Origin of the sequence: Marinilabilia salmonicolor (genome assembly GCF_003003035.1) — a bacterium.
In the GTDB taxonomy this organism is placed as follows: domain Bacteria; phylum Bacteroidota; class Bacteroidia; order Bacteroidales; family Marinilabiliaceae; genus Marinilabilia; species Marinilabilia salmonicolor_A.
The window spans coordinates 1-57671 of sequence record NZ_PVTS01000006.1; the positions used below are offsets into that span (position 1 = coordinate 1).

The following is a 57671-nucleotide window of genomic DNA, read 5'->3' on the forward strand; positions in this document are numbered from 1 at the left end:
ATCCTTCCCCACCACTTCAATATCGGTGATGATGCCACGAAAATCGTTGGTTTCGCCACTTTGGCGATGTTTCATCCTGATGCCAAGGTTTTTTCCAAGCTGATCGTATATTGTTTCGGGTGTCTCAGTCCACACCGTAGGTTTACCGGGACGGTAGTTTACCTCCACCTGAAAAGTATGGTGTCCGCTCATCGTCTGATGGAGTTGCATTTCGGTGTAGTCACATTTTTGACCGTCCACGATAACATCCACCTGGACATTGTTAAGTTCTGATGAATTCATTGAAGTAAAAATTATTTTTTAAGGTTTAGGAATCACATATATCTATAAATATCAAATTCTTCTACTGCACAAAAACCCTGTAATTAAAGTCATCGGGAGAGAAACGTCTCAAATCGGCATGTAATTCTTCTGAAAAATATCCCTTTTCATTATGTGCAAGTTTCTTAGATGCAGAAACATACACATCAATTGTTCGAATGACTCCTTCCCCGGGAATTGTACTTGCGACATATCCACGTTTCACCTCAACTTTCCCTGCAAAATTTCCATAGCGACTGTTACAAAAGTTGATGATATCTTCTTTAGAGTAAACTGAGCCATGCGATGTCAGGGAATATTTATACATAGCTGTTTGCTGAGTGTTATCAGGAGCCATCTGCCCCCCCCTGGTAGTTGAAAGTAACTGGGCCGATCCTCTTTCAATGTCGGAATCCGAAGTATAAAACAACACTTCTGATGCATTAATATCGTTGGCTACAGGTCCGTTGGAAAGCCAATATTCCGGGAATAACATCCGTGAATCCTCAACTTCCTGCTCAAGAATCAGATAGGAGACCACTTCCTGGCTATTATTCTTCACATCTACCTTGTGTTCCAAATGATTTATTTGTTCTAATAAATCAACAGCACTTTCGGCCAGTGTATCTTTTTCAGAACTTGAAAAAGCCACGCTTTCATCATGTAATAAATCGATAAGTCTGACCAGATATTCCCGGGCATCAGCAGAACTGAAGCGTTCGCATCCTCCTCTACGCAAAGAGTAAGTAAAATTGCTTTTGTCCTTTTCATTGTCACGAAGGTTCTCATAGTAATGATTTCCGAAAGAATCGGCAACTGAGTTTACCGCAATAAAAAATTCATTCTCTCCCATCATCAGCGGCACAACTGTTGACATCTCATTTATTGAATACTCTATCCGTTCCCTATACTTATTAGCAATAGGAAAAGCATTGATATTTACCGTCATCTCGTCCATAATATGCTCTTCAAAAAACGGGGGGAACTCAACTTTAAGCCACAATAATGGTTTAGAAGATTGTTGAACTACATCATCGGGAAATAATTCAACAATTTCTCCTGGAAATAATTCGGTGGTATCCTCCCAATGAAGGATTCGTGAATTAATGGTAACAAACCGGTGATAATACTTATTCAAAATATCATCATCAATCATGTTGCACATCTCATATTTATGGGCAAATTGCCCTTTCCGGTCACTTCCCTCATCGGTAAATGAGTACACACCGGTTTTAACATCTAAGGCATTTTTGCCCTGATGCCATTTACAATAGGACAAAAGGCGAAAATATTCTTCTTTTTGTTCGATATATGGAAAATCAAAATAAAAAGAAAGATTTTCAAGCACTCGTATCTCTTTTCCCAGGTCAAGACCAATCCACATTTTCCGTGACAATAAGTGCGATGGTTGCTCAGGCCATGCCACCACATCCCTGGTCATAACATTATCAACGTGGTAATAGCCTTTCTCATTTACAATTGCGGCGACCTTGCCGTTAATTATTTGCGGTGTACAAACAGGTGTAAACCCAAGACGTTTTAGATTTGCTTTCTTTAAGAAGCCGGCATTCTTATAAAAGAACTCAGTTGTTTTATCAATCTGCGATATTCCACTAACTGATCTGACCCGCATAATGGCATGTGCCGGTCGTACAGAAACCATATTAGCCGGAGTCAAAGCACGTGCTACTTTTTCAAGTATCCGGGTTTCTATGTTTTTCATTTCCCCGGAGAGTTTAAAGATCTCACCTGCAAGACCCTCGATCATCAGTTTAACAACGGGATCCAGATTATCGATGTTTTTTATTTCCCAAAGCGCTGCAACACGCTTAAACATCCTGTTCTTAATACTTTCTTTCGAAAAATTTATATCCTGCATGTTTTTCTTTCCTTACTCGTTTGATAATGGCCCCAAATAAAGGGTATAACTAAAACCACATTTCTCTCCTGTTGCCAACAACCTTCCCAACACGTAAATATCCACCCGCTGTCGCACGGCAACGGATTTGCTGAGTCCTTCTTCACGAACCACTTCCCGTAATTTTATAGAAACATCCACATCAACAACCCTCTTTTCATTTTCGACAATAGCTCTGTAAATGAAGTTAGTAAAAGACTCCTCCCATTGGCTACGCGATGCAACACGTTCAAAATCCAGTTCCCAGATCATGGTACCATATGCTTTGTTAAAATAATGCTCACCGGGACAGGTGGTCAGGAGCAACTCCAGATGGTGATCAATGGATTCAAGTAAAGCACATGTAGATAACCGCCCCCCCTCTTCGGTAAAAAAATTACCAAAATGTAAGGGTAAACTGTAATTTTTTGATGCCATAAATAATTATCAAGATTAAATTTTAGATTTCTCAGATTCACGAAACACTCCACACCAGTTCTTCATCTTTATCCAGATTTACTTCAAGTGTATCTCCTTTTTTTAAGCTGCCGCTGATGAGCTTGCGAGACACCGGCCGTCGAATGAAATTTCTGATTACCCCGTTTACCTGACGGGCCCCATACTTTGGTGTAAATCCTTTGTGCGCCAACATTTCCCTGGCCTCATCGCTAAGGACAATACCAATTCCTTTATCTTCGAGGGTGTCGGTAATGGATTTAAAATGAATATCAAATATTTTGAGTAGTATATCGTCTGTAATGGGCGAAAAAGGAAGAATTTCGGACAACCTACCGAGAAACTCGGGTCGGAAATATTGACCCATTACTTCCATCAGTTGAGTTGTAGTGGGATGGTGCCCGGCATCTTTTTGCTCCATAAGCCACTGACTGCCCACATTGGAAGTAAACAAAACAATGGCATTAGAAAAGTCCCCTTCTTTACCCAAACGGTCGTGCAGCTTTCCTTCATCCATTATCTGAAGAAAAATATCGTACACCGAAGCATGAGCTTTCTCTATCTCATCGAACAAAACCACTGAATAGGGTTGCTGACGAATTTTGTTGACCAGCATACCACCTTCTTCGTATCCTACATACCCGGGAGGCGCTCCGTACAGAAGTGCGGCAGAATGTTCTTCTTTAAATTCCGACATATCGAAGCGAATCATCGCTTTCTCGTCGTTAAAAAGTGCTTCAGCCAGAGCTTTTGCCAACTCTGTTTTACCGGTTCCTGTGGGTCCCAGCAAAAAGAAAGAGCCAATGGGCTGACCTGCCCTGTTCATGCCGCTTCGTGACTCCAGAATGGCATCCACAAGTGATTTCAGTGCACTGTCTTGCCCAACAACTCTGCGACGTAGAATATCTTCCATATTCAAAAGACGTTCTTTCTCGCCTGCCTGAATTTTCCCGATAGGAATACCCGTTTTACTGGAAATAACCGCGGCAATTTCATGAACGGTAATCTCTTCCACCCCGTTTCCTGCATAATTTTGAAGTTTTGTAAGCGATTGTTTCAAATAATCAAGCCACTCCACATAAGAATCAAGATCATTGCTATCCTGATTTCCGGTAAGCTCTCCCATCAAAACCGGGCCCAGCAAATTCTGCATGGAAGCGTTTATTAGCCTTAGTTCAGAGAGTTTCTGTGCAGGTTGCTTTTTCTTATTATTCTCAACAAATTCTATTTGCTCCAACAAGTTTTTGATGTTACCCTCAGCCGTTTCATTAATCATTTTCACAGCCGACATGGTGCGGTCTAACAAATCAATGGCAGCATCAGGCAATTTTCTGTCTTTGACGTACCGCTGTGCGAGCCTGACACACTCCGAAATACTGTCTCCGGCCACTTTTATTTTATGAAATTCCTCATATCTTCTCAAAACTGCATCAACCATCCGTGAAGCAGTATCCAAATCAGGTTCGTCGAGTTCAAGAACTTCAAAGCGCCGACTAAAAGCCTGATCCGGTTCCACTATTTTTCGATATTCATCCACAGATGTTGTTCCAATAATTGTCAGGTCGCCTCTGGACAATTCAGGTTTGAGAATACCGGCAGCACCGCTGTTGCCCTGCTTCGGATCGAGCAATACATGAATATCGTCAATAAATAAAATAGCTTTATCCAGTTGTCGGATATCTTTAATAATTCCTTTCAGGCGATCTTCAATCTCCCCCTTGTAGGTAGCTCCGGCCACAAGCGCTCCGGTATCAAGCTCATAAACGGTAGCTCCCAAAAGAAACGAAGGCGCTTTCTCCTCCACAATACCGGAAATCAATCCTTCCACAAGAGCTGTTTTTCCAACCCCCGAATCACCTGTTATCAAAACATTGGGGCGACTGTGACGTCCAAGTATTTCCATCATCATCCGTATCTCACTGTCGCGTTCCACCACAGGAGCCACTCCCCTTTTCTGAATATCGGCATTCCTGTCGATACAATATTTTAAGAGTGATGTCATGGTGCTACCACCAAAACATCCTTCATCCTTATCATTCGTTGAAAAAGAAACATTCACATCCTTATCAGCAATCACCGAATCGTGTATTTCCTGTTCACGCAGAGGGAAACTTTTCAGCTCATCAATGGTGAATCCGATGCCGGGTCTTGCCAGTGCAGTAAGAACACAAACCGGGTTGATTTCCAGAAGTCCCCATTTGAGCCGCACATTGTCTGCTTCTTCAAAAACAGCAGCAATTGATTCGTGAGCATCCACTTCACCATCGGCTTTTCCTTTAGGTAAATCGTCGATTCTTACTTCTGCCCATTCCTCCAGGTAACCGATATCTTTACCCAGGCTGGTAATAAAACCTTTCAGGCCAATGTCTTTATGCAGCAAAGCCTTGAGCAAATGTGCAGGATAATATACTCCATTGCCGTATTCACGGGCAAAGCCTTTGGCTATCTGCACACACGATTTTACCGATTCGTTTAAATTTAAAAAATCCATTTTATCTGATTTTAGGGTTTATCTTAATCCTGCTTTAACATATTATGTACGATTCCAGCCAATCGGTTAAAACCATTTCTCATATTAAAAGGGTTACAGCATAAATAGTACTGCAAGTTTGCACTTGATCCAATATTGGTCGAGTAAATTTTCACGCACATATCGTTTGGAAAAGTAAGGGTCATTTGTGGCAATCACTGATCCGATTTGGATGGAACTGCGTTTGTTTTCAGCTGTTCTGTCGAAGTGCTAACGTCCACAGGTTGATCCGAAATACATGAGCATTCATAACAAAATATTTAAGGGATGAACAATGGCCTGTCAATTCCCAAATTATCAGGCTCATGATAATACGGTTTCCCCAAATCGTCAGGATTAAAGGAGCGCGACGGAAGCTGAAGTGGACGAAACATTTCTTTTAAAATTGTCTTTGGCCCCCAAAATAAACCTTAAACATCAATAGATCTGGTAATAAAGCCATGGTAAGCCTGCCAGTAACATCAATGAAATGAATGCATATAAAGCGACATAAAGTCTCAATAACCTTAATTCCTTTTTAGGTACATCCTTAAATTCATATAAAATTTCTTCACGACGTCCCCTATGCGCTAACAAAAAGAAGTTTATTAAATAAAAAAAAATCATCAGAGGAACTACCCCTATTAATAATTCTAACTTCGATGTTTTTTCCTCCGGCATAGCTGTTCCAAACCAAAGTGCAGAATTAAACACTACACCGGCCACTGTCATTCCCAAGTAAATAGACAACTCCAATAAGGCTGAAAATGTTGCCAGAGAAGTATCTCTATCTTTTCTGAACCACCTTGAATAAACAATAAAAAATAAATATCTATATATTCGCATTCTGAATCTATTTTAGAAGAAATGGTAATTCTACTTTAAGATTATCCGGTTCACAATAATAAGGTCGGTGTAACTCATTAGGATTAAACGGTCGGGATATTATCTGTGGCGGACTAAAAATACTTTTATACAGCATATAAATCGGAATTCCCACAATCCCAACACCGCTCAAAAACAGCGTTGTCGTCACTACTATGTCCAGAAAAGCAAATGTAGCTCTACTATTATCACCATAATAAAGCCCCATACCTAAATCAACACCACTTAAAAAAATGCCTGTACCAAAGAAAAACCTTCCACCATATTTCGAAACATTCTTAACCTTCCTCATATAACCAGCAGATTCTCTCAGCACATCATACTTGCCGGCAAGTCCTCCATTAGCTAACCGGTTATTTACCAAAGCCTCTGAAGTATGTAGCCTTTCAAGGTTCATTCGCACCTTCGTGCCCATATCGAATACTTCGCCGGAAATCATATTAACCTGGTTGGCAGTCTTTAACCACTGACCATCGTTTTCTTTTTCTGGCAAAATACCAGAAGACCCTCTATTGTCGCTATTACACATCTTGAAATCATCAAACAACAATTCACTATTGCCGAAAACATCGTCAAACTCAGCCAATTTCCCCCTAATGATTTCTTCTTTCCCGTTAACATGGTCTCGATATCCAAATCTAAAGCGTTTTCCATCTTCAACCTGGGCTACAATCTCGCAATTATCGGAAAGTTTGAGATACTTTCCATGTCCCATATTGATGGTAGGTTCTCCACCGACATTAATTTTAACCAGTTTATCCATCAAGTCATCACCATCTATCCTGAGGCTTTTAATCTTTTCTTCTAGTGATGCATCCATTACCGGCTGAAAATGCGGAATACAATAATTACTATTCTGAAAATAGCAACTGCCCAATGCAAAAGCATGTAGGGATTGGTACCCGACTCCTGCTACATAGCCTTCGTAGGGAATCCCCATAGCATCAAATACTTCTGCTTTTTCGCGCGAAATTACATAATTGTTCTTTGGCATAATGCTAATACTTTACTCAACGGTTATCGAAACTTATCCCGTTAATTAATATTTCCTCAGCAGAAATAGTCAATGCTGTTGATACACCACCGCCCATTGAGTTGATATGATCATTATATAAATTCAGCGAAAAAAATATAATAGCGAAAAACAAATCATTAACACCTAAAAAATATTTTAAAAATAGCACTTCACCAAACCATACAATACAGCAGAAACAAAAGCTCCAATTACTATTGACAATGAATAAATCATCGCATAATTATATTTAAAATCCTTATGACGTTCAACAATTTTTTCATATCTGTTTTTATAAAAAATAAAGAAGTAATTAACTAAGATAAAGGGAGGTGAAAATGTTACCGCAAATGATAAAAAAGCATCAATCAGATTTCCAGGAAATAATTCAATCTCTAAAATAGGAATTACCAAAATATCGAAATATTTCAACCACAAAGCCACAATAAAAGCATTTAATGTATGCATCCAAGTCATCATCAGGAAAACATTTAGCTTCCATGGTTGCTTCGGGTGATGTTTCCAATATCTTTGTATGGCATCTGCCCAAATTTTATAATAGAGTCTACTCATAAATATCTTCTTTTTTCAGGTAGATTTATAGAATAGATTTTCTAGGTCTTAAATGTTTATTCCTATCCCAATAATAACCATTAATCAATCCATATTTTGGAGCCAAAGATGCACCTATATCCCAACCTAATCTAGCAGAACCATAGATTGCGACAAAAAATCCTATGACAGGAATTTGTGTACCACTATAATAACTTGCTAAGCTAGAAGAAAGTCCAATAGAACCTATAGCTGCATCAGCATAAGTTGTAGCGTGAGAATTTCCACTTAGTATTTCATTATACGCCATACCAGTTGATAATATACTGGCTCCTGTAGATACACGGGCACCAGCTTTTGACACACTATAGGTAGCTTTAACATATTGGTTGCCTTTCCATCCAGAAGCATAATAACCAGGACTAAACTTTCCGCTTTTTGCTAATCGAAATGTTCCATCAATATTACTCGCTACAGCACCTCCCAACCCAACACCACTAACAACATTTCCAAAACCTCCTCTTTGCGATTGGGCATTATCCCCACTATACAATTCAGCACTCAAGCGCTGTTCAAAATTAGCCCTGGCAACAGTAGGCCCAAGAAAAGGATTCCCAGAAACAAAACCCTCACTTTTAGAGTTCTCTGAATGGTTTTCTTTTGCCTCATTCGGCAACTCCAACTCCTCCCCGGCAAAAATCCGGTCACCGCGTCTCTCCCCCTCCCAATCAATCCCAGAATTTGCATCCATAATAGACTGAATTGAGACACCATACTTAGCAGAAATCGAAGTAAGTGTGTCCCCCGTTTTTACTTTATGTTGATATTTTAAACTCATTAAACGCATCTCCGGCGATGTATCAAGATACTGAATAAATCCGTTTTGAAAAAAGCTTTCGTCATCGTGAACTCTTCCAGGGGGATTGTATTTCTGAAAGTGTACCGGGGGTATGGTGAAATTACTTGAATATGCGTACCCTACTCCCTCTACAAATCCATCGTAGCGCATTCCATGGTGCATACATATTTCAAAGTCTTGTTGACTTATATAAACATCGTTGTAATGTGGCATAGTATTAAAAGTTTACCCAATGATTATCAAAACTTCTTCCGTTAATGATTACCTCCTCAGGGGATATGGTAAGTGATGTTGAAACACCACCGCCTATTGAGTTGATTGAACGATTAAAATTTAGACAATAAGCGTTGGAGAAACTGACCATTACACCTTTGATTGAACAAATAAATAATTAAATCATCCCTTTTGGAACATTTTTTTTAATTCAACAACCTCTTCCGGATCTTTTTCAAAAAATTGAACTGAAACCTTATTGGTTCTATATCTTAGATATATTTTTTTTCCAAAAGGATATTTTTCATTAAAAGAAATCGTATAACATATACTCATTTTCCCACTAAAATTAATACCTCCAATCCCCCTTTGAATTGCAATGATACTATTTACAGGAATTACTTCATCTTTTCCTTTTTTTTGGTACTTTACTAAGATAAATCCATTCTCTACTATTACCTTTCTTAGGTTCTGAGATTTAATAGTATTTAATAAAAAAAGGTAACCACAATAAAAACACAACAAAAAAGGAAGTGATAAATAAAGAATAAAAAGTGACTAAAAAGAGGACAAAACAGAGCACGAAGAACAAACCAATGATAACACATATTCGCATGTAAGCTTCCTCTCTATTTGAAACCGGGAGTGTGTTCATTTTTACATATATGCTTTATATGGTTCCCTCAGAAAAGTTCATATTTCACCGATCGTTTTTGACCTTAAAAATCTCCGGCCCAAATAAACATGCATATAATATCAATCACATCAAATATTAGTGATTCTTCCTTCTACATATATAATGCAGTTATTATTTAAAAAAATCGTCAATTATATCATTTTCAGAATTCTCTATGGACAAATGTGCTTCTTTATAAGTTATCCCTCGCGCAGAATATGGGAACGCCCTTTCTTCATGTCTATTTGTCACATAGGTGAAAACAACTTCTGCCACTTCAGCTTCGTCAGATGGAACAGGGTCAACAACTAATTTTACAACTTCAAATTCTTTACGATAGAAATAGTAATTTATATAAATAAGTGAATTATCATAAAACATTACCAAATAATCTTCTTTATCAATAACATCAATCGAAATCTTTTCCAAACTATCTTTTAATGACTGGAGCTTCTTCCTTTCAAATGTTTTATCATGAGTTACTTTTCTTTCGCCTTTCTCATCAAAATACTTCCCATTGGCAAATGCCTTATCATTTGTAAGCAGTACAAAAAGTAATGCAAATACGCTTAAAAGGCAAAGTTTTATATTATTCCAATTAATGACCTATTTTATACTTTCTCAAAATATCATCTATGTTAGCATCGCTCAATGATACTTCCTTAAGAATTTCAACTAATTTCATTTTATCTTTTTTTCTCACTGCTTTGTCAAATTCTTTGAAAAGTCCACTTACGGCTAATCGTTCATTTACTGTCATTCCTGAATAATCCATAATTAAAATATTTTAGAATCCCCAATAGCTACTATAATTTCCTGGTCTGCTCATATATTTCCACATATTCACGTTATTCGGATTTATTATTAATTCTGGAAATCCACCTGGATTTCCATCTAACGGCAATGCTTTTCTAAATAGGGTCATGTCTTTTATTTTTGCACTTCCTTTAATATATCCAGTTCCCCAATTCACATCTGGTAATCCTGCCCATTTTCGATACATACTTTTAGGCAAGAGCTTAGTATTAATTGGTGACCATGACCATCCATTTATTTTGGATGCTCCTCCATAAACTCTATATGCAGGGATATGTATATTTTCAACTGTTGACTTAGCAACTCTCGTAGTAACTTTCGTTCCCGCACCCGCCGTTGAAGCATACCCAAATGTAAAAACTTCAGCAGCACACGTTAAAAATTGTATTCCGGCTTCAAGATAATTTCCATCATACAACGCATCCATCGTACGTGCACTTGATCCTAAGGCTGGCCAATTGTAGATGCTATACCATGGGGTAGCCTCTTCATTTGTGCCAGCCCCATCACAAGGGCAATCAAACAACAACTCACTTTCACCAAAAACATCTTCAAACTCCGCTAACTTCCCACTGATGATTTCTTCTTTCCCGGTAGTATAGTCTCGATATCCAAACCTAAAGCGTTCTCCATCGTCAACTTTGACTACAATCTCGCAATTATCGGAAAGTTTGAGATACTTTCCATGTCCCATATTGATGGTAGGTTCTCCACCGGTATTAATTTTTACCAGTTTATCCATCAAGTCATCACCATCTATCCTGAGACTTTTTATCTTTTCTTCAGGGGATGCATTTATTACCGGCTGAAAATGCGGAATACAATAATTACTATTCTGAAAATAGCAACTGCCCAATGCAAAAGCATGTAGGGACTGGTACCCGACTCCATCTACATAGCCTTCGTAGGGAATCCCCATAGCATCAAATACTTCTGCTTTTTCGCGCGAAATCACATAATTGTTCTTTGGCATAATGCTAATACTTTACCCAACGGTTATCGAAACTTATCCCGTTAATTCGCAGCTCTTCCGGAGAGACAGTCAGAGCAGTTGCTAATCCACCGCCTTCGGTATTTATTACTCGCTGAAACCCTACACAAAAGGCATTAGTAAACTCAATCTTCATAGGTGCGCTGCCGCTTTCTATCCGGAAACCAACGACACCGTTTTTGCTGGTTGTTTTCATTGCCCAGGCATAAATGCTTTCTGGAACAGTCTGAGAGAGGGTAACCTGCATTAGTCCGCCTCGGACTTCATTTTGTGGTTCCCCTTTGTGATCACTCGACTGAGCAAAACCTATATTGAATTGGGAGAGTTCGTACTCTTCGCCATCAATGGTTAACCAAACACTAACTTTGCTATCATTTTGTGGTAAATTAAACATGGCTTTCTAATTTAAATTAACCCATTTTTTCTCCAATGAGACACTTCCAACAGATAATTTTCTTACTTGAAGTTGAACTTTTGTAGTAATGTACCCATTACCCTTTTGTGTATAAGCAACCTCCATTTCAGTACATGCTGCTCCTTCAAAGTATACTTTTTCCAATGGGGTATCATTGGCATCGCAAATTACGATAGCACCATTTTCAAGTTTACCGGATTTAAGCATCCAGCTAATAATTTCATTGGAAGGAATGTTGGGATAAACCAAGTGGATTGTTCCACCCAAAACCTCCGATTGTGGTTTCCCATTTCGATCCATGCCCTGTGCAAACCCATACTCGCACGAGAGCAGTTCGTAGCTGTCGCGATAGAGGCCGTTGATGCTACTGTCTTCGAGCGGCCCTATGCGTAAAAAACATTTGTGTCCAAACATATCTTTAAGTATTAGTATTCTTAAGATTTTTAGATATAAGTATATTAGTCAGTAGTTTGTAGTCAGTAGCCAGTAGTGATTGCTTTTAACTACGACATACCTAAAGGTCTAACAAAATCATATAAATAGAACAATTTAAGACGTTTATGATTTGAGTTAGATAAAAGTAAATTAGTCAGTAGTTTGTAGTCAGTAGTTTGTAGTCAGCAGGCAGTAGTGGGAATCTCTCACACTGACATTCCAAAGATCGAACGAAATCGAATAGACAACACACTTACAAAGGCTTACGATTTGAATTGAATAAAAATACAGACAGAAGGGAATCAGGCAGAAGGCAGAAGAAAACAACCATAGCCCAAAATTCCGGACAATTGAAAAGTCCTGGCAGCCTGATAAGCAAAAATCCAACCCTTCTATTATTCAACCATGAATGAGTCTTTTGTTACTTAAACAACATAAGACAATTAATACAGCTCTGATATTATGTGGTTTAACAAACAGTACCCTTTAAAATAAATGCTTGATTTCAAACAAGCTGAAAAAGCACAACGGGGAGCCATTATCATCAATAAAAACTAAAATTCAACGCCTTAAACCATTCCTAAACAGCCAAAACATCATTCAAAAAAAGACAAGTCTTCGACACGGACAGTCCCAAAGTATTTCTTTGTTGACGTCACAATTGCTTCTCCAAAAAATTTAGATGATAAAACTTTGCACTTAATCTTATTCACATGCAAAGTTCTGTAAAGGACTCCGGCCCGGGATGTTTACACTCAGAACAGCCAGAGACTTTTACAAAACGGCCCTTGATAATCAATAAGTTCACGTAACAAGCAAAATACAAGGTATCAGGCCTGCTCATAATCCGAGTTCCACTCTGCACCATCATCTCCTTTAATCCCATCGAGTTTAATCACAAAACTCTTGGCCGGGAAATAAGGAGTCAGATGAATATCCAGGAAAATACGGTCTTTCTGGTTTGGATCCTGTTCAAAGCGTTTAATTTTAAACTTTTCAATCAATCGGTCAGGCCCCTGTACACTGTCCAGAAACTTAACAATCTGTCCACGCAGGTCACGCTCCGTTTTGGAGCTCCAGTTTTCAAAAGAGCGACGATTTAAGAAATCAAACAATACTTTTGTAATGTAATCGAACACCCGAACCACAGAATAAGTCTGGAGGCCAAGGTTATCGCCGTTAAATAAAGTCTTTGCAGAAAAGGCCATCACTTTTCCATATTCATTTACCATGGGAATAAGCCCCATTTTTTCGAGTTGGGATATTTCACTCTTTTTCAAGGGAAATACCACACCATCAACTTCGTTGATGCTACCGAATTTCTTACCGGCAGTAACCTGCGACATTAATGTCTGATAAACCTTCCCGGCCAATGCGGCAGAAGGTGAAACATGCAGATCGTCCTCTTCACCCAGTTCCTGGTATTTTGATCGTCCTACCAGCCAGTTGCAGGACATGGTGGTGTTACATTTAAAGGTATCACCTCCGGCCAGATTGGAGGCAAAAAACATCTCAACAACATCATCCGGCTTATCCAGATCGGCAAAATCGGTAAACAACATAGCCTTATTGTCATGTGCAATTTTCGACCATTTCTCAACCACTTTATTGGACCCAAAATACCCTGGAACCGCCAGAATAGAGTAGCTCATTCTCAGATCAAGTTTATCAAAGTTTTGCTTCAACTCATTGGCCACAAAATCGATAAACCGGGTATTGTCAAGATCAGTAATCTGCTCTTCCGATGCATTCACAATGGTCAGGTTGGGCACCTTATCGACCTCTGTATTTCTATAAAAAAGCATTACCCCACGATAAGCCTTTTCCAGATCACGCACAGCATTTACAGCGGTAAGCTGCGATTGGGCAAGTTTTTGAGTAACAACCTCAGATTTCTCCTGGCAAGCTTCAATCATGTCGTTGATACTCTCAGAGTCCTTCAACATTTCAATCCAGAGCCCAATCTTACTATTAAGACTGTCTCTCTCAACTTTTTTCTGACTATCTGTTAAAAATATACGTTTCCGGGCCTTTCTTTCAGGATTCAGGTTTTGAATACCATCAACAGAAGATTCCAAAAAATTAAAACCTCCATATTTGGCCAGATTATTTATAGATTCCTCAAATCGTGATTGCTTACCATTTCCCTGGACTTTACCGACGGCAGCTTCAGCGGTTTGAGCAGCTTTTGCAGTTGTTTCAGCCATTGTACTGTGATTTAAAACATTAATAATTTCAAGATTTCAATGAATCGTTGGAAAGCCTCTATTTCTCTGCATCCAGTTCTTTTTTCAACTCTTCAAGGGCAGCAATTAAAGCCTGTCTCGATTCTTCATTTTGGAGGGCTCTTTGCAAAACTTTATTGGTGCGAAGTTGCTTCATAAAGCTTGCATAGAAGTTCTTCTTTTCGTTCAGATCATTCAGAAATTTACTCTGAACAGTCAGGTTCTTCAGGTTAAAGTCTCCAACATTTGAAAACTTAAAATTTTCCTTCACGGGTTGTCCTGTTTCATCCTGAAACTCAACATCCACATTGGGCTTAAAATGATCAAAGACATCCTCCACGGAAGTAAGGCCTTCAGCTTTTTCAGGATTTACTGGGTCATCCGAAGTAAGCTTCTCAACAAGAAGCGTTCTGTTTTGTGGAATATCCGCAATACCTTCCCCTCCTTCAATCTTCACTTCATTTCCACCTATTTCATAATCAAGAATTGCCATCTCAATTTTTTTTATAAGATTTGTAACACATTAAATTAAAACGAGGGAGGTGCCGGAAGCTAAATCAGTTTCAGCGCGCAAGCTTTATTCTGAAAAAGTTTCCGGCTGCCTTCCTCTTCACAGTACTATCTTTACTGAGGCCAGTTCTGCTCAAATTCAGCACCACCAATTTTCAACACCTGCGCAGAGACTTCAAATGTCGTTGACATAGGAGAAGTTCCACTAATGTCGATACCTTCTTCGAAAGAAGTGATGTAACCATTTTCCCACATCAATTCTTTCATTTTGGATTCTTCATCGCCTTTTTTGAAGATAACGCTGCCAGAAACCGGCTTGAACTGGTTTACCATTTGTTCAAGAATAGAGGTGTCATCAGTAGATTCAACACGAACGCGAACTTTTCCACCATAGATGTTAGACGCGGGACGTCCTTTAACATCAACATCTCTTTCCAGTTTGTAGTTACAGTCCAGGACATCAAACTCTTTGCCTCCCAGACTTAAAGTTGCTCTAAAAGCCATAAGTAAAAATTTAAATAATTAAACAATAAAAAAACATCTCTGCGCAGAGATAAAAAGTAAACTTCAAAGTATTTCAAATAACATACATAATATTGGTATTCAACTCAATACAGATCAAGCCATTCACTTCCAAAGCTATGCCGCAAATGATTTCGGAAAACAGTATGTATTTTGCAAAAGCACTGGCCCTTTGAAAAGCCAGCAAGCCTCATTAATATCACAACATACTCTCCTCCGTGACCCAGTAATAATTTTGCCCAAGAGAACCAAAGCGTTCAAAATCGGAAGATTCATATAAATCTTTTTGGTCCTCAAAATAGCTGATCATCTCATCCAGTTTTTTATCAGAAAGCACATTCTTATCCATTAAATCACGTATCCTGACCTGATATAAAAATTCCCACTGTACAGGCATGCCGGTACTCATCTCTACCGCATACCCGATACTGAGATTCTGAACATTCGGTGCCAGTGAAGATTTAACTTTTCCATGCAACAATCTTCGTGTAAGCAGTTCTTTCAGATAGACCCGAACCTTTACGTTGGAATGATAAACAGGAAGAGAATTGGATTCATTTGCAGATTCCTGATCATTCACAGGCAGTGAAAACATTTCCGCTCCGGATTCAAGACGTGCGGGTGATTGAGAGGTCACTCGGAAGCGCGTCAGGTCATCATAAAAGCCCTGTAAATCGTCATATTCCTGCTGATTCAGTAAAAGAACAAAACCAAGATCTTCTTTAGAAACTTTTATTTCCTGAGGTTTAATCCAAATGGGATTAACTGCCTTAAAGTTTTGTGCCAATTCTTCTTTAAACAAGTCAGGTGACGTCAAATCAAAACGTTTGAGAAAATCTGGATCACACCGGTTCTTGCTATTTCCCAAATCCCGGAAAGCATCCTTATAGCTATCGATTAGAGTCTGATTATCAAACTTAACTTCAGAAATAAAAGAGTCCAATGAAGCAGCAAACATATCCAGCGACAACATTTTTTCTTTTTCAGGAAAGACAATGGCTCCCTGAGTCATACTCTGCTCGGGGTAATCGAGCCGGAAATAGTTTTTCTGACTTTCGGTAAAAAGATTTTCAGGACAAAATTGACTGGCATCCACAATAAGCTCTTTCTTATTGTCAGAGACCTGATCGGCATACTTCTCAATAATTTCAGTAAGTTGCAGGGAAAAATTGTTATACCTGTTTGCTCCACCACTATAAATTTGGTTACAAAACAATCGGCAATTATTATCCCCCAGTTGTTTTATCAATGAAGCATAAGACTGATTGTAATATTGCCCGTTTTCTCCTATAAGAACAATGATATTGGTAGCCTCCGGATCCTGACCTGCCATTTTTACCGCTTCTCTCAAACCGCTCCATGCATTACTACTGGTAATAGGAGAATAATCATTCAATAGCAATAATCTGTCAGAGGCAAAATTGAATATCCCTGTGTAATCATCCAGCAGACCATAGCTATCAACCTTTAAATCATCTCCCTTTATCATTGCCATAACCGCTCCAAACCGGTATTTAAAGTCGGTCGTATCGTTCGCAAAAAGCATCTGCAGATTTTGGACAGTATTTACCAGGGAAGGAAACTGTTGCATTGTGTTATGTGCGACTTCGAAAACAAAAATCACATTGATATCGTGCAGTTTCCGCTCAATCTCTTTATATTCAGGATAATAAACAGGATTACCATTAACATTTAAAATAAAATTATCTGATCGGTCGATTACCGGACAAGGATATCCGGTTTTAATCACGAAATAGTCTCCTAACTTTGATTTCTCATAAACCGGTTGATAGGTCGAGACTCCGGGACGATTCCCGAAAAGCTCTTTTTGAGCACTTGGGCTATCCAGGATGCAAAAGAGTCGCTCCCCCACATTTTGAATGAGGGAAACGCTTGTCCACCCGGCGGTAATCTCCTCAATTTCATCAGCCGATATCTCCGGCTTATTGGTAACAAATACTTTCTTTTGATCCACAGACTTTTGCATCACATAAACAACCTCATGAAATCCGATGGCTCCCACAGATTTCTTAAGATTTTGATTTGCAAATAAAAGCACGGAATCATTCCGAATCAGTTTAGAAGCATTGGTAAGAGAAAAAGTATCAGTAATGGCAGTAATCGTCTTGTTTTTAAAACCAGAATAAGAATTCGTAAAGGAAGATGAAGAGAGAATCATTTTGGATTGGTGAATCCATCCCATAAACTCCGCTTTTTTTCGATCCGGTTTTCGACCCCTGACAATCTCGGGATTGTATTTGATCAGCTTGAGAAACTCACCTCTTTGACCGATAACATAGAAAGGTTCCAGCAAAGAAATATCTTCCTTTTTCTCCAACTTTTGTGGCCGGGTCACGGTATGATTAGACAAATTTGCTGAATAGACAACCCAGGGATCATTACTCTTACCACTCTGGGGCTCCACCTGATGTCTTCCGTAAAAATTGTGCGAATATTGCCGGGGATAAGACTTTATCCATGTTAATCTGTTCACCGGAGCACAAGATCCCATAGCAAGCAGAAGAAACAATAATGAAATTCCGGGACGAATTGTTCCTTGTCCTGAAAAAGGACAATTTCTCCGGAGAATCTTTAAAAGTGCAATTCCTTTATGATAATGATTTTGTTTGGGTTGGGTCATAATTTATTGATTAAACCGAAATTAAATGCTAACTATCCAGTTGAAAAACAAAAATTTTACTGATTTTCTTCTCTTCTTTATCTGATAACTCCACAGAAACTTTTTCAATAATAGTATTGTTGTTTCGTCCAACAATCCGCAATCCCTGGCAATAGGAATAAAAATCGTTGTAACGCTCATTATTAACAATAACTATCTTATCCGGATTATTGTCCAGATATTCATGAAGAATATAATTGTAGTTAATGTTAAAGGACTTACCATCTACAATATTTTGAAGTTTCTCTTTGATTTCTCTACAAATTCCGGCCAATACATCGTTGGTGTCGTCTTCATGATATTTGGGCAGAATTTCTATCTGATGCCTGACAGGATATTTAGTTTTCTCAGTGTTAATCATCACCTCATAAACACCCGGTTCGGAATAGGAATAAACAGCACTTTTGGAGCGGGCATCAACTATTCCGGTTTTTCCAAATTCCCATCTCCATTGTTCTGCATCTCCAATCCCTTCAAACAAAATCAATTCACCTTCAAAGGCAACATGAGGTGCATGAATGGAAACCATTTGATTTTCCTTCTCCTGAAATCCGGGTTTTACCGTGATAAAAAAATAATTTTCCATCTTTTTGTTAACAGTCAGCCTAACTTTATATCTACCGGGATCCTGAAACATATATCTCACTTGTTGCTTCGAAGAAGAATTCCCATCTCCGAATTCCCACAACCATTCCTGAGCATTATAGGTACTATCGGAAAATATAATGACTTCCCCCTGATCCACCATCGTCTTTGATGCATCAGCTTCTATAATATTCTGGGGCGCAAACACCCGAAGAATAAAGATAAACAGCACCACCGTGGCTATTACACCGGACACAATCCAAAACACGAATGTATTGTGCGTATTTTTCATTCGTTTAAAATTTTGTAATTATCTGATATAAAACTAATTAAAAATTTGAGAACGAATGTAACCGCTTCGCTCTCGCATAATATTTTTTAAACATGTTCTCTTGTGATTTATATTTAAAAAATATCATGCTCTTTTCATCCGTATAAAATTTATTAATTAAGGTCGGATGGAACTCATCCTGATAAATCGGGACTCATTACATCCTTTCCATTTATTGGTACTTCGATTAAGAAACTGTTTTAAGTTTTATCCTTTAAGATGTTTTCGAGTATTGAACTCTCATCCTTCAAAAACATCTGCCAAAAACAAAATTTAAACAGTATCTGACTAATTTTTCTTGTGTTTCTGCAGTCCCATTTCACAATCCTGAAGATTGATGGTAAAATCTCTTAAGTTTTCTTTTTGACACCAAAGTTCTTTCCTGTCCGTCAACCACATATCGTACAAAGTGGAAATCTGTTCAAACATTTTATATCTTCTGTCCCAACTGTTCTTTAAGTAGATTCCCTTCAGATCGTTTAACTCATACCTTATGTCGTTCTCCTCATAACTGGCATAAACATTCGGTTTGAACTTTTTTATACCGTTGTATAAGGTATCACATTGAAGGGCTGCCATCGTTTGCAGTTCTCGAAAGCTTTCAATTCTTTCCATTCTGGTAACCAGTTTTTCCTTTCTTCCGAATACTCTCGAACTGCTATTGTTCTTGAGAAAGAAAAAACAGGTAATACTAAAAAGCGCAATAAAACAAACTGAAACATAAACCAATGCAATGCGCTTCTCTCTTTGATTAACATAATTTCCTGACACTTTTCTTTTATTTTCATCCATGGCGTTCAGCTGTTTTTAACTATTGGTTTTCAGTATCGTACAAGCTTGCATTCTTGTTTGACTCAATACATCTGATTAAATCCTCTTTAACCATTCTTAGTTGTGTTGAAACACTCCTAACCGAGTCCTTCACTCTTAAAAAATCGGAAAGCTGGGAAACCATCATCAAATGCAATCTGACATTTTCATCATCAGTGTTTTCCAAAAACCTTTGAAGCGTTAATTTTTTTCGGCTCACCACATCCAGTAACAGACCCTCATTAAGATTTTTATTTCTGCCCATTAAAGAGAGCTGATCAATCAATGAATCAACTTTTGTAACAGCCTCCAACTGAACCGATCGGATGGCATCATACTCTCTTGTTTTCAAGGCAATATTTTTATACTCTGCATCTGCAGTTCTGAAAAAGAAGAACATTGACAAAACAGAGATAAATACAGTCACGACCAGAAAAACGGCAAACTTCAGGTAGGAAGCGACGATCTCCTTGTGATTTTGTGCTCTCATCAATTTTATATTTTCGAATTAGTTTCTGTCCATAAAGTACCACTTTTGTCCCCGAAGGATCGGGCCAGGCTGTTACGCTTGCCCCAAAATTCTCATTTATGATTAGTAAACTCCATTTTTGGCGGCTTCACAAACCTAGCAATTGGCCCCTTCTAACTAGTAACATGACTAAAAACAAATTTTGCTCAGTTTATAGACAGACTAATTAGTGTCTGCAAGAAAACCCCTGGTTTTGGTTGTGCTTAATAAGAAAGCGTCAATTGCAAGGCGGGCGATGACTTAAAACAGAAGTTTACTTTTCGTAAATGACTGTTTTGAAAGCAATCCCAACGCAGCAATTGGGGTTTTCTTACATGCACTAATTAACCATAACAGTGTTGATACCTAAGAAATTATTATTAACCCTTCTTTCATTCCGCCCCAAAATAAATCTGTTGGATTCAGGACTCATTCTATATTTCAAATCAATATGCTTATTGGCCGAAAACAGGTTGTCTGATAAACAGTTGATAATCTTTAAATCAACACCTCCAGGCAAGAAATTTTGCATACTGTCAGCATCAACTGGTCCAATCAAAACTTCAATGTCCTGTAACCCCTCTTCACAATATCCTTTCAATACAAAGTTTTGTCCCAAATGCACCTTCCCTAGACCCCCGGTATTTATCGCAATCTGTGGTTTTTTCCGATTCCGGGCAATGCCTATCTCAATATCCACACCGGTAATAAGAGAGATTACATCAGCGATTTTCAGAAAGCTGTTACGAATCGATGAAAAGAACGGAACCATTTTTAGGAATAATACAGCTTTGTGCAGGGGAATCTCACTCAAAACCGGCCAATATTCGGAAAATACTTCAACAAAATTCCGTCGATGACTTTTCTTATCATAATACAATTCCAGTCGATGCGTCAATACAGATGTGCGATCACATTCAACCTCAAAGAGGCAAAAAAACCTCCTGGCAAAAAATTCCTCTTCACGGTGCTTGTTAAACTCCTGCAAGACCTGCTGTTTTGACTTACCAGGATTGTGTTGAGCGTTTTTATGGAAAATTCCTTCAGGCAACCCGTCATAAATTCCACGTCTGTTAACACCTATTTCAACATACTTTTCGTTAAATCCACCCCCCAGCTGCTTCAGATTAACCTCACTAATATCTTTTGAGAAGCCTCGTTTAGCACCCCCTTTGCGCAGGAAAATAAACTGGTCGAAACGAAATCCCTGGTCAATTAGTAATGCAGCAATCACTTCCGGTTTAAAATCAGCTCCGGACTTGTTAATATTCTGCAATAACTTTATTTTTTTCAGGTTAGGTGTCATCACAATATTTAATCAAGAAAAGTATAACCGGTTTTAGACTCTTTTCCAGTCATTTGTATTCTTTCCGAAACAACAATATTCTCTTTATGCTTGCCAATAAATTCCAATTGACTGAGTTTACCCCACAATTCGCTAAGTACTCTTAAGAAAACTTCGACCTGCAACATTACGGTTCTAAGATTTTCAGGATCATAATCAAGATCAACCATATCTGTAAGGATCTCCTCAAAAGACCCGGGAGTAACATCACTCCACTCATAGAAATATTTAAGTAACTCCTCTTTGTCAGATTCTTTAAAGAAGCTTAGAGAGACATAAAGTGTATGTGCCAGGGATGAAAAGTAATTTACAGTTTTAAGAGGGGCCTCTTTGAGCCCGTTATTCTTAAAATCGAAATAAATACCTGAACTAAAACGCAATACTTCCTTACAAACAAGACCAATATTATAAGCTAAAACCTGCTCTCTGCCGGAATTGTAAATCTTTGACAGAATTGTTTTAGAGTTTCGAATGAGACTATGCAATAAATCACTAAACTGATGGTAATAACTTTTCAGTGCTTCATTTACTCCCATTGTAATGCAAGCAGGAATGTAATTATGATCTATTTCATAATGTTGAGAACTCTTCCGGATCCGTCCGATAATTAGCGAATGACCTTTAATCTTCATTTCAGAACCAAAGGAAGGAGCAATGGCAAGAGAATACGAAAAATCAACATCAGGCTGACGAGGCGGAGTCTCCATCGGGTCAAGTTCTCCTGCTGGGGAACGCTTAAACGGCTCGGCAGTCAGAATGATATTCCAGAACTGTATTTTAGAGGGATATTTATTCTCTTCCTTGCCACCTTTAAAACCAGCATTCAATTTGTATCCGTCTGCTTCTGAATTATATTTCAACAAAATACCGGATGGAGTAATCGCATTACAGAATAAGACTTCAATATTTATACTATCATCAGCCTTGCCAGAAATCCTGATCATTTGCTCCAAATCGAAACCGGAAGACGGTATGAAACCATATACACCAGGCAACAAACTAAGCTTAAAAGCATTGCTTATATAATTCAGGAAGAAATCTTCTGTCTGTCGAAAATGCAGTGCAGACACATTCATGCAATCCTGCCAGTTTACCAGTTTATTATTAGGGGTATTTTCCATAAGTTATTGCTGATCAATTTTAAACAATTCAACCCTCTTGGCCACGATTTTATACTTTTCTCCTATCTTATTGTCTTTGAAAGTCTTCTCATAATCGATGTAATTCCTTGATTTAAAGAATGATTCCTTGACATAAAATATCCATCCCTCATCACTGTTCCCAGTCTGATAAACAATTGGTTCAGTGGGAGATTTCAAATTATAATCCATCAAAACCTGCTTGAACCACATTCCAAAAGGAATATCTTCAGGAGCTTTTGCATTAATCGTTATTGGGCCTGAATCACTCTGTTTTTTAAAAAGTTCCAATTGAATGACCTGCAGCTTATTATAATCGATGTAATCATGTCCCTCAAACTTTTCACTTTTGGTGTAATCCCAAACCTTATGAATCTCTGCAGGAATGCCGAGAAATGACAAAAATGTTTTCTTAAACAATGATGGCAGAACAAATAATATTAAGGAAGTAGAAGCCCAAAAGCCGTAGTCCAATTCATTAAAAATGTTGAACATGAAGCCATAGGCAATCATTCCAACGAACAAAAGAAGACTCAGAAGTATGATCTCAAACAAAAATCCCGGTTCGGATTTCTTCACCCATTTAACCACAGGTAGAGCAATCAAACCAAAAATAAAATAGATTAAGGCTGATGAAATATACCCAAAAGGCATAAAATCATAATCCAGCAGCCCTAACAATGAGGGAACACAGAGCAATATCAAACAAAGAAGAAAGAATAAGATTAACCTCTTGTTTTTTAAAAGATTATTCTTTTTGGCTACTATGACACCAACAAAAATCAAAAGAATTCCTATTAATGGATATAAGATATATTTTATTAACATAGTATTTTACAAATTTCTTTCTGAGAGTTGATTTGATGACAACAAAAACATTGGAACATCCTCTCTTAATGACGTCTAATACTTACTTAAAACACGGCCTGTATTCCTCCTGATTTTAAAAGAATAAAGAGTAGATGCGGAAGAAAATCAACCCCATACCCTCCATACAAACTCCCAACAACTTAAATATTTTTATGCTAAACCTCTTTCATGAAAACCTGCCAGGCCCTAAAAACAGATTAAAAGAGTTTTGTCTAAGTAAACTTAGTTCTTTCCTGAAAATCAATAAATGAATCCGGATTCCGACACTTCTTTATTCAAAATTCAAGAAGGATCAATTCTCCCCCAAAAAAGAGCGCATACCTCCTTCCCGGAATCAAACGAAAAGAATAAACAGTTCTGAATTCAGTGATATCGGTGATTCTTGAACACAGAAATACTCATTCCATTCAATTGATTATGAAGGAGTGAATTGTTTGGAACAATTTAAATAATGAAAAAATGACTGGATAGAATCTGAGAAAAGCAGATGCTTGAATTGTGTCCTTTGCATTTGGGTTAGTTTTATTTGGGATTAGTAATTAAAATCTTGAGCAAAAATATTGCGGACTATTTTAAATGTCAAGTGGAATTATTAAAAAAACCAGAATTATTTCTCTTTGCACCACCTTGAAAGGTACCTTATTAACCTCGAAATCAACAAACTGAATTTACCCTGCATCTCAGACTTTTGAGCAAAAAAAGGGATTACTCCCAAACTGGAATAATCCCTTTCTAAAAAAAATAGTGAAATTCTACTCTTCAAACCCCAGTTTCTCCAACAGCGGCTCGATAGAAGGCTCCTGTCCACGGAACTTTTTATACTGAACCATGCCTTCGCCCTCTCCCACTTCCTGCAGACAGTGTTTGCGGAATTTGGCTGCCAGCTCTTTGTTAAACAAATCACCGGATTCTTTAAAGGCATTAAATGCATCAGAATCCAACACTTCGGCCCATTTATAGACGTAGTAACCGGCAGAGTAACCGCCACTGAAAATGTGAGAAAAGTAAGTGGATCGATAACGAGGCAGTATTTCAGGAATCAGCCCTATTTCGTTCATGGAAGCCTCTTCAAAAGCATTGACATCATCCACTTGATCTTCAGTGGTAAGCGTATGCCAGTCCATATCGAGCAACGAAGCAGCCAGGTACTCCACATTGGCAAAACCCTGATTAAACAGGCTGCTGTTCTGCAATTTTTCAATCAATTCATCAGGCAATACCTCACCTGTTTCATAATGCTTAGCGTAATGGCGAAGCACCTCAGGCTCTCCACACCAGTTTTCCATAATCTGGGAGGGTAACTCAACAAAGTCGCGGGGTACATTACCGGCAGTACGGCTATATTTTCCTTCAGTAAAAAGACCATGCAAGCCATGTCCAAATTCATGAAAAAGGGTGTTTACCTCGTCCCAGGTAAGCAATGAAGGGGTATCACCGGTAGGTTTGGTAAAGTTGCAAACAATCGAAACCAAAGGATCTACCACTTCACCCGCTTTATGATCGTAACCGGCATCCCGAAATCCTGTACACCAGGCTCCTACCCGCTTACTTTTGCGTGGGAAGTAATCAAGATAAAGCAAACCAATATGCGAACCATCACTCTCTTTCACCTCAAAAACTTCTACATCTTCGTGGTAAACAGGAATATCTGAACGCTTCTCGAAAGTAATGTCGTACAACTGATTGGCCACCCAAAACATGCCATCTCTTACATTCTCCAATTTGAAGTAAGGCTGCATCTGCGATTCATCCAGGTCATATTTTTGCTTTCTGAGTTTTTCGGCATAATACCACCAATCCCAGGGAGCAATATCAAAGTTCCCGCCTTCTGCATCAACGATGGCTTGCATCTGAGCCAGTTCCTCTTTAGATTTTTCCAATGCCGGATTCCAGAGTTTATGAAGGAAATCATAAACCGCATCCGGTTCTTTGGCCATATTTACGTCGATCACATAATCGGCATGATTATCAAAGCCTAGCAACTCAGCTTTTTCAGCACGCAATGCAACAATTTGCTTAATGATCTCCTTATTGTCATACTCATCGTTGCGATCGCCACGCATAAAATAGCCACGGTACAACTCTTCGCGTAATTCACGGTTTTCGCCATAAGTCAGAAATGGAATCCAACTTGGTTTCTGAGCATTAAACAGCCATTTTCCTTCGTATCCGGCAGCATTGGCTGCATCAGCAGCAGCACTTTTTACGCCATCAGGCAATCCTGCCAGTTTGGATTCATCTTCAATTACCAATTCAAAGTTTTCATTGGTCTCAGCAAGCAAATGCTCTCCAAACTTCAAGGTAAGCGAAGAAAGCTCAGTATTAATCGCCTTCAGCCGCTCTTGTTCTTCAGGATTCAGGTTGGCACCACTGCGTACAAAATCCTGATAATACTTGGTGACAACACGTTTTTGAGAGTCATCTAATCCTGCCGTATCCATATTTTCATAGACCTCTTTTACCCGGGCAAAAAGATCCATATTCATCATTACTGCATCGCGGTGCTGACTCATTAATGGAGAGATTTCGCGTGCAATAGATTGTATACTGTCGTTACTCACGGCAGAACGTAAGGGATAAAACACGCTACTTACTTTGGTCAGCAACTCACCTGATTGGTCGAGTGCCAGGATTGTATTCTCAAAAGTTGGTGCCTCAGGATTAACAGCAATGGTTTCCACCTCTTCCTGTGCCTGTTTGATACCTTCCTTAAAGGCCGGCAAATAATGTGATTCCTCAATTTCATCGAAAGGAGGTGCCTCAAAAGGCGTCTCATACTCTGCAAAAAAAGGATTCACACTCTCTTCAGAGTCCTTGCTCTGGCAGGAAGCTAAAACACCTACTGCCAAAGGGATTAAAAATAGTCTCTTCATAGTCATATTTTTTGTATAATCTCAAAAATAAAAAATATGAGAAATATCAACAATGACATTGTGCAGGTAGGGGAAGAAAAAAAGGTTGCCAGCAAACCGGCAACCTTTTCTATTCTGGTGTCATGATTATATTAAATCAAATCGATGCTTCTTTTCACGAAACGGTTCAATGCTTCACCTTTCAGCATGTTATTGGACAACAACGCCAGGTCAATAAGTTGTGAAACCAGCTTATTTTTGGAAGCAAAGCTTTTGAGCGACTCATCTTTCTTACCGCGGAGTTCCGTAATTTTCTTCTCCACATCTTCCAGCTCTTCTTTCTCAGCCTGGGGGATTTCCTCCTCTTTCTTGTCAGCTTTTGCTTTCTCCAATTCGGCTTTACGTGATTCCAGACTATCCATTTTCTTACGGACTGAACCAACACTTTCACCAACTTCCTCTTCACAATCCTTCACAATACGCTGAACCAAAGAATGGTTGCCATTGACCACAAGATTATAGCTATCCGGCATTTCGCCATAGAAGGCCATTGGACCGCCACCATTCTGACTCATTTCTTTCATACGGCGCATAAACTCCTGCTGAGTAATCATCACCGGCTTGTCATCGGCCGACAACGCCTCGAATGAAACCACAAAATTGGCTTTGTCCATATTGGGAATCTGAGAACTGAAAATGGTTGTCAGGTTGTCTTTCTCGGCGTCAGACAATTTAAGTTCGGTGGCTTCTTCCTGAGGAATCAGTTTTTCAGGCACATCACTGTCCACTCTCACAAAACGAGCCCCTTCAAACTTCTGCTCCAGATGATTGATAAAATGCGTATCCAGCTGACCATCCATCAGCAACACATCATATCCTTTGTTTTTGGCAGCTTCGATGAAAGAATACTGTCCTTCGGCATCGGTGGCATAAAGATAAACCAGTTGCTTATCTTTGTCGGTCTGACTGTCTTTGATAATGTTCTTGTATTCATCGAAAGTAAAGAACTTACCATCTGTATTTTTCAACAAAGTAAATTTCTGAGCCCGATCGTAAAATTTCTCATCGGTCAGCATTCCGTACTCAATGAACACTTTCAGGTCGTCCCACTTAGCTTCGAAAGAGGCACGGTCAGTTTTAAAAATCTCATCCAGTCTGTCCGCAACTTTTTTGGTGATGTGACTGGAAATTTTCTTGACATTGGAATCACTCTGCAGGTAGGACCGCGATACATTCAATGGAATATCCGGAGAATCAATTACCCCGTGCAACAAAGTGAGAAATTCAGGGACAATACCTTCAACAGAATCCGTTACATACACCTGATTGCAATAAAGCTGAATCTTATTTCGCTGAATCTCTATATTGTTTTTAATCTTGGGAAAATAGAGAATTCCGGTCAGATTAAAAGGATAATCCACATTCAGATGGATATTGAACAACGGATCCTCGGCCATCGGGTAGAGTTTCCGGTAAAATTCTTTGTAATCCTCATCCTTCAAATTTGAAGGCGATTGTGTCCACAGTGGATTGGTATCGTTGATGACGTTCTCCTCATCCTTCTCTACTTCTTTTCCGTCTTTCCACTCGGTTTGCTTACCAAAAGCGACAGGAACAGGCAGGAACCCACAATACTTCTTCAGCAAACGATTGATCTCATCCTTGCTGACAAAATGTTGATTCTCATCGTCAATAAAGAGCACAATATCGGTACCCCGCTCCTTTTTGTCGATCTCTTCGAGGGTATATTCAGGACTTCCGTCACATTCCCATTTCACTGCCTTGGCATCGTCTTTATAGGAAAGGGTGTGAATTTCCACTTTCTTGGACACCATGAATGAAGAATAGAATCCCATACCGAAGTGCCCGATAATGGCATTGGCATCATTTTTATATTTTTCCAGAAACTCGTTGGCTCCCGAAAACGCTACCTGATTGATGTACTTCTCAATCTCATCGGCAGTCATACCAATGCCACGGTCAGAAATAGTAATGGTTTTCTTTTTTTCGTCGATGGAAACCCGAATGGTCGTATCACCAACTTCCCCTTTGTAGTCGCCAATACGGGCCAGGGTATTTAATTTCTGCGTGGCATCCACAGCATTGGAAATCAACTCACGCAAAAAGATCTCATGATCAGAATAGAGATATTTTTTAATAATCGGAAAGATGTTCTCGGTACTAATACCAATTTTTCCCTTTTGCATAGCTATTTTGTTTAATTTGATTAGACGAAATTTTCGTCGTCAAAAAAGCAAAGCGTATGCCAAAGGGGGCGGACTGACAGATAGGCAGAATGCAGGTCTATTCTGTCAGCAACGTAGCTTCCTCATATTCCAGTTGTGTCAGCAAATCTTCAATGGTACGGAGTTTTTGAATTTTGCCGTCGGGACAGGTCAACAGGTACTCGCGTTTTCCGTCGGATTTTACCTCCACCTGAAATCCGCTAAACGGCTCATCAGAAGCAGCAAAGCCACGGCGGGCAAGCGCCCGGCTTACCCATTTGTATTCTATCCCCTTACCGACAATCCGAATGGTTTTAACTTTTTGTTTCTCCACAGTAAACTGACCTGTATCGTTATCGAAAAGAATGCCCTCCCTTTCAAAAAATCGGCGGAACTCGTTGGTCAGCACCAGATCTTCAGGAGTTCCGGTTTCCATTTTTCGACCTTCAGCCAGTAACCATACCTTATCCGCCATTTGGAGAGCCAGATCCAGATCGTGGGTAGATAAAAGAATGGCTTTATTATGCTGATGTGCCAGTTTGCGCAACAGATGCATGATTTCAATGCGACTGGGCAGATCCAGAAAAGCAGTGGGTTCATCCAAAACAATCAGCGGTGTTTCCTGCACCAGTGCTTTCGCAATCATCGCCTTTTGACGCTCCCCGTCACTCATATTGGTAATGAGTCGTTCTTCAAAACCTTCCAACCCGACGGATCGGATCGCTTCGCTTACCAATTCCTGATCCCTGCTTTTCAGACGACCAAAAAAACCTGTATAAGGTGTCCGTCCCAAAGAAACCAGGTCGGAAACCGTCATATTGGAAACAGTAACCCGCTCTGTCAGTACCACACTCGCCAGCAATGACATTTGCCGATTGGAAACCTTGTCGATCTGATTTCCGGCGATACAAACCTCACCGGACAAACGGGGTAAAAATCCACAAAGTGTTTGCAATAAAGTGGATTTACCCGAACCATTTGGTCCAAGCACACAAGCAAACTCACCAGCCTCAAGCTTCACACAGATATTAGAATGCAGCACTTTCTGCCCATGTCTTGGATGATGGTATCCAATCGAAAGGTCTCTGGTCTCAATTAATGATTTCTTTTCCTCCTGCATAATGACTCCTTTGCTTAAACCCCAGGGGTTCTTAAGTTCTTACCTTTTAATATTACCCAAATTACAACCGGAGCACCAATCATACTGGTTACTGCATTGATGGGCAACGCCCCGTCAAATCCAGGCAAGCGTGCAATCAGATTTGAGAAGAGTGCAACGGCAATTCCGGCAAGGATTACCGCAGGGATCAATACTTTATGATCAGATGTGCGAAACAATCCCTTGGTCAGATGTGGTACCGCCAGCCCCAAAAAAGCAATCGGCCCGCAAAAAGCGGTTATGGTTGCAGTCAGCAAACCTGTACACAGAATAATCAATAGCCGGGAAAGGGAAATATTAATCCCAAGATTACCGGCATATTGTTCTCCCAGCAACATCACGTTCAGCGGCTTAACAAGGAAAAAGGAACCAAGCAGACCCAAGGTAACCACCGGAAACAAAACACCCATTTGTGACCAGGAAACCGTGGAAAAGCTTCCCAAACCCCAAATTACATAAGCATGCACATCCTCTTTCATACTGTAAAACTTGAGGATTCCCACAAGTGCTGAGGCCGCATATCCCACCATAATACCCACAATCAACAACATGGCATTATCTTTCAGATGTCTGGACAAAAACAACACCATGGTCAGCACCAATGAAGCACCAGCAAAGGCAGCCAAAGCCACGGACAAATGACCGGTAAACCCAAGGTGACTAAGGGCCACCCCGCCTATTTTTCCGGCTACCAGTAAAACCAGTGCAACACCCAGGCCGGCTCCCGAACTAATTCCTAATATAGACGGGCCTGCAAGTGGATTGCGAAACAATGTTTGCATCTGAAGACCTCCAACGGCAAGCCCTGCTCCTGCCAATATCGCAGTTATCGCCTGTGGAAGGCGACTTTTCAGAACAATCAGGCGCCAGCTGTAATCCATCTGCGTGTCTCCTGCCAGGGCCTGAATAACTGACCAAAACGGAATATTTACAGACCCCAGAATCAGGTTAAGTACAAAGAGTGTTAGTGACAAAACAGCCAAACCACTCAACCAAAATACAGTCAACTGTCTGCCGGATAAATATTTCTCAAGAAACTGTTGCATCCGGCTACTCGTTCAAAAATTCAAAATAAACAAGCTCGTAATCAGGATATATTTCCGGATGAAAACAAGCCACCAAATCTTTTAATACAACATCAGGCTCTACAATTCCACGTTCAAAAAACATTGAATAAGCAGTATTGGAAAATACCACCTGATTACCCTGAAAAGCCTCAAAATCGCCATACCGGTCATCCATTTGCAGAAAGTCTTCTTTGGTAAAACGGCCATCATGATTAACTGTAATCAACCAGTAATCGCTTTTCCTGAAATCATTAAATACGGTTTCAAAGTCAAGCGCCAAAGAACCTGTTCCCGATTTGTCACCATAAGCATATTTTGTGCCTGCATCTTTAAAGTAGGCAGCCATATAACTGTCTCCTGCAGGAATATACCAGACATCATTGAAAAGGGTTCCGGTTAAGACAGAGGGTGTGGATGTCGAGTTTTCCACCTCTTTTCTGATGGAATTATAGCTTGAAGCAATCTCGGAAAAGAGTCCGGCAGCCTTTTCTTCCTGATCAAAAAAAGCACCGAAAAAGACCATCCATTCTGCTCTTCCCAGCGGGGTGGTTTCCAGATAACCACAATCATTAATCAACAACAGTCCTGCCTCTTTGAGTGTTCCATACCGGTTATCCTTAAAAGGAGAAACAAAAACAAACTGAGGCGCAGAAGCCAACAACACTTCCACATCAGCAGCACTGGCAAGTCCCACATCCCGGATATGGCCTTTCTGAAGTTGCTGCTGAACAAAGGTATTGGAGATATAATGCGGCTCTGCAACACACTTCAGGGATTCTAATTCACCGATCTTCTCCGCAAAAACCACCTGGGTAGAAGAAAAAGCACCCCAGCTCTTTACGGGATATTCGACAAACGGTATTTCTGAATTTTTGTATCGATCAGCAGTCTGCTCATCACCTACCAGCACATAATCCCCAACAGCAGTGCTGTCCCAGGGGTCGGCAACATGTACCAGTTTCAGATCATCAAAATAAGCAATTGAAAAACCTTTTGCATACGAAGGGGTGTAAACCGAATCGGGCTGCTGCGAACCAAATAATTCTTCCACAGGATTTTTTTCTGTGCCCGACTGACATCCGGCAAAAAACAAAGAAAGCGCCAATGCGCCCAGGAAAGATCTTAATACCATCACTTTTTCTCCCGAAAGCTTTTCTTGGTTAAAAATAAAATGCACAGGCAGGTCTTCTGGCTTGCTCAGGATTGAATAGCCTTCCCGGAAAAAAATGATCAATGATCAGTTATCAATTGATTATTGGTAATTGATAATTGGTAATTACTTCCAGTGGCATCAGTTTATTCAATCTCAAAAAAAGAGCTTACAGCTGCGGGTACAGCTCCGGACTTTAACCGGATTCCCTGTTAGGCACATAAAGCACCTGTTACATCAGTTGCAAAATTACATTAATTTGAGAGATTTACAAGCTAACCAGAGTCTGTCCATAAACTAAGCAAAATTTGTTTCTGGTCATGTGTTTTTCAGGAAAGTGCCAGATATAAGGCTTGCGACCGCGTGTCCCCTAAAGCTTTTGCGGTGGCGCAAGCCAGAAAATACGTAGTTTACTTAAGTAAATGAGGAATTTTCGGGCAAGCGTAACGCAGTAAATGGTACTTTATGGACAAACACTACCTAACGGTTTCGAAGTTCCACATTTTTCTCCAGCACCCATTTCCCTTTTTCCCAATTCAGCACATCGTAGGAAAAATCGGGGCCATAATAGCTATAATCGCCTTCATACATAGGCTCCATCGGAGCGAGATGATCCATCACAATGCGCTCTGATCTGTCATCAAATCGCAACATCATATTAGCTTTATTGCTGTATTCATAAATAAGACGCCTTTTTGTCCTGCCATGATCATCAAATATTAACGCTCCAAAACGAGGACGTCCGCTACTGCCCAAAGTGATAACATCAACCACACGAAGCCTCGAAAAAGCATCATTTCCGTTATATCCCAACAAAGTATAAAAAGTATCTCCTCGGTATTTCTCCGTAATTACCTTATAATAGACTGCACCAAACCATTTCTCAGGGCTGAGTCCCGCATATTCCGGTGAAGCTATTTCATCACTTTTATCCTGAAGATTGAAAACACGTATCCTGTCTTCAACCCGCACTGCCACAAGTCCATAAAGGTGATGATCCCCGTTCAGTTCCTCAACATTCCAGGTAACAAGTTTAAGCTGTTCATCAGACGAAATCAATGTCGATACCCCCTGTAAATCTAAAAAATCATGATTGAAAAGCTCTGGGTTCTTCATCAATAGATCCATTCTTATCCTCAGAGAGTCTGCCTGATTAAAAACCGTGTTTACCCCTCTGCTTTCACGGATTCTCTTCAAAATGAATACAGATTTCAAGTCAGGTATATCCAGAAGTTTTCTTTTATCATCAAAAATCTTTACGGAATTCAGATCACCAAAACTTTCCGATTCAATGATCAGATCAATCTCTTCTGTTTCCGATTCAACCTCCTTATAGTTTACAACGGCCACTTTCTTTTCATTATCCACAAAACAGTAGATCAGTCTGTCGGGACGCATTTCAAAGTCCACAAGCGCCGCGCAGGCCGACAAACTACCTGACAATAAATCAACCACCGCCCAATCCTCAGGGAAATTGCCTTCACCGAAAGTATTATCCTCCTGAAGGAGACCCTGTTCCAGAAAATTCAGAAATGAGCCAAACCGGTAATCTTTTTCATTATCATCAGCCTTTATCAAAGCCTCCCAGTTGTCATCCAGAGCGTGGTTGGTCTGACCAAAACCAAAAGAGGAAAACAATAAAAATAGCAAAACAGAAATTCCGAAAAACAGCCTCCACTTCATCAGGAATACTTTTAATTATCTATATTTTTAAATACATCTTATTTTAATTACTTTTGTGATAGCAAATAATATGCAAAACAAAAAGAAATGGAGAACAAAGAAACAAAAAAAATACCGCGACTCTTGAAAATAAGTCTCGGATTAGTTGTGGGAGCTGCGTTGGGATATGGATATTATTATTTTATCGGATGCAACGGAGGTACTTGCCCCATTACAAGTAATCCGTGGAATAGCACCATTGCCGGCATGGTACTGGGAGCTATCTGGACCATCAAATAATCTTTACAGATACAAAACAAAAAAGACGCATACTTGTGCGTCTTTTTTGTTTGATGCTATATTCTTAGTCCCAATTCAGGATCACTTTTCCGCAGTTACCGGCCTCCATAATATCAAACCCTTTTTGGTAGTCATCAACAGAAAACCGGTGCGTAATCATAGGAGATAAATCCAGTCCGGACATCAGCATCTGTTCCATGTGATACCATGTTTCAAACATCTCGCGCCCGTAAATACCTTTCAGCATGAGTCCTTTAAATATAATGGTATTCCAATCCACCACAGTTGAAGGAGGTAAAATACCAAGTAAGGAAATCTTTCCGGAATTATACATATGGGCAAGCATCTGATTAAATGCAGCTTCCGATCCTGAGCACTCCAAGCCTATATCAAAACCAATCATTCCCAAATCGCTAATCACGTCCGAAAGATTTTCCTCTTTGGGGTTGACTACTTTTGTTGCACCCATCTTTCGGGCAAGATCCGCTCTGAACTCATTCATTTCAGTGGCAACCACATAACGTGCACCGGCAAATTTTGCAATAGCCACACACATACTTCCGATAAGTCCGGCTCCTGTAACCAGGACATCCTCCCCAATCAATGGGAACGACAGCGCGGTATGGGTAGCATTCCCGAAAGGATCCATTATGGCAACAATTTCGTCAGGGATTTGCGGATTAATCTTCATCACATTGTTGGAAGGAACTTTAACATATTCGGCAAATGCTCCGTCTATGTTAACCCCAATGCCAACAGTCCTTTCACAAATATGCTGACGGCCGCGGCGACAGTTTCGACAATGTCCGCAGGCAATATGTCCTTCACCGGTAACCCGGTCACCCTCTTTAACATTGGTCACTTCCGATCCTACGGCAGCAACATAACCAACATATTCATGACCAATGATCATCGGAGTTTTTATCGTTTTCTGAGCCCATTCATCCCACTTATAAATGTGCAGATCGGTTCCACAGATAGCAGTTTTGGTTACATTGATAATCACATCGTTATGACCGGGCACCGGCACCGGAACCTCTTTCATCCAGATACCTTTTTCAGGCTTGGCTTTTACAAGTGCACGCATAGTCTTCATTCCCATGAAATTGAATTTAAAAAAATGAAAAACATCAATTAATGTTTGTAAGAAAACCCATGAGTATTCTCACTTAAATTAAACAGATGATAAAGCAGAGATTGCTCTAATCAGAACTGCAACCTTAATGAATACAAATTTAAACAACGAAGCAGCATCAAAAAACCACAAATATCAGCTTTCCGGGACTTTTTATTAATTTGTTCCGGCTTCATCTCCCACCTCCTGGTTGATACGATTCAGATAATTGTAAAACTCAATCTGTGAACGGAAGGGTTTTTCTCCATCAGCAGGTTTGTTTAATCTGTTGGACAAGTCATTATCAAGAATACGGGCAGCACTGGTATCTTTCCACTGAACGAGAAACATATTTAATAATTCATTTTTAAGGTTTTCATCATAAACGGGGCATGCAACTTCAACCCGTCGATCCAGGTTGCGTGACATCAAATCAGCAGAAGCGATATAAATACGTTGACGCTCCCCCGTTCCGAAAATATAAAAACGACTATGCTCAAGAAGCCTGTCTATCAAGCCAATACAAGGTATCGGAGTTCCATTATTGTCATAATCTGGAATCAGGGAAAACATTCCCCGCACATTCAAACGAACATCAACTCCTGCCCTATGGGCCTCATACAATTTTTTGATGATTTTGTAATCCGCAAGATTATTCATCTTTAACCAAATCCGTCCCTCTCCGCCCTGCTTGACAACTTTTATCTCTTTATTAATTAATTCATTGATTCTTTTCCTCAGGTAAAAAGGGGAAACCCACAAATGACTGTAACGCGCTATTCGGTAGTTCTTATCAAAAAATTCAAAAACTGATCCAACCTCCCTGGCAATGCCTTCGTGGGCTGTCATCAGCAAATGGTCACTAAAGACCCGGGCGGAATCCTCATTAAAATTGCCGGTTCCAACACAAGCATAACGCTTCAATTTCCCTTTTTCCTTTCGGGTAAGATAACAAAGCTTTGAATGCACCTTAAGTCCTTTGACTCCGTATATGACCTTAATACCGGCATCGGCCAGTTTATTGGCCCATTTAATGTTGTGTGCCTCATCAAAGCGAGCCTGCAACTCCATTACCACAGTAACTCTTTTACCATTATGAGCGGCATTAATCAGCGCATCCATCACATTAGAATGCTTTGCCACCCGATAAATGGTAATTTTCATATCCTGAACCAGTGGATCAATACTTGCTTCCCGAAGAAAATCAATAAAGTGCAGAAATGAATGGTACGGAAAATGCAACAGAATATCACGTTGGTGCAATACAGGAAATACCGATTGACCGTTGGGATAATATTCATGCCTGATAGGTGGAAGTGGCTCATAAACCATATCGGCACCTCCAATTTTAGGGAAGTCCATAAAATCTTTAAAATTATGGTAACGTCCACCCTGAATGATGGTATCATCCTTGGAGAAATGTAACTTTCGGAGCAGTATCTCAAGTAAATCTTCCGGCATTTCCCGATCATAAACAAAACGAACCGGGGGAGCATCCTTCCTGCGTTCCAGACTTTGAGCAATAGCACTCACATAACTTTCGGAAATGTCATCATCGATATCCAATTCCGCATCGCGAGTCAACTTAAATGTATAAGCACCGATTTCATCAAAATCAAACATATAAAAGATATCCTTCAGCTCAAACCGAATAACATCATCAAGCAAAAGCATGCTGGTGGTTCTCTCATTAGAGGGTACAATAAAAAAGCGCCCCAATGCATCCACAGGAAGTTCAAGCAAAGCATAGATTGATTTTCCTGTCTTATGTTTACGAAGAATCACACCAAGATATATGGCATCATCCTCCAGATCAGGCAAAGGTCTGCGTTTTGAAATAATTATCGGCATCAGTTTAGGCCTGACTTTATGTTCAAAGACCCGGCGTACATATTCACCCTGCTTTTGATTCAGGGATTTCTCATCGAGCATATAAACGTTGTGGTCCTCCAGTTCATGGATAATCTGCTCGTAAATTTTCCCAAATTCAAGCCCCTGCTGACGAACAACCCGGTTAACCTCCCTCAGTGTCTCCAAAGGGGAAGTGCCATCTATTTCGGAATCTTTCCGCAGCTGGACAAGTCTTTTTAACAGTGCCACGCGAACCCTGAAATATTCATCCAGATTATTGGAGTAAATACCCAGAAATTTAATACGCTCAATAAGAGGAACTTCCTTCTTAGAAGCTTCCTGAAGCACCCTGCCGTTGAAAAAGAGCCAGCTCAACTCTTTGGACCTGTATTTGGAATATATCATGGATTCTACATTTAGCAGACAATAAGAAAAACTAAAATATAGATATTTTGTTGAAGTGTTCCAAGAAAATAATACCGAATATTGTTTCTATTTCGGATTTCGGATTTTTTCCTCCTTATATATTAAACCTTTTAATGGTTCTATGGTTTCTATCACGGAGCAGCTTTATCAGATCTGTTTTACCTATCACCTGACCAAACACAAAAAGCAGAAAAACCCCATATTAAGGGAGATCTGATGATTATTAACCGAAAAATATTTAAATATATTCAGCATCATGAATGAAGTATCTGAAGCAAACAAAATTTCCACCAAATTGCATGAAATCCTGGAAATGCGTCATCTGAACGATTCCACATTTGTAGTAAAACTTGAGAAAAACAATTTGAAATTTAAAGCCGGACAACACATAAATGTAGGACCGGCCAACAGTATTCACACCAGGGAATATTCCATTTACAGCGGTGAAAATGATGATTTTCTGGAAATCCTGGTAAAAGAGGTAACCGATGGCTTCATCTCTCCGGTATTAAAGAAGCAGCAACCGGGCAATATGTTGGTTGTTGAGGAGCCTGTCGGATATTTTTCACTACCCGTGAAAAAAGTTCCCGGTGAAAAATTGCTCTTCATTGCCAGTGGAACGGGAATCTCGCCATTCCACAGCTTTATAAAATCCCATCCTGACTTAAATTATACCCTGTTACATGGCATTAGGGATAATTCAGAAAAATACGAAGCTGATTTTTATGAACCATCCCGGTATATTTCCTGCACATCAAGACAAAAAAGTGACAACTCCTATTTTGGCCGGGTTACCACCTGGCTGGAGGAACACCCTGTTGATGCCGAAACCCGTTGCTATTTATGCGGAAACAGCAGTATGATTCATGATGTATATGATATTCTGGAGGCCCAGGGAGTTTCCTCCGAAAAAATTCATGCAGAAGTTTACTTTTAACCTGAATGATTTATTAGACACGTAAGTCATAAACAAGCTGAATGCCTGATTGCAGCTTGCCACGGCAATACCTTAAAGGTTTGAGCCATCTCTCACGCCATCTCTCATTATTAGTCGCGATGCGACTAATAATGAGAGAACGGAGAGTTGTTAGAAGCTTTCCGGGGCGTTGCCCAAGGCTATCACTCTCAATCCATTAACCTATTGAAAAGAAACTTCTGAGTAAAAGCCCACGTTAATTTACAGGATATAGAAGTAGCTCCCTTGCCTCTTTTCAAAACTATTTCTTCCCTTCAATCCATTTCCGTGCATTCACAAAGGCCTCCATCCACGGAGTTACTTCGTCGCCGGCACGATCTTCAGGATAATATCCCCATTGCCAGGGAAAGACAGCTCTTTCCAGGTGCGGCATCATCGCCAGATGACGTCCATCAGCTGAACAAATAGCAGCAGCATTGTAATCACTTCCATTGGGATTGGCCGGATAAGCTTCATAAGCATACTTTCCGGGGATATGGTAAGCACTTTCCTCCAACGGCAGATCAAATTTTCCTTCTCCATGAGCGACCCACACCCCAATCCGTGATCCGGCAAGAGATTTAAGCATTACAGAATTATTTTCCTGTATGTTCATATTCAGGAAAATGGATTCAAACTTATGTGAATCGTTGTGAAGCATTTTGGCTTTCCGGTCATGCTCAGGATTTACCAGATCAAGATTAACCATTAGCTGACAACCATTGCATATCCCAAGACTCAATGTATCTGGTCTTGCATAGAAATTATCCAGTGCTTTTTTGGCCTTTTCATTATATAGGAATGCACCGGCCCATCCTTTGGCCGAACCAAGAACATCGGAGTTGGAGAATCCACCAACGAAAACGATATAATCAATATCTTCCAGTGTCTCACGGCCACTGATTAAGTCAGTCATATGAACATCCTTTACAGCAAAACCTGCTTTGTAAAGTGAATATGCCATTTCCCGATCACCGTTAACTCCCTTCTCCCGGATGATGGCAGCTTTAGCCTTTCTTTCAAGATTCTCCAGGTCAAGAGAAGACTCCGTTCCTTTGAAATGCGTAGGAAACTGGTAGGAAAGCGATTGATTCTTATAGTTCTCAAACCGCTCTTTCGCCTTTTGATCTCCACTTTGGTCTCTGTCCAGTAAATAAGAGGTTCTGAACCAGACATCCCGTAATTCATCAATATCAAAATCGAAAACCTTATCGGCCGTGGCTACTTTCAGACGACGCTCCTGTATGGGATTTCCGATAACACTAAACTGAACTCCTGCCTTTTCCAGAATAGAGGAAACTTTCTCCAATTCAGCAACCTGAATAACGACTGCGGGGTTCTCACTAAACATCAACTTCACAGGATCCTTCTCTTCCATTTCGGACAAATCGGCACTTATTCCAAAGTCTTTATTGGCAAAACACATTTCAAGGAGTGTAGTTACCAATCCCCCGGCAGAAACATCATGTCCGGCAACCACAAAGCCTTCCCGAATTAATTTCTGAATCGTTTCAAATCCATTTTTAAAATAGGTTGCATCGGTAACTGTGGGAGCTTCATTACCCAGCTTGTTAATAATCTGGGCAAAGCTGCTTCCGCCAAGTTTTAACGCATCAAACGAAAGATCGATGTGCAACAAATGCGTATCAACATCTTTCTTCAACAAGGGAGTAACAATCCTGCGGACATCCTCCACTTCAGCTGCAGCACTTATAATTACTGTACCGGGCGACATTACAGCATCGCCGTCTGGATACTTCTGGGTCATGGAGAGGGAGTCCTTACCTGTGGGAATGTTGATGCCCAGATCACAAACAAAATCGCTTACTGCTTCGGCAGCATCATAAAGTCTGGCATCTTCTCCTTTATTCCTGCATGGCCACATCCAGTTAGCACTCAGGCTGATTCCTTCAATACCATGAGTAAGAGGTGCCCACACAATATTGGTTAAAGATTCGGCTACAGAAACAACAGAACCTGCGGCAGCATCAATGAGTCCGATTCCCGGAGCATGCCCCACAGAGGTTGCCATCCCTTTAGTACCAGAATAATCGATGGCGGTAGCTCCCAAATCACTCAATGGCAATTGAATTTCTCCAATGGTTTGCTGACGGGCCACTTTTCCTGTCACAGAGCGGTCAACCTTATTGGTTAACCAATCCTTACAAGCAACCGACTCCAGTTGAAGTACAGATTCAAGATAAGAATCAATCTCATCGGCAGAATAATGCAATTCTTGGTATTTGCGATCCACACTGACGTCATTCATAACCGTTTTGGGAGGATTCCCAAACATATCGGCAAGCTGAAGATCAATGGGAGCATTGCCTTTATTATCTTCGAACTTAAACTGCATATCTCCGGTGGTTTCTCCGACTACATAAAACGGAGAACGTTCACGCTCGGCCACCCTCTTCAATATCTCCACATGGTTCTCATGAAGTACCAGTCCCATTCTCTCCTGAGATTCATTCCCCACTATTTCACGCGCCGAGAGCGTTGGGTCACCTACAGGCAGTTTATCCAGATGAATGGTACCACCTGTTTCCTCTACCAGCTCTGACAAACAATTCAGGTGACCACCCGCTCCATGATCATGAATCGAGATAATAGGATTTTCATCTCCCTCTACCATAGCACGGATAGCATTCATGGTCCGTTTCTGCATCTCCGGATTAGAGCGTTGCACCGCATTTAATTCAATGGCATTGGCAAATTCACCGGTAGCAACCGAGGAAACTGCTCCCCCACCCATACCAATCCGGTAATTATCTCCACCCAAAACAACCACACGATCTCCTTTAGCGGGTGTATTCTTCAGACTGTCGGACTTTTTGGCAAAACCAATTCCGCCCGCCAGCATTATCACTTTATCAAAAGCAAATTTCTGCTGATTTTCGAAGTGCTCAAACGTGAGAACAGATCCGCAAATCAGGGGTTGACCAAATTTATTACCAAAATCACTGGCACCGTTGGAAGCTTTAATCAGTATCTGTTCAGGTGTTTGGTACAACCAGGGACGGGCCTTAAAATTCTCTTCCCACTTACGCCCCTTCTCCAATCTGGAATAGCTGGTCATATAAACCGCCGTTCCGGCAAGAGGCAAACTTCCTTTACCTCCCCCCAGGCGGTCACGAATCTCACCTCCGGAGCCGGTAGCAGCACCATTGAATGGCTCCACTGTTGTAGGGAAGTTATGTGTTTCCGCCTTCAATGAGAGAACCGATTCGATCTCTTTCTCCACAAAATAGTCTGCGGTATCCTGGCGACCGGGAGCAAACTGCTTCATAACAGGCCCCTGAATAAAAGCCACATTGTCTTTATAGGCAGAAACCAGGTAATTTGGATTTTCTTTTGATGTGCGTTTTATCAACTGAAAAAGAGAACTCTCTTTCTCCTCTCCATCAATAACAAAAGTGCCGTTAAAAATTTTATGACGACAATGCTCTGAATTCACCTGCGAAAACCCAAAAACCTCACTATCGGTAAGCTTTCTCCCCAATCTCTCACTCAAACCATTCAGATATCCGATTTCTTCCTCATTTAAGGCCAAACCCTCTTTTAGATTATAAGCTTCGATATCGTCGATAAAAACAATCGGTTCAGGCTCTTTATTAATGTGAAAAATCTCCTGATTCAGACCTTTGTAACGAACCTGAAGCATTGGATCGAATTCGGCCTGCTCGTTGTCCGTTTCAAAGAACTCCTCAATACGCTCAATCCCTTCAATTCCCATATTCTGGGTAATTTCCACCGCATTGGTACTCCAGGGAGTAATCATTTCCCGTCTGGGGCCGATAAAAAAGCCATCCAGGTTATTGTCAGATATCAGACGCGCTCCGTCAAAAAGCCATGTAAGTTTTTCCAAATCGGCTTGAGAAAGGGTTTTATTACAACCTACTGCCAATACCAGTCGATTGTCCCCCTGAAAGAAAAGGATCATGAGATTTTCAGTTTTATGCAGTTTTTACTTTGAAGCTGCAAAATTAACACATTTAAGGGAATTATTATATGAAATTGTTCTCAACCTGTATTAATAATAAAATAAACACGTATTAAAAAGCTAACTTCTTTTGCATCATCAAAATTGCAAAATTTGTTTACTTTTGTTTTTACAGATGTTAGTCATTTCTTAAACATTGCCATCCGGTAAACTTATTTTCCGGAGGAAAACTTCTTCCCGTTGTCGCCTATTTTCTGAACTAAAAGGAATAATCCTATGTGGAAGAGATTGATTTATTGACATAAAAGCTGGTGTGCATTTTTTTGTTTCATCCGTATAAAATTAATTTTTCAAGGTCGGATGGAACTCGCATGCAAGGAATTTATACATTGTCTTTTGTGACATCCCTTGCCATGCTCGTTTCATCAGATAAAAAATACTGTTTTCATATTAGGCTTAAACAATTGTTTAAAGAAAATTAAAAGAGTCAACATGAATATTAAAGAACTTAATGTATCCGAAAATGCCCGGAAACACGATGTTAAATTGTTTGAGATTACAAACGATGAGGGCACAACCATTCACGTCACCAATGCAGGGGCGGCCATTACCCGAATAGAGACAAAAGATAAAAACGGTCAACTCGCCAACATTGTACTTGGTTTTGATGACCCAATGCAATACATTGACGAAGACTATCTCGACAATTGTGTATTTCTGGGCGCCACCATCGGTCGGTTTGCCAACAGAATCGCCAGAGGGCATTTTGAACTTAACGGAAAAAAGTATAAACTTCGTATCAACAACGGCAACCATCATCTTCACGGAGGACCTACAGGATTCCATTCAAAAGTATGGAGCACGGAGATCGAAGAGACAGATGCTGGTCAGGTATTGGTTATGCGCCTGAAAAGTCCGGATAATGATGAAGGATACCCCGGAAATCTTGATGTGGAAGTCAGGTTTTATTTAAGTAATGAAAATGAACTCATCATCGATTATGATGCATCAACAGATGCTGCAACTCCCGTAAATCTGACCAATCACAGCTATTTTAATTTATCAGGAACAGACAACAATATTCTGGATCATGAAGTGATGATTTTTTCGGATGATTACACCCCGAGAAAAGACGATGTTCCCATAGGAGATATTATATCCACCAAGGGGACTCCCTTTGATTTCAAGGAATTCCACAAAGTAGGAGAACGGCTGGAACATCTGCCAAAAGATGCTTACGATCACAACCTGGTAATCAATGGTAATGAAGGAGATTTAAGACGAGCAGCAATAGCCAAAGATAGCATTTCAGGCAGGCTGATGGAGGTATATACTACCATGCCCGGAATGCAGTTTTATTCCGGTTACCATTTGGATGGAAGCTATGAAAACAAAGAAAAAAAATTCGATCGTTTTTCGGCCATGTGCTTCGAAACACAGTATTTTCCGGACTCACCCAACCATCCATCTTTCCCATCCTGCATAGTGACCCCCGAAAAACCTTATAGTCACACCACCGTTTTTAAGTTTGGTGTCGAATAAAAAAATGACCGGTTTGTTTTTAACATTCCGGTCTTTTTTTTCATAACAATCAGCTCTCCGTGATGGTCATATTCCTGCAATGAGGAGTTTGAAGCTATCCTTTAATCAGGTTTGAACAATTTTTTTATTTTTGTACATTAACAAAGTTTAAGACCATGGTTAGTATCATCGACTATTTTGAAGAAAGAGTAAATAAATTTGGGGACAATCCGCTGCTTTGGGAAAAGAGCGAAGGACGTTTTCAACCCACCACCTATAAAGAAACAAGAAGTCAGGTCATGGATCTGGCAGCAGGATTAATTGACCTGGGCATAAAAAAAGGAGATCGACTGGCATTGCTATCCGAAGGTCGGAATAAATGGCTTATTTCCGAACTCGCCATTTTATATTGCGGAGCCATCAATGTCCCGTTAAGTGCAAAACTGGAAGCTGATCAGGATTTGATATTCAGGTTGGAACATTCTGAATCCAGAATGATTTTTGTTTCCAGAAACCAACTCCCAAAAATTCGTGAGATTCTTCATGAACTTACTTTCCTTGAAAAAATTATCGTTTTAGACGACATTGAAGATGTCCGGGAAAAAGAATTGCGCTACAGCGAATTGGTAGAATCAGGGAAAAAATACCTGGAGAATCACCGACAGGAGGTTGAGGAAATCAAAAACAGTGTCCATTTCAATGATATAGCCAACATTTCTTACACATCCGGCACCACAGCCCAACCCAAGGGCATTATGCTTTCTCATCGTAATTACACTGCCAATGTGGAGCAGGCCTTTAGTTTTATCGACATTCCGGCTCACTTCAGAACGCTGGTTGTACTTCCCTGGGATCATGCTTTTGCCCATACTGCCGCCCTTTATGCCTTTATGTATAAAGGAGCCTCCATTGCATCTGTTGAAACAGGACGAAATCAGATTGAAACATTGAAGAATTTCTCCAATAACATCATGGAGATTCAGCCTCATGTTTTGATGAGTGTTCCGGCCATGGCCAAGAATTTCCGTAAAAACATCGAAAAAGGAATTGCGGCCAAAGGAAAGGGAGTCTCTACACTTTTTAACTTTGCCATGAAATTTGCCATTTGGTACAACGGGAAAGGAAATGACAAAGGAAAGGGGCTCAAAAAACTTACCGCACCCTTGTACAAATTGTTCGACAAAATTCTTTTTCAAACCATCAGAGTTCGTTTTGGAGGAAATCTTCAGTTCTTCATCGGTGGAGGGGCACTGCTGGACATTGACTTGCAAAGGTTTTTCTATGCTTTGGGAACTCCAATGTTTCAAGGTTACGGACTCAGTGAAGCTGCCCCAATTATTTCTGCCAATACCCCCAACCATCACAAACTGGGTTCTTCAGGTCCAATCGTCCAAAATCTGGAGGTAAAAATATGTGACTCCGAAGAAAATAAACTTCCGGCAGGAACCTCAGGAGAAATTGTTGTAAAGGGAGAAAATGTGATGCTTGGTTATTGGAAAAACCAGGAAGCTACCAACGAAACCATAAAAGAGGGCTGGCTGTTCACAGGAGATTTGGGCTATCTCGACAACGAAGGATACCTATACGTTCTGGGGCGCTTTAAGAGTCTGCTGATTGGCTCTGACGGTGAAAAGTACAGTCCTGAAGGCATAGAAGAGGCCATCATTGATCACTGCCCTTTGATTGACCAGTTTGTTTTGCACAACAATCAGAATCCATATACCATCGGACTAATTGTTCCCAACACAGAAAAGGTAAACCAATTTGCAAAGGAGCTGGACAATGATATGTCTCAGGAAGAAAAAAACCGGGAAATATTACAGGAAATACAGAAACAGATGGCTGAATTCAAAAAGGGAGGTAAACTCGAGGAACTATTCCCCGCAAGATGGCTTCCCGCAGCCAGCATTATTCTCCCCGAACCCTTTACAGAGAGCAATAAACTCCTGAATAGCACCATGAAAGTAGTTCGACGAAAAGTGGAAGAGTATTTTTCTGATGAAATAGATTATCTTTACACAGCCGAGGGAAAGGAGTTTTTATCGGATAGAAATAAAAACAACCTTGCCAGGTTTATTGGCAAATAATTTAATACGATGACAAAAGTTTCCGGAATCATTGGTTTTGCAGAACCCCAAAACCGCAAAGAATGATTAAAATAATCGACGAAGTCAACAAATCAGATTTAAAATTTCGTCTTGAATTTTATCAAAAATAAAAATATTGTTCCTGTTTTCAGGAATTTTAAGTATTTTGCTCATAAGGGATAATCAGTAGCCTGTCTGAACATATTTTTTGTTACTGGTTATATGTAAAAAACAAAGACAGTGAAATAACTTTTTCGGCATTTTGTAAAAAAGATAAGGAAAAAAGTCAACTTTAGTGACAAACCAACGTATGTAGTTTTTGTATTAGTAAAGTTTTTCCCATTTTTACAGTCGGTTTAAGACACACTAACTTATACTGTTCATGCATAAAAGCGCAAAAATTGCCATATTAATATTTGCTACAACACTCATGTTTTCAAGCAATAGTCATTCCCAGCGAAGAAGGGGATCTCTTAACATTGCTGAAGGAATGAGTGTTACAGCCCGGGGAGGTTACAACATGTTTTTTGGAGACCTGGTGGATGAATCCCGTGGAAGTTTTACCGTTGGAGGGCTGATTGACCGCGAAATGAATGAAATGTTGTCGGCCCGGGTTCAGCTCCTTGGTGGTAAAATGCAAGGGACTCAGGTATTCCCCACATCCGGCCTGGAATATGCCTATTTCGATAATGTTTACACTGAATTTTCTATTGGCGGAAGTTACAAACCGCTCAATCATATTATGGGATATTTCCGTCAGCGGACCTTTCAGCCATATGTACATCTGAATGCAGGTTTGGTTTATTACTCCTCTACAGAATACTGGGGGGAGGCAGGAAGTGGTCCACAAGATGAAGAGTGGCGATCCGCTTCTGAGATTGCTCCAATGGTGTCTGCAGGTGGTGGAGCCTCTTTTTGGATAAATCCCATGATTAGTGCCAACATTGAAATAACAGGTGCCCTGCCATTTTCCGACAGAATGGATGTGCATGATGTGTGGTACTCTGGTGATGACTGGCAAACAGAGGTAAATCCGGTTTCCACCGACCCTTATGACGTTTATTACAATTTCATGGTGGGTGTTACTTTTGTAATTCAGGACAGTAAATTACGAAACGATCCAAAATACAACCGCAAAAGTTACATCAAAACAAGACAGTATTATCAGTCCAAGTCTCGTAGAAGTCCCGCAAGAAGACCAAGCAGAAAACGGTTTTTGTTTTTCTAATCTGAAAGAAGATGACCGCAGGAACAGGTTTTGTCAGACTTCCTCTAAGCCCTCCTAACTTGCCTTTTTCATAAGCCGGATAAGATGTAAACAGACTAAAAAGCCCGAGAGCAATAGCTCAGGGCTTAGAGATATTCTCCATTCCCCTCTCATTATTGATAGCGTCGCGACCAATAATGAGAGGGGGAAAGAAGATTGCTTCGCTCTGCTACCAATGACAGATTTTTGTAATAAGCAATAAATCAGTAAAATAATAGTTGGCCCCCTTTCGGGGACCCGGTCATATTTGTTCAGCTTACCCCGGGTCGTTAACCCGGGGTAATTCAAATTTGCCCCCTTCGGGGACGGGCCAGTTCTGTTACTAACGCATTATGCATCAATTCTTTGAGGTAGTCACTCGCAATGACACCGTCTTAAAGGGTTTAGCAGGGTTGGTAGGGGTTGATTTAACCTGCACCACACCTTGTGAATGTTTCCCATCCACCATTATCCTTTCTTCTTTTTCAACAGTTTCTCTAAACGAAACATTTCGTCACGGTATTGAGCAGCCTGAATAAAGTCCAGTTCTTTGGCAGCTTTCTGCATGGCTTTTTTGGTTTCGGCGATGGTTTTTTCAAGCTTCTCTGCCGACATATAAGACAATACAGGATCTGCAGCAGCATCCACTCCCTGATCCTCCGGACCGGAATAAAAATGAGAAACTCCGGATGTTTTCTCCTCTTCTTCCTGATTCTGAAATGCACTACTGCGTTTTTTGATGATAGCAGCCGGAGTAATCCCATGCTTCTCATTGTAAGCCAGCTGTTTTTCTCTTCGATAATTGGTGGCATCAATGGTTTCCTGCATCGATTTGGTAATCTTGTCGGCATACATGATAACCGTTCCGTTCAAATTCCGCGCAGCACGACCAGCTGTCTGCGTTAAAGAGCGTGTGGAACGCAAAAACCCCTCTTTATCAGCATCCAGAATAGCAACAAGCGAAACTTCAGGCAAATCCAATCCTTCACGAAGTAAATTGACGCCAACAAGAACATCAATAATACCATTTCGCAGATGTTCCATAATTTTAACGCGTTCCAGAGTATCCACATCCGAGTGAATATATTCGGTTTTGATATCAAGTCTTTGAAGATATTTGGTGAGCTCCTCAGCCATCCTCTTTGTGAGCGTCGTCACCAGAACCCGCTCATTCGCCTTAACTCTGATTCTGATCTCTTCAAGCAAATCATCAATCTGATTCAGGCTGGGGCGAACATCAATAACAGGATCAAGAAGCCCGGTGGGCCGAATAACCTGTTCCACAACCACTCCTTCACATTTTTCGAGTTCGTAATCTGCAGGAGTAGCACTGACAAAAATTGTTTGATTGGTAATTCGTTCAAATTCATCAAACTTCAATGGCCGGTTATCCAATGCTGCAGGAAGCCGAAAGCCATATTCCACGAGATTCTGTTTCCGGCTGTAATCTCCTCCGTACATGGCCCTGATTTGGGGTAATGTAACGTGGCTTTCATCCACAACGGTCAGGAAATCATTGGGAAAGTAATCCAGAAGGCAGAAAGGACGAGTTCCTTCGGCGCGACCATCAAAGTACCGGCTGTAATTTTCTATTCCGGGGCAATGGCCCAACTCCCGTATCATCTCCAGATCATAATTCACTCGCTCATCTAACCGTTTAGCCTCAAGGGGCTTACCAATTTCACGAAAATACTCCACCTGTTTTACCAGATCATCCTGAATCATTCGGATGGCCTGATTGATCCGCTCTTTTGTTGTAACAAAAATATTGGCAGGATATATCAGGATTTGGTCAGTCGAAGAAAGGGTTATGTTGTTAATCGGATCAAAAGTTTCTATGGTCTCAATTTCATCACCCCAGAAAATAACTCTGCAGGCATGATCTGCATAGGCCAGAAAGATCTCCACCGTATCTCCCTTAACCCTGAAATTTCCTCGCTGAAACTCCACTTCATTCCTGGAATATAAAGCTTCCACCAGGTGTCGCAGAAATTTGTTCCGACCAATCTCCTTGCCCACTTCCAGTGAGATGACATTGGCATGAAAATCTTCAGGATTACCAATACCATAGAGACAGGATACCGAAGATACTACAATCACATCCCGTCGTCCCGACAGCAATGCCGAAGTAGCACTCAGCCGAAGTTTCTCAATCTCATCATTGATAGAAAGATCTTTCTCAATATAGGTGTCCGATACAGGAATATAGGCTTCCGGCTGATAATAGTCGTAGTAGGATACAAAATATTCAACGGCATTATTTGGGAAAAAGCTCTTAAACTCACCATACAATTGAGCCGCCAGTGTTTTATTGTGACTAAGAATCAAGGTGGGTTTCTGAACCTTTTCAATCAGATTGGCAATGGTAAAAGTTTTACCTGAGCCGGTAACTCCAAGCAAGGTCTGAAAAGGGTTTCCATCGTTAACACCCGCAGTTAGCTGACGAATGGCTTCGGGTTGATCACCCGTAGGCTGAAAATCTGATATGATCTTTAAATCCATTTAATCCGATTAAAAATTTGGTCAGAGAATTGGTTCTGCATCAATCTGCCCCGAAAACACATATTTAGCAGGACCTTTCAACCATACATTCTCAAAACCTCCTGATTTTACAACATCGAAACTCACGGTTAGTTTACCCCCCGGCACTTTCATGTCGAAACACTTACCTGCACCACTCCTTATGTAAGTAGCAATTGCAGAGGCTACCGCACCGGTCCCGCAAGACCAGGTTTCATCTTCCACTCCCCGTTCAAAAGTTCTCATAGCCACTTCCTTTCCGTCAGGATTTCCAACAAAATTAACATTGGTTCCCCCGGGGGCAAAGACATCATGGTTTCGCCAGAAACTACCCTCTTTGAAAACATCAACAACCTCTGGATTATCCACAAATTTTATGAAATGTGGAGATCCGGTATCTAAAAACAATCCATCCTGCTTTTCTTCATAGCCGGCCACATCTATCATTTTCAGACTTACCATATCCCCATCCACAAAAGCTTCATGAACTCCATCAACGGCATCAAAGGAAAAATACACCTTTTCAGGGACAACTCCACGGTGAACGGCAAAAGCGGCAATACAACGACCTCCATTGCCACACATGGTAGCCTCTCCTCCATCGCTGTTGTAATATCGCATGGTAAACGAATTTTTGTCAGATGTTTCCAGCAGCATTAGACCGTCTGCTCCAATCCCAAATCTCCGGTGACACAATGCTGCAATCAACTCATTGTTATCTCCGTCAAAAGAGCCCTCACGATTATCAACCAAAACGAAGTCATTACCTGTTCCCTGATACTTGTAAAACTCTATATTTTTCATATCTACCTTCTTTATCATTTAATATTCAGCAACTCACCCTCAAACTATCTTTCGTCATAACCATTATGAATGATAGCATCAACAAAATTACGAATAGAGAAGTCCAAAATAAAAGGAAATATTTGACAAAGCCACTGAAAGGGTTGTAAATTAATACAAAGAAACACTAATGCCCGGAAAACCATTATTTTTTACCGGACACCAATAATAAATAAAACAAGCTCAACAGCCCCGGCAATTGATGCTTTCCGGTTTCTTAGGGTTAGGGTTACGGGAAGCATTATCCGGGGCTCTTTCATGACCAATACGGGCATCCACCCCCATGGCTACCTTGTGCTATTTAGTGTTTGTCTATAAAGTCCAACATCTGCGTTGTTGCTCAAAATCTAAATCCTCAAATACATTAGTATTCTGCGGTTTAGATTTTTCACACGCCTTGAATTTGGACTTTCTAGTTCAAACACGTGAAAATCGCTTAGTTTATGGACAGGCACTAATTAATAGGTAACTGCGTCCACATAAAATCAACTACTAATATTTTGTAAAAAAAGTTAAGTTTTACAACAACAACAATAAAGGCATATCATTTGATTTGTAAATACCGTAAATTGTTTAACCAAAAAATTCTGAAATATGAATACAAAAAAAATATTTTCGGTTTTTTCAATCGCCGTAATAAGTGCATTGGTATCCGTAATTGCCTATTCTTATTTTGTAAAGCCCGAGCCAAGAATTATCGAGGTACCGGGAGAGCAAACACCCGCCGCGAGGTATGCATCCTTACCAGCGGAACCAGCAGGAGAGTATCCGGATTTTACCCAAGCAGCTGAAAATTCAGTTCATGCGGTGGTTCACGTAAAAACAGTGAGTACACAAACCCAATCCTACTCGGGAAGTCCTTTGTTTGACTTTTTCTTTGGACCGGGAAATCCTATGCCACGGCAACAGCAGCCCGTCATGGGGTCAGGATCAGGGGTAATTATCACCACCGATGGATATATTGTGACCAACAATCACGTTATCGACAATGCGACCAACATTGAAGTTACCCTCAACGACAACCGGACCTACAAAGCCGTAATTGTTGGAACAGATCCCTCTACCGACATCTCTCTGTTGAAAATTGATGCAGAAGATCTTCCGTATATGCGTTATGGAAATTCGGACAATTTAAAAATCGGGGAATGGGTGTTGGCTGTCGGTAATCCTTTTAACCTGACCTCTACCGTTACCGCAGGTATCGTAAGTGCCAAATCGAGGAGTATAAATATCCTGGCCAATGAGCGCGGAACACTTGGCATAGAGTCCTTCATCCAGACGGATGCTGCAGTAAATCCTGGAAACAGTGGTGGAGCGCTGGTAAACACAAAAGGAGAACTGATTGGCATCAATACAGCCATTGCTTCTCAGACAGGTTCTTACAGCGGCTATTCATTTGCAGTACCTGTCAGCATTGTAAGTAAAGTGGTTGCCGACCTGATGGAATTTGGAAAAGTTCAGAGAGGAATTTTAGGCATTAACATTCGCAATGTGGATAGTCAGCTTTCAGAAGAACTGGATCTGAGTGTAAGTCAGGGTGTTTATGTAGCCAATGTAATAGAAGCCAGTGGTGCTGAAGAGGCCGGAATAGAAAAAGGCGATGTCATCGTCAGTGTAAACAATGAAGAAGTTAAGAAAGTATCAGAGCTTCAGGAAAAGATCAGTCGCTTCCGCCCCGGAGATAAAGTAAATGTAACGGCGTTAAGAAATGGTAAAAAGAAAGATTTTTCTGTCACTTTACGAAACATTTATGGCTCCACTGACGTTGTAAAAGCAGACAAATCACTTTCAATACTGGGAGCAACGTTTGAAGAAGTTTCAAACGAGGATAAAGCGCGTCTCAGAATTAGCAACGGAATCAAAGTTTCTAAACTGGAAAACGGAAAACTCAGAGAGGCAGGAATTCAGGAGGGCTATATTATCACAAAAGCCAACCGGGTGCCGATTGACAGCACAGAGGATTTACGAAAAGTTGTGGAAATGGTGGAAGAAGGACTTTTCCTCACCGGAATTTACCCCAACGGACAGGTTGCTTATTATGCAATAAACTTAGACAGATAAACGGACGTAACTGATAAGGCACTCCCGGAGGCTTGCAATAGTCACCGAATTGTTGTACTTTTGCGGCGTATTTTTGGGAAATTTTTATGAGACAATTAAAGATAACTAAATCGATCACTAACCGCGAGAGCGCGTCGTTGGACAAGTATCTTCAGGAAATTGGCCGCGAAGACCTTATTTCCGTGGAAGAAGAAGTGGAATTGGCACAGCGGATAAAAAAAGGCGACCAGGTTGCCCTGGAGAAGCTTACGCGTGCCAACCTGCGTTTCGTGGTATCAGTGGCAAAACAATACCAGAATCAGGGGTTAAGTCTGCCTGACCTCATCAATGAAGGTAACCTTGGACTAATCAAGGCTGCTGAAAAATTTGATGAGACCCGGGGATTCAAATTTATCTCCTATGCTGTTTGGTGGATTCGTCAGTCCATCCTTCAGGCACTGGCAGAGCAGTCGCGGATTGTTCGCCTGCCGTTGAATCAGGTAGGATCGCTGAACAAGATCAACAAAGCCTACTCAAAGTTTGAGCAGGAGCATGAGCGTAAACCATCGCCGGAAGAATTGGCAGATCAGCTGGAAATCCCTGCTGAAAAAGTGGCAGACACATTGCGAGTTTCAGGTCGTCACATTTCTGTTGATGCACCTTTTGTAGAGGGTGAAGACAACAGCTTGCTGGATGTACTGGTTAACAGCGATTCACCAAACGCAGATAAAACACTGATTAACGAGTCACTCGCCCGTGAGATTGAACGCGCTTTGGCTACTCTGACTGAAAGAGAGAGTGACATTATTAAGCTTTTCTTCGGAATTGGTTGCCAGGAAATGACTCTGGAAGAGATCGGAGAAAGATTTGGTCTGACGCGTGAACGTGTTCGCCAGATTAAAGAGAAAGCCATTCGTCGCCTGAGACATACTTCAAGAAGTAAACTCTTGAAATCATATCTGGGATAAACGATATACATTAAAGGAAAAAGCCTTTCGGAGCTTCTCCGAAAGGCTTTTTCTTTTATAAATAAAAAAACCGCCCTGTCAAAGGACGGTTTTTTATTATTTATGCAACGTTATGCATCAATATTGGCATAAGTAGCGTTCTTTTCAATGAATTCCCTGCGTGGTGGCACATCGTCACCCATCAGCATACTGAAAATACGATCAGCTTCGGCAGCATTATCATAAGTAACCTGTCTTAACAGACGATTTTCAGGATTCATGGTGGTAAACCAAAGCTGTTCGGCATTCATCTCTCCAAGACCTTTGTAGCGCTGAATGTGCACAGAATCTTCTTTACCGTCTGCATATTTCTCCACAAATTCACGACGTTGAGCGTCCGTCCAGCAGTATTGTTCATTCTTACCTTTCTTAAGGAAGTAAAGCGGGGGTGCTGCAATGTAAAGATACCCTTCTTTAATCAGTTCCTTCATGTATCGGAAAAAGAAGGTCATAATCAACGTATTAATGTGGCGTCCGTCCACATCGGCATCCGTCATAATCACAATCTTATGATACCGGAGCTTTTCAGTATTCAGCGCCTTACTGTCGTCCTCAGTTCCGATATTAACCCCAAGAGCAGTAAAAATATTTTTGATTTCATCGCTTTCAAAAACCCGGTGTTGAAGGGCTTTTTCAACATTAAGAATTTTCCCCCTCAAAGGCAGAATAGCCTGAAAGCGACGATTCCGTCCCTGCTTAGCGGTACCTCCGGCAGAGTCTCCCTCAACAAGGAAAATCTCGGATTGAGCGGGATCTTTTTCTGAACAGTCCGCAAGTTTACCGGGCAAACCACCACCGGTTAGTACACTTTTTCTCTGAACCAACTCCCTCGCCTTACGGGCAGCATGGCGAGCCGTAGCAGCAAGAATTACCTTATTTACGATGGCCTTAGCATCCTTAGGGTTCTCTTCGAGATAATTGGAGAGCATGGTGCTTACCGCCTGATCCACAGCAAGACTTACCTCGCTGTTACCAAGTTTTGTTTTGGTCTGACCCTCAAACTGGGGTTCAGCGACCTTAACAGAAATAACGGCAGTGAGTCCTTCACGAAAGTCATCACCACTGATATCGAATTTCAACTTGGAAAGCAACCCCGACTTATCTGCCCAGTTTTTAAGCGTCCGTGTTAATCCACGACGAAAACCTGTAAGGTGTGTTCCTCCTTCGATGGTATTGATATTATTTACATAGGAGTAAATATTCTCATTGAATGAAGTATTATAAACAATTGCAATGTCAACGGGCACTTCATTTTTTTCAGTAGAGATACTGATCGGTAGATCAATGAGGTGTTCACGATTAACATCAATAAACTTTACAAACTCCAATAACCCCTCATCAGAATAAAAACGTTCAGTTTTAATCTGCCCCTCTTCATCAACTTCACGTTTATCGGTAAGGACAATTTCCAATCCGGCATTCAGGAATGAGAGTTCCCGCATTCTGTTGGCAAGAACACTATATTTATATTCTGTTTCATTGAAAATACTGTCATCCGGCTTAAAGGTGATCCAGGTTCCGGTGATATCAGTAGTTCCAACCTCCTCTATACTGGAAAGGGGTTTTCCCTTTGAGTACTCCTGGCGGTAGATCTTGCCATCCCGATGAACTTCGGCTTTAAGGTTTATGGAAAGAGCGTTTACACAAGAAACACCTACACCATGCAAACCACCGGAGACTTTGTAACTATCCTTGTCAAATTTACCCCCTGCATGGAGTACTGTCATTACAACTTCAAGAGCTGAACGACCTTCTTTTTCGTGCCAATCAACAGGAATACCGCGACCATTGTCCACCACGGTAATGCTGTTATCCTCGTTTATAGTAACTCCGATTGAAGTACAATACCCGGCCAAAGCTTCATCGATGGAGTTATCCACCACCTCATAAACCAGGTGATGGAGTCCTTTGTATCCGACATCTCCAATATACATTGCCGGTCTTTTACGAACTGCTTCCAGGCCTTCAAGCACCTGAATACTACTGGCACTATAACCATTCGTTTTTTCCAGGTTGCCCTCGTTAATGTTATCACTCATTTTACTAAGTTATTTATTTGTTATCCGACTACTTACCGGACAATCTTTTTTTGCCACACAAATATAACAAAATATGTGTTAAAAGCCGCCTGAATCAGACACATTTTTTCAACCACAATAACAGCCCAAATCTTTGTATATCAAATCCTTAACGAGTATTACAACAATATAACACGATACATAATCATTCAATGAGGTTTCGACAACCAAAAAGCAGTTGATATTTGAAAAAATGCTTTCATGCTTCTTTGTCTTCGCACAGCCTCCGGCATATGATACCCCCCCACTTAGTGTCTGTCCATAAAGTACCATTTACTGCGTTACGCTTGCCCGAAAAGTACTCATTTACGAAAAGTAAACTCCCTATTTTCGGACTTCGCAAGCCTTGTAACTGGCACTTTCTGAACAGAAGCACATCCAAAAACAGAATTTGCTTAGTTTATAGACAGGCATCACTTATTAATCCGGTATAGGAAGTCTGCTTTCATCGAAAAAAATCCGAAAGGATAATGAGAAGAAATAAAAAAAATCTCTTCATTTGTACCTGATACCTGTAACCAACAAAAGCTAAAACTGTCAAATTGAAAAAAGTCATCATAACCACCTCCAACAACCTGTATTTCGACAACAGGGTACACAAAATCACTTTAGCACTGATGGAGTTAGGTTTTGAGGTGTTGAAAACAGGTTCAAACAATCCAAAGATCAGCAAGCCCCAAAATCGTCCCGGAAGAGAGAAGCTGTTCAATCTTCCATTTAAAAAAGGGCCATTGTTTTACTTTTTCCTAAACATATACACATTCTTTTTTCTGTTGTTCAGTCGGTTTAACCTAATATGGGCAGTAGATATGGACACCCTTCCCGCTGCAAAAACAGCCGCCTTAATCAAAAGAAAACCTATTGTTTTTGACGGCCATGAATACTTTTCCGAGCTACCGGAACTAACCGACAGAAAGATCATTAAAGAAATCTGGACCAAAATGGAACAATTCTTTCTTCCCGGATGCAATTTGTATTTCACGGTTTCTCCCGGGCTTGTAAAGTTGTATAAGCAAAACCTCAACCTTGATTTTCGGTTATTGCGCAACTTCCCCTTAAGACGACATGAAATAAACATCCCCATTCTGATGGCGGAGGAAAAAGTAATTCTTTATCAGGGAGTATTGAATAAAGGAAGAGGACTGGAGCAAGCAATAAAAGCCCTGGCATTTTTGGATAAAAGTTATCGGCTGGTAATCGTTGGAAGAGGAGATATTACCGAAGAACTGATGCAACTCACCAAATCCATGAATATGGAGAAGCGTGTCAATTTCACAGGGCCCGTTCCTTTTGAAGAACTTCACAAATTTCAAAAAAATGCAATGGTCGGCCTTGCCCTGCATGAAAACATGGGACTCAATTACTTCCATGCTTTGCCCAATCGCATTTTTGACTATATCCAGGCAGGCATACCTGTTTTAACCAATAATTTCCCAGATATGGGCGGGATTGTACAAAAGTCGGAAACAGGCCTAATAACGGAAAGGCTGGAACCGGAAGTGATTGCATCTTTCATTAAAGAAGCCTGTGAAAACACCGATTTGCGCAGAACATGGCAGCAAACCTTACCCAAAGCCGCCAATCAATTTACCTGGGAAAATGAAAAAGAGGGGATAAAAGAGGTATTACACCATGTAAGACAGTCTGAATAATCAGGAATAAACAGTAACAACAAGCCGTCTTGGACCTCCGTAATTTCGAAACTCACAAAGATAAATCCCCTGCCACATACCCAGGGCCAGGCGATGTTTAGCCACCGGAATAGTCAGTGAAGCACCCAGAATGGAACCTTTGGCATGTGCCGGCATATCATCAGAACCTTCCAGTGTATGTGTGTAATCAGGATCATTTTCCCTAACCAGTTTATTAAATATGGTTTCAAAATCGTCTCTTACTGAAGGATCGGCATTTTCATTCAGTGTAAGAGCGGCTGAGGTATGTTGAATAAATATATTCACCAACCCGGCTTCCGGCAATTCGGGAAGTTCAGAATTAATGTAACTGGTTACCAAATGAAATCCACGGCCCAACTCGGGTAATGTAATATTTACTTGTTGAATCATTTCTAATGCATTTTACCTGGT

45 protein-coding genes and 1 riboswitch are annotated in these 57671 nt (G+C 40.5%); of the genes, 8 read left to right on the forward strand and 37 right to left on the reverse strand.

Annotated elements, in window-relative coordinates:
• The 30 genes from BY457_RS07370 to BY457_RS07515 form a co-directional block, all read right to left on the reverse strand.
• Positions 1-282: hypothetical protein (locus tag BY457_RS07370; protein WP_219885148.1), on the reverse strand; the 282-nt coding region annotated here is incomplete at its 3' end.
• 61 nt (positions 283-343) lie between these two features.
• The gene (locus tag BY457_RS07375; protein ID WP_106152698.1) at positions 344-2179 is read right to left on the reverse strand and encodes a type VI secretion system baseplate subunit TssF; all 1836 of its coding nucleotides are present in this window, start codon (positions 2177-2179) and stop codon (positions 344-346) included.
• A gap of 12 nt (positions 2180-2191) precedes the next feature.
• Entirely contained in the window at positions 2192-2635 is a 444-nt protein-coding gene (locus BY457_RS07380) for a GPW/gp25 family protein (RefSeq protein WP_106152699.1), read from the reverse strand.
• Positions 2636-2672: 37 nt separating this feature from the next.
• Positions 2673-5144 (reverse strand): ATP-dependent Clp protease ATP-binding subunit, encoded by a 2472-nt coding sequence (locus tag BY457_RS07385; RefSeq protein WP_106152700.1) that lies wholly within the window; start codon positions 5142-5144, stop codon positions 2673-2675.
• Between the two features lie 456 nt (positions 5145-5600).
• Positions 5601-6008 (reverse strand): hypothetical protein, encoded by a 408-nt coding sequence (locus tag BY457_RS07390; RefSeq protein ID WP_106152701.1) that lies wholly within the window; start codon positions 6006-6008, stop codon positions 5601-5603.
• A 7-nt stretch (positions 6009-6015) separates the two neighbouring features.
• Positions 6016-7041, reverse strand: coding sequence for a hypothetical protein (locus tag BY457_RS07395; RefSeq protein ID WP_146130959.1), 1026 nt, complete (start codon positions 7039-7041; stop codon positions 6016-6018).
• Between the two features lie 177 nt (positions 7042-7218).
• Entirely contained in the window at positions 7219-7632 is a 414-nt protein-coding gene (locus BY457_RS07400; RefSeq protein ID WP_106152703.1) for a hypothetical protein, read from the reverse strand.
• Positions 7633-7657: 25 nt separating this feature from the next.
• Complete coding sequence (locus BY457_RS07405; RefSeq protein ID WP_106152704.1) at positions 7658-8683, reverse strand: LysM peptidoglycan-binding domain-containing protein; 1026 nt, start codon at positions 8681-8683, stop codon at positions 7658-7660.
• 4 nt (positions 8684-8687) lie between these two features.
• Positions 8688-8834, reverse strand: a complete 147-nt coding sequence (tssD, locus tag BY457_RS07410; protein WP_258176654.1) for a type VI secretion system tube protein TssD — start codon at positions 8832-8834, stop codon at positions 8688-8690.
• Positions 8835-9491: 657 nt separating this feature from the next.
• Positions 9492-9788 carry a hypothetical protein gene (locus BY457_RS07420; protein WP_106152706.1) on the reverse strand — a complete coding sequence of 99 codons (297 nt, stop codon included), beginning with the start codon at positions 9786-9788 and terminating at the stop codon, positions 9492-9494.
• Between the two features lie 169 nt (positions 9789-9957).
• Positions 9958-10134, reverse strand: coding sequence for a hypothetical protein (locus BY457_RS19000; protein WP_181256430.1), 177 nt, complete (start codon positions 10132-10134; stop codon positions 9958-9960).
• Positions 10135-10146: 12 nt separating this feature from the next.
• Positions 10147-11148 (reverse strand): hypothetical protein, encoded by a 1002-nt coding sequence (locus BY457_RS07425; RefSeq protein WP_114436478.1) that lies wholly within the window; start codon positions 11146-11148, stop codon positions 10147-10149.
• 4 nt (positions 11149-11152) lie between these two features.
• The gene (gene tssD, locus BY457_RS07430) at positions 11153-11560 is read right to left on the reverse strand and encodes a type VI secretion system tube protein TssD (protein WP_106152708.1); all 408 of its coding nucleotides are present in this window, start codon (positions 11558-11560) and stop codon (positions 11153-11155) included.
• A gap of 6 nt (positions 11561-11566) precedes the next feature.
• Positions 11567-11995: a type VI secretion system tube protein TssD gene (gene tssD, locus BY457_RS07435; RefSeq protein WP_106152709.1), complete on the reverse strand. Its 429-nt coding sequence runs from the start codon at positions 11993-11995 to the stop codon at positions 11567-11569.
• An 851-nt stretch (positions 11996-12846) separates the two neighbouring features.
• Positions 12847-14223, reverse strand: a complete 1377-nt coding sequence (locus BY457_RS07440) for a DUF5458 family protein (RefSeq protein WP_106152710.1) — start codon at positions 14221-14223, stop codon at positions 12847-12849.
• Positions 14224-14281: 58 nt separating this feature from the next.
• Complete coding sequence (locus BY457_RS07445) at positions 14282-14734, reverse strand: hypothetical protein (protein ID WP_010664693.1); 453 nt, start codon at positions 14732-14734, stop codon at positions 14282-14284.
• Between the two features lie 131 nt (positions 14735-14865).
• Positions 14866-15255 carry a type VI secretion system tube protein TssD gene (tssD, locus tag BY457_RS07450; RefSeq protein ID WP_106152711.1) on the reverse strand — a complete coding sequence of 130 codons (390 nt, stop codon included), beginning with the start codon at positions 15253-15255 and terminating at the stop codon, positions 14866-14868.
• Positions 15256-15472: 217 nt separating this feature from the next.
• Positions 15473-17914, reverse strand: coding sequence for a type VI secretion system protein TssR domain-containing protein (gene tssR, locus BY457_RS07455; protein WP_106152712.1), 2442 nt, complete (start codon positions 17912-17914; stop codon positions 15473-15475).
• A 28-nt stretch (positions 17915-17942) separates the two neighbouring features.
• Positions 17943-18830 carry a PKD domain-containing protein gene (locus tag BY457_RS07460; protein ID WP_106152713.1) on the reverse strand — a complete coding sequence of 296 codons (888 nt, stop codon included), beginning with the start codon at positions 18828-18830 and terminating at the stop codon, positions 17943-17945.
• A 327-nt stretch (positions 18831-19157) separates the two neighbouring features.
• Positions 19158-19661 carry a type VI secretion system transmembrane protein TssO gene (locus BY457_RS07465; RefSeq protein ID WP_106152714.1) on the reverse strand — a complete coding sequence of 168 codons (504 nt, stop codon included), beginning with the start codon at positions 19659-19661 and terminating at the stop codon, positions 19158-19160.
• 19 nt (positions 19662-19680) lie between these two features.
• A complete protein-coding gene (tssO, locus tag BY457_RS07470) occupies positions 19681-20169 on the reverse strand; it encodes a type VI secretion system TssO (protein WP_106152715.1) in 489 nt (162 codons plus the stop codon).
• A 358-nt stretch (positions 20170-20527) separates the two neighbouring features.
• Positions 20528-21463, reverse strand: a complete 936-nt coding sequence (locus BY457_RS07475) for a hypothetical protein (protein WP_146130960.1) — start codon at positions 21461-21463, stop codon at positions 20528-20530.
• Between the two features lie 38 nt (positions 21464-21501).
• Complete coding sequence (locus BY457_RS07480; RefSeq protein ID WP_106152717.1) at positions 21502-22653, reverse strand: type VI secretion system membrane-associated complex protein TssK; 1152 nt, start codon at positions 22651-22653, stop codon at positions 21502-21504.
• Between the two features lie 3 nt (positions 22654-22656).
• Complete coding sequence (locus tag BY457_RS07485) at positions 22657-23499, reverse strand: TssN family type VI secretion system protein (RefSeq protein ID WP_106152718.1); 843 nt, start codon at positions 23497-23499, stop codon at positions 22657-22659.
• 794 nt (positions 23500-24293) lie between these two features.
• Positions 24294-26414 (reverse strand): M3 family metallopeptidase, encoded by a 2121-nt coding sequence (locus BY457_RS07490; protein WP_106152719.1) that lies wholly within the window; start codon positions 26412-26414, stop codon positions 24294-24296.
• A gap of 131 nt (positions 26415-26545) precedes the next feature.
• A complete protein-coding gene (htpG, locus tag BY457_RS07495; protein ID WP_106152720.1) occupies positions 26546-28600 on the reverse strand; it encodes a molecular chaperone HtpG in 2055 nt (684 codons plus the stop codon).
• 97 nt (positions 28601-28697) lie between these two features.
• Positions 28698-29738, reverse strand: a complete 1041-nt coding sequence (locus BY457_RS07500) for an ABC transporter ATP-binding protein (protein WP_106152721.1) — start codon at positions 29736-29738, stop codon at positions 28698-28700.
• Positions 29739-29752: 14 nt separating this feature from the next.
• Positions 29753-30823: an iron ABC transporter permease gene (locus tag BY457_RS07505; protein ID WP_106152722.1), complete on the reverse strand. Its 1071-nt coding sequence runs from the start codon at positions 30821-30823 to the stop codon at positions 29753-29755.
• Between the two features lie 4 nt (positions 30824-30827).
• Complete coding sequence (locus BY457_RS07510) at positions 30828-32021, reverse strand: ABC transporter substrate-binding protein (protein WP_258176655.1); 1194 nt, start codon at positions 32019-32021, stop codon at positions 30828-30830.
• A riboswitch (cobalamin riboswitch) is annotated at positions 32006-32242 on the reverse strand. (Overlaps the previous gene by 16 nt.)
• A gap of 232 nt (positions 32243-32474) precedes the next feature.
• Positions 32475-33677 carry a hypothetical protein gene (locus tag BY457_RS07515; RefSeq protein WP_106152724.1) on the reverse strand — a complete coding sequence of 401 codons (1203 nt, stop codon included), beginning with the start codon at positions 33675-33677 and terminating at the stop codon, positions 32475-32477.
• Between the two features lie 87 nt (positions 33678-33764).
• On the opposite strand from BY457_RS07515, the gene BY457_RS07520 reads away from it, so the two are divergent.
• Positions 33765-33956, forward strand: a complete 192-nt coding sequence (locus BY457_RS07520) for a DUF6132 family protein (protein WP_106152725.1) — start codon at positions 33765-33767, stop codon at positions 33954-33956.
• A 64-nt stretch (positions 33957-34020) separates the two neighbouring features.
• Here BY457_RS07520 and tdh read toward each other — a convergent pair whose 3' ends face one another.
• Together tdh and ppk1 are read right to left on the reverse strand one after the other, a co-directional pair.
• The gene (tdh, locus tag BY457_RS07525; RefSeq protein WP_258176656.1) at positions 34021-35058 is read right to left on the reverse strand and encodes an L-threonine 3-dehydrogenase; all 1038 of its coding nucleotides are present in this window, start codon (positions 35056-35058) and stop codon (positions 34021-34023) included.
• 189 nt (positions 35059-35247) lie between these two features.
• Complete coding sequence (ppk1, locus tag BY457_RS07530) at positions 35248-37326, reverse strand: polyphosphate kinase 1 (protein WP_106152726.1); 2079 nt, start codon at positions 37324-37326, stop codon at positions 35248-35250.
• A gap of 277 nt (positions 37327-37603) precedes the next feature.
• Here ppk1 and BY457_RS07540 point away from each other — a divergent pair, with 277 nt between their 5' ends.
• Positions 37604-38284 (forward strand): ferredoxin--NADP reductase, encoded by a 681-nt coding sequence (locus BY457_RS07540; protein WP_106152728.1) that lies wholly within the window; start codon positions 37604-37606, stop codon positions 38282-38284.
• 280 nt (positions 38285-38564) lie between these two features.
• Here BY457_RS07540 and purL read toward each other — a convergent pair whose 3' ends face one another.
• The gene (purL, locus tag BY457_RS07545; RefSeq protein WP_106152729.1) at positions 38565-42245 is read right to left on the reverse strand and encodes a phosphoribosylformylglycinamidine synthase; all 3681 of its coding nucleotides are present in this window, start codon (positions 42243-42245) and stop codon (positions 38565-38567) included.
• 492 nt (positions 42246-42737) lie between these two features.
• On the opposite strand from purL, the gene BY457_RS07550 reads away from it, so the two are divergent.
• The 3 genes from BY457_RS07550 to BY457_RS07560 all read left to right on the forward strand — a co-directional run bounded on the left by BY457_RS07550 (position 42738) and on the right by BY457_RS07560 (position 47081).
• Positions 42738-43787, forward strand: coding sequence for an aldose epimerase family protein (locus BY457_RS07550; RefSeq protein ID WP_106152730.1), 1050 nt, complete (start codon positions 42738-42740; stop codon positions 43785-43787).
• Between the two features lie 155 nt (positions 43788-43942).
• Entirely contained in the window at positions 43943-45853 is a 1911-nt protein-coding gene (locus tag BY457_RS07555) for an AMP-dependent synthetase/ligase (protein WP_106152731.1), read from the forward strand.
• 382 nt (positions 45854-46235) lie between these two features.
• A complete protein-coding gene (locus tag BY457_RS07560) occupies positions 46236-47081 on the forward strand; it encodes a hypothetical protein (protein WP_258176657.1) in 846 nt (281 codons plus the stop codon).
• Positions 47082-47567: 486 nt separating this feature from the next.
• On the opposite strand, the gene uvrB is transcribed toward BY457_RS07560, so the two are convergent.
• Together uvrB and dapF are read right to left on the reverse strand one after the other, a co-directional pair.
• Positions 47568-49601, reverse strand: a complete 2034-nt coding sequence (gene uvrB / locus BY457_RS07565) for an excinuclease ABC subunit UvrB (RefSeq protein WP_106152732.1) — start codon at positions 49599-49601, stop codon at positions 47568-47570.
• Between the two features lie 21 nt (positions 49602-49622).
• On the reverse strand, positions 49623-50423 hold the full coding sequence (dapF, locus tag BY457_RS07570; RefSeq protein ID WP_106152733.1) for a diaminopimelate epimerase: 801 nt from the start codon (positions 50421-50423) through the stop codon (positions 49623-49625).
• Between the two features lie 633 nt (positions 50424-51056).
• Between dapF and BY457_RS07575 the strand changes: the two genes are divergently transcribed.
• Positions 51057-52523 carry a Do family serine endopeptidase gene (locus BY457_RS07575; protein ID WP_106152734.1) on the forward strand — a complete coding sequence of 489 codons (1467 nt, stop codon included), beginning with the start codon at positions 51057-51059 and terminating at the stop codon, positions 52521-52523.
• A gap of 86 nt (positions 52524-52609) precedes the next feature.
• Complete coding sequence (locus BY457_RS07580; protein ID WP_106152735.1) at positions 52610-53470, forward strand: sigma-70 family RNA polymerase sigma factor; 861 nt, start codon at positions 52610-52612, stop codon at positions 53468-53470.
• A gap of 110 nt (positions 53471-53580) precedes the next feature.
• Here the strand turns inward: BY457_RS07580 and gyrB are convergent, their stop codons facing one another.
• On the reverse strand, positions 53581-55548 hold the full coding sequence (gene gyrB / locus BY457_RS07585) for a DNA topoisomerase (ATP-hydrolyzing) subunit B (protein WP_106152736.1): 1968 nt from the start codon (positions 55546-55548) through the stop codon (positions 53581-53583).
• Between the two features lie 581 nt (positions 55549-56129).
• Between gyrB and BY457_RS07595 the strand changes: the two genes are divergently transcribed.
• A complete protein-coding gene (locus tag BY457_RS07595) occupies positions 56130-57239 on the forward strand; it encodes a glycosyltransferase (protein ID WP_106152738.1) in 1110 nt (369 codons plus the stop codon).
• Here the strand turns inward: BY457_RS07595 and BY457_RS07600 are convergent, their stop codons facing one another.
• Complete coding sequence (locus BY457_RS07600) at positions 57240-57650, reverse strand: secondary thiamine-phosphate synthase enzyme YjbQ (RefSeq protein ID WP_106152739.1); 411 nt, start codon at positions 57648-57650, stop codon at positions 57240-57242.
• Positions 57651-57671: the final 21 nt, after the last annotated feature.

Bases quoted from the DNA above. Each gene is read 5' to 3' on its own strand.
- BY457_RS07375 (WP_106152698.1), bottom strand. From the start codon at position 2,179: ATGCAGGATATAAATTTTTCGAAAGAAAGTATTAAGAACAGGATGTTT.
- BY457_RS07380 (WP_106152699.1), bottom strand. From the start codon at position 2,635: ATGGCATCAAAAAATTACAGTTTACCCTTACATTTTGGTAATTTTTTT.
- BY457_RS07385 (WP_106152700.1), bottom strand. From the start codon at position 5,144: ATGGATTTTTTAAATTTAAACGAATCGGTAAAATCGTGTGTGCAGATA.
- BY457_RS07390 (WP_106152701.1), bottom strand. From the start codon at position 6,008: ATGCGAATATATAGATATTTATTTTTTATTGTTTATTCAAGGTGGTTC.
- BY457_RS07395 (WP_146130959.1), bottom strand. From the start codon at position 7,041: ATGCCAAAGAACAATTATGTAATTTCGCGCGAAAAAGCAGAAGTATTT.
- BY457_RS07400 (WP_106152703.1), bottom strand. From the start codon at position 7,632: ATGAGTAGACTCTATTATAAAATTTGGGCAGATGCCATACAAAGATAT.
- BY457_RS07405 (WP_106152704.1), bottom strand. From the start codon at position 8,683: ATGCCACATTACAACGATGTTTATATAAGTCAACAAGACTTTGAAATA.
- tssD (WP_258176654.1), bottom strand. From the start codon at position 8,834: ATGGTCAGTTTCTCCAACGCTTATTGTCTAAATTTTAATCGTTCAATC.
- BY457_RS19000 (WP_181256430.1), bottom strand. From the start codon at position 10,134: ATGGATTATTCAGGAATGACAGTAAATGAACGATTAGCCGTAAGTGGA.
- BY457_RS07425 (WP_114436478.1), bottom strand. From the start codon at position 11,148: ATGCCAAAGAACAATTATGTGATTTCGCGCGAAAAAGCAGAAGTATTT.
- tssD (WP_106152708.1), bottom strand. From the start codon at position 11,560: ATGTTTAATTTACCACAAAATGATAGCAAAGTTAGTGTTTGGTTAACC.
- tssD (WP_106152709.1), bottom strand. From the start codon at position 11,995: ATGTTTGGACACAAATGTTTTTTACGCATAGGGCCGCTCGAAGACAGT.
- BY457_RS07440 (WP_106152710.1), bottom strand. From the start codon at position 14,223: ATGGCTGAAACAACTGCAAAAGCTGCTCAAACCGCTGAAGCTGCCGTC.
- BY457_RS07445 (WP_010664693.1), bottom strand. From the start codon at position 14,734: ATGGCAATTCTTGATTATGAAATAGGTGGAAATGAAGTGAAGATTGAA.
- tssD (WP_106152711.1), bottom strand. From the start codon at position 15,255: ATGGCTTTTAGAGCAACTTTAAGTCTGGGAGGCAAAGAGTTTGATGTC.
- tssR (WP_106152712.1), bottom strand. From the start codon at position 17,914: ATGACCCAACCCAAACAAAATCATTATCATAAAGGAATTGCACTTTTA.
- BY457_RS07460 (WP_106152713.1), bottom strand. From the start codon at position 18,830: ATGAAAAATACGCACAATACATTCGTGTTTTGGATTGTGTCCGGTGTA.
- BY457_RS07465 (WP_106152714.1), bottom strand. From the start codon at position 19,661: ATGGATGAAAATAAAAGAAAAGTGTCAGGAAATTATGTTAATCAAAGA.
- tssO (WP_106152715.1), bottom strand. From the start codon at position 20,169: ATGAGAGCACAAAATCACAAGGAGATCGTCGCTTCCTACCTGAAGTTT.
- BY457_RS07480 (WP_106152717.1), bottom strand. From the start codon at position 22,653: ATGGAAAATACCCCTAATAATAAACTGGTAAACTGGCAGGATTGCATG.
- BY457_RS07485 (WP_106152718.1), bottom strand. From the start codon at position 23,499: ATGTTAATAAAATATATCTTATATCCATTAATAGGAATTCTTTTGATT.
- BY457_RS07490 (WP_106152719.1), bottom strand. From the start codon at position 26,414: ATGAAGAGACTATTTTTAATCCCTTTGGCAGTAGGTGTTTTAGCTTCC.
- htpG (WP_106152720.1), bottom strand. From the start codon at position 28,600: ATGCAAAAGGGAAAAATTGGTATTAGTACCGAGAACATCTTTCCGATT.
- BY457_RS07500 (WP_106152721.1), bottom strand. From the start codon at position 29,738: ATGCAGGAGGAAAAGAAATCATTAATTGAGACCAGAGACCTTTCGATT.
- BY457_RS07505 (WP_106152722.1), bottom strand. From the start codon at position 30,823: ATGCAACAGTTTCTTGAGAAATATTTATCCGGCAGACAGTTGACTGTA.
- BY457_RS07515 (WP_106152724.1), bottom strand. From the start codon at position 33,677: ATGAAGTGGAGGCTGTTTTTCGGAATTTCTGTTTTGCTATTTTTATTG.
- BY457_RS07520 (WP_106152725.1), top strand. From the start codon at position 33,765: ATGGAGAACAAAGAAACAAAAAAAATACCGCGACTCTTGAAAATAAGT.
- tdh (WP_258176656.1), bottom strand. From the start codon at position 35,058: ATGGGAATGAAGACTATGCGTGCACTTGTAAAAGCCAAGCCTGAAAAA.
- ppk1 (WP_106152726.1), bottom strand. From the start codon at position 37,326: ATGATATATTCCAAATACAGGTCCAAAGAGTTGAGCTGGCTCTTTTTC.
- BY457_RS07540 (WP_106152728.1), top strand. From the start codon at position 37,604: ATGAATGAAGTATCTGAAGCAAACAAAATTTCCACCAAATTGCATGAA.
- purL (WP_106152729.1), bottom strand. From the start codon at position 42,245: ATGATCCTTTTCTTTCAGGGGGACAATCGACTGGTATTGGCAGTAGGT.
- BY457_RS07550 (WP_106152730.1), top strand. From the start codon at position 42,738: ATGAATATTAAAGAACTTAATGTATCCGAAAATGCCCGGAAACACGAT.
- BY457_RS07555 (WP_106152731.1), top strand. From the start codon at position 43,943: ATGGTTAGTATCATCGACTATTTTGAAGAAAGAGTAAATAAATTTGGG.
- BY457_RS07560 (WP_258176657.1), top strand. From the start codon at position 46,236: ATGCATAAAAGCGCAAAAATTGCCATATTAATATTTGCTACAACACTC.
- uvrB (WP_106152732.1), bottom strand. From the start codon at position 49,601: ATGGATTTAAAGATCATATCAGATTTTCAGCCTACGGGTGATCAACCC.
- dapF (WP_106152733.1), bottom strand. From the start codon at position 50,423: ATGAAAAATATAGAGTTTTACAAGTATCAGGGAACAGGTAATGACTTC.
- BY457_RS07575 (WP_106152734.1), top strand. From the start codon at position 51,057: ATGAATACAAAAAAAATATTTTCGGTTTTTTCAATCGCCGTAATAAGT.
- BY457_RS07580 (WP_106152735.1), top strand. From the start codon at position 52,610: ATGAGACAATTAAAGATAACTAAATCGATCACTAACCGCGAGAGCGCG.
- gyrB (WP_106152736.1), bottom strand. From the start codon at position 55,548: ATGAGTGATAACATTAACGAGGGCAACCTGGAAAAAACGAATGGTTAT.
- BY457_RS07600 (WP_106152739.1), bottom strand. From the start codon at position 57,650: ATGATTCAACAAGTAAATATTACATTACCCGAGTTGGGCCGTGGATTT.